This window comes from Roseicyclus sediminis (genome assembly GCF_025515305.1).
In the GTDB taxonomy this organism is placed as follows: Bacteria; Pseudomonadota; Alphaproteobacteria; order Rhodobacterales; family Rhodobacteraceae; genus Roseibacterium; species Roseibacterium sediminis.
Genome location: NZ_JAOPHT010000022.1, coordinates 1 through 51,975, shown reverse-complemented (window position 1 = coordinate 51,975; position 51,975 = coordinate 1). Strand labels below are relative to the sequence as shown.

At 67.6% G+C, this 51,975-nt stretch carries 54 protein-coding genes; 23 read left to right on the top strand and 31 right to left on the bottom strand.

All coding sequences use genetic code 11. The features are described 5' to 3' along the window. Both N8I71_RS19080 and N8I71_RS19075 read right to left on the bottom strand, forming a co-directional pair. Positions 1-471 (bottom strand): tetratricopeptide repeat protein (locus N8I71_RS19080; protein ID WP_262879625.1); only part of this gene is annotated, 471 nt, incomplete at its 3' end. 4 nt (positions 472-475) lie between these two features. Continuing rightward, positions 476-976, bottom strand: coding sequence for an Lrp/AsnC family transcriptional regulator (locus N8I71_RS19075; RefSeq protein WP_262879624.1), 501 nt, complete (start codon positions 974-976; stop codon positions 476-478). A gap of 235 nt (positions 977-1,211) precedes the next feature. On the opposite strand from N8I71_RS19075, the gene N8I71_RS19070 reads away from it, so the two are divergent. The 3 genes from N8I71_RS19070 (at position 1,212) to N8I71_RS19060 (ending at position 4,827) form a co-directional block, all read left to right on the top strand. Further along, complete coding sequence (locus N8I71_RS19070; protein WP_262879623.1) at positions 1,212-1,490, top strand: hypothetical protein; 279 nt, start codon at positions 1,212-1,214, stop codon at positions 1,488-1,490. 69 nt (positions 1,491-1,559) lie between these two features. Continuing rightward, positions 1,560-2,555: a thioredoxin-disulfide reductase gene (trxB, locus tag N8I71_RS19065; RefSeq protein WP_262879622.1), complete on the top strand. Its 996-nt coding sequence runs from the start codon at positions 1,560-1,562 to the stop codon at positions 2,553-2,555. A 205-nt stretch (positions 2,556-2,760) separates the two neighbouring features. Further along, positions 2,761-4,827 (top strand): bifunctional sulfate adenylyltransferase/adenylylsulfate kinase, encoded by a 2,067-nt coding sequence (locus tag N8I71_RS19060; protein WP_262879621.1) that lies wholly within the window; start codon positions 2,761-2,763, stop codon positions 4,825-4,827. 160 nt (positions 4,828-4,987) lie between these two features. Here the strand turns inward: N8I71_RS19060 and N8I71_RS19055 are convergent, their stop codons facing one another. Continuing rightward, on the bottom strand, positions 4,988-6,442 hold the full coding sequence (locus tag N8I71_RS19055) for an MORN repeat-containing protein (protein WP_262879627.1): 1,455 nt from the start codon (positions 6,440-6,442) through the stop codon (positions 4,988-4,990). A gap of 241 nt (positions 6,443-6,683) precedes the next feature. On the opposite strand from N8I71_RS19055, the gene N8I71_RS19050 reads away from it, so the two are divergent. Next, on the top strand, positions 6,684-8,348 hold the full coding sequence (locus tag N8I71_RS19050) for an NAD+ synthase (RefSeq protein WP_262879620.1): 1,665 nt from the start codon (positions 6,684-6,686) through the stop codon (positions 8,346-8,348). A gap of 12 nt (positions 8,349-8,360) precedes the next feature. Continuing rightward, positions 8,361-9,053 (top strand): hypothetical protein, encoded by a 693-nt coding sequence (locus tag N8I71_RS19045; protein WP_262879619.1) that lies wholly within the window; start codon positions 8,361-8,363, stop codon positions 9,051-9,053. On the opposite strand, the gene N8I71_RS19040 is transcribed toward N8I71_RS19045, so the two are convergent. Both N8I71_RS19040 and N8I71_RS19035 read right to left on the bottom strand, forming a co-directional pair. Beyond that, positions 9,007-9,234 carry a DUF1150 domain-containing protein gene (locus N8I71_RS19040; RefSeq protein ID WP_262879618.1) on the bottom strand — a complete coding sequence of 76 codons (228 nt, stop codon included), beginning with the start codon at positions 9,232-9,234 and terminating at the stop codon, positions 9,007-9,009. The genes N8I71_RS19045 and N8I71_RS19040 overlap by 47 nt on opposite strands. Further along, positions 9,231-9,653: an Hsp20 family protein gene (locus N8I71_RS19035; protein WP_262879617.1), complete on the bottom strand. Its 423-nt coding sequence runs from the start codon at positions 9,651-9,653 to the stop codon at positions 9,231-9,233. The genes N8I71_RS19040 and N8I71_RS19035 overlap by 4 nt, the downstream gene beginning before the upstream one ends. Positions 9,654-9,853: 200 nt before the next feature. Here N8I71_RS19035 and N8I71_RS19030 point away from each other — a divergent pair, with 200 nt between their 5' ends. Beyond that, a complete protein-coding gene (locus N8I71_RS19030) occupies positions 9,854-10,072 on the top strand; it encodes a YdcH family protein (protein WP_262879616.1) in 219 nt (72 codons plus the stop codon). Here N8I71_RS19030 and N8I71_RS19025 read toward each other — a convergent pair. Beyond that, positions 10,062-10,532 (bottom strand): GNAT family N-acetyltransferase, encoded by a 471-nt coding sequence (locus N8I71_RS19025; RefSeq protein ID WP_262879615.1) that lies wholly within the window; start codon positions 10,530-10,532, stop codon positions 10,062-10,064. The two genes, N8I71_RS19030 and N8I71_RS19025, sit on opposite strands and share 11 nt — an antisense overlap. A 77-nt stretch (positions 10,533-10,609) precedes the next feature. Between N8I71_RS19025 and purE the strand changes: the two genes are divergently transcribed. Both purE and N8I71_RS19015 read left to right on the top strand, forming a co-directional pair. Next, a complete protein-coding gene (purE, locus tag N8I71_RS19020; RefSeq protein WP_262879614.1) occupies positions 10,610-11,098 on the top strand; it encodes a 5-(carboxyamino)imidazole ribonucleotide mutase in 489 nt (162 codons plus the stop codon). Further along, positions 11,091-12,164 carry a 5-(carboxyamino)imidazole ribonucleotide synthase gene (locus N8I71_RS19015; RefSeq protein WP_262879613.1) on the top strand — a complete coding sequence of 358 codons (1,074 nt, stop codon included), beginning with the start codon at positions 11,091-11,093 and terminating at the stop codon, positions 12,162-12,164. The genes purE and N8I71_RS19015 overlap by 8 nt, the downstream gene beginning before the upstream one ends. 6 nt (positions 12,165-12,170) lie before the next feature. On the opposite strand, the gene N8I71_RS19010 is transcribed toward N8I71_RS19015, so the two are convergent. Next, positions 12,171-12,890, bottom strand: a complete 720-nt coding sequence (locus N8I71_RS19010) for a lipase family protein (protein ID WP_262879612.1) — start codon at positions 12,888-12,890, stop codon at positions 12,171-12,173. A gap of 90 nt (positions 12,891-12,980) precedes the next feature. Here N8I71_RS19010 and N8I71_RS19005 point away from each other — a divergent pair, with 90 nt between their 5' ends. Then, complete coding sequence (locus N8I71_RS19005) at positions 12,981-13,457, top strand: NUDIX domain-containing protein (RefSeq protein WP_262879611.1); 477 nt, start codon at positions 12,981-12,983, stop codon at positions 13,455-13,457. On the opposite strand, the gene N8I71_RS19000 is transcribed toward N8I71_RS19005, so the two are convergent. The 7 genes from N8I71_RS19000 to N8I71_RS18970 all read right to left on the bottom strand — a co-directional run bounded on the left by N8I71_RS19000 (position 13,427) and on the right by N8I71_RS18970 (position 19,679). Next, the gene (locus N8I71_RS19000; protein ID WP_262879610.1) at positions 13,427-14,290 is read right to left on the bottom strand and encodes a DMT family transporter; all 864 of its coding nucleotides are present in this window, start codon (positions 14,288-14,290) and stop codon (positions 13,427-13,429) included. The genes N8I71_RS19005 and N8I71_RS19000 overlap by 31 nt on opposite strands. Continuing rightward, positions 14,287-15,429: an alpha-D-ribose 1-methylphosphonate 5-triphosphate diphosphatase gene (locus N8I71_RS18995; protein ID WP_262879609.1), complete on the bottom strand. Its 1,143-nt coding sequence runs from the start codon at positions 15,427-15,429 to the stop codon at positions 14,287-14,289. The genes N8I71_RS19000 and N8I71_RS18995 overlap by 4 nt, the downstream gene beginning before the upstream one ends. A gap of 52 nt (positions 15,430-15,481) precedes the next feature. Next, positions 15,482-16,621, bottom strand: coding sequence for a hypothetical protein (locus N8I71_RS18990; RefSeq protein ID WP_262879608.1), 1,140 nt, complete (start codon positions 16,619-16,621; stop codon positions 15,482-15,484). An 89-nt stretch (positions 16,622-16,710) separates the two neighbouring features. Further along, positions 16,711-17,556 (bottom strand): NAD(P)-dependent oxidoreductase, encoded by an 846-nt coding sequence (locus tag N8I71_RS18985; RefSeq protein ID WP_262879607.1) that lies wholly within the window; start codon positions 17,554-17,556, stop codon positions 16,711-16,713. 12 nt (positions 17,557-17,568) lie between these two features. Continuing rightward, a complete protein-coding gene (locus N8I71_RS18980; RefSeq protein WP_262879606.1) occupies positions 17,569-18,330 on the bottom strand; it encodes an SDR family NAD(P)-dependent oxidoreductase in 762 nt (253 codons plus the stop codon). A 90-nt stretch (positions 18,331-18,420) separates the two neighbouring features. Next, positions 18,421-18,678, bottom strand: a complete 258-nt coding sequence (locus N8I71_RS18975) for a YjhX family toxin (protein ID WP_262879605.1) — start codon at positions 18,676-18,678, stop codon at positions 18,421-18,423. 266 nt (positions 18,679-18,944) lie between these two features. Next, complete coding sequence (locus tag N8I71_RS18970) at positions 18,945-19,679, bottom strand: helix-turn-helix transcriptional regulator (protein ID WP_262879604.1); 735 nt, start codon at positions 19,677-19,679, stop codon at positions 18,945-18,947. 90 nt (positions 19,680-19,769) lie between these two features. Between N8I71_RS18970 and N8I71_RS18965 the strand changes: the two genes are divergently transcribed. Further along, entirely contained in the window at positions 19,770-20,126 is a 357-nt protein-coding gene (locus N8I71_RS18965; protein WP_262879603.1) for a VOC family protein, read from the top strand. A 115-nt stretch (positions 20,127-20,241) separates the two neighbouring features. Here N8I71_RS18965 and groL read toward each other — a convergent pair whose 3' ends face one another. Both groL and groES read right to left on the bottom strand, forming a co-directional pair. Beyond that, positions 20,242-21,876, bottom strand: a complete 1,635-nt coding sequence (gene groL / locus N8I71_RS18960) for a chaperonin GroEL (RefSeq protein WP_262879602.1) — start codon at positions 21,874-21,876, stop codon at positions 20,242-20,244. Positions 21,877-21,946: 70 nt separating this feature from the next. Then, entirely contained in the window at positions 21,947-22,234 is a 288-nt protein-coding gene (gene groES / locus N8I71_RS18955; RefSeq protein ID WP_262879601.1) for a co-chaperone GroES, read from the bottom strand. Between the two features lie 263 nt (positions 22,235-22,497). Between groES and N8I71_RS18950 the strand changes: the two genes are divergently transcribed. The 4 genes from N8I71_RS18950 to N8I71_RS18935 all read left to right on the top strand — a co-directional run bounded on the left by N8I71_RS18950 (position 22,498) and on the right by N8I71_RS18935 (position 27,180). Beyond that, positions 22,498-23,421: a manganese-dependent inorganic pyrophosphatase gene (locus N8I71_RS18950; protein WP_262879600.1), complete on the top strand. Its 924-nt coding sequence runs from the start codon at positions 22,498-22,500 to the stop codon at positions 23,419-23,421. A 91-nt stretch (positions 23,422-23,512) separates the two neighbouring features. Continuing rightward, on the top strand, positions 23,513-24,037 hold the full coding sequence (locus N8I71_RS18945; RefSeq protein WP_262879599.1) for a hypothetical protein: 525 nt from the start codon (positions 23,513-23,515) through the stop codon (positions 24,035-24,037). 115 nt (positions 24,038-24,152) lie between these two features. Further along, positions 24,153-26,111 (top strand): bifunctional 2',3'-cyclic-nucleotide 2'-phosphodiesterase/3'-nucleotidase, encoded by a 1,959-nt coding sequence (locus N8I71_RS18940; protein WP_262879598.1) that lies wholly within the window; start codon positions 24,153-24,155, stop codon positions 26,109-26,111. Positions 26,112-26,304: 193 nt separating this feature from the next. Then, a complete protein-coding gene (locus tag N8I71_RS18935) occupies positions 26,305-27,180 on the top strand; it encodes a TIGR01459 family HAD-type hydrolase (RefSeq protein WP_262879597.1) in 876 nt (291 codons plus the stop codon). 4 nt (positions 27,181-27,184) lie between these two features. Here the strand turns inward: N8I71_RS18935 and N8I71_RS18930 are convergent, their stop codons facing one another. Next, positions 27,185-27,529 carry an ArsR/SmtB family transcription factor gene (locus tag N8I71_RS18930; protein ID WP_262879596.1) on the bottom strand — a complete coding sequence of 115 codons (345 nt, stop codon included), beginning with the start codon at positions 27,527-27,529 and terminating at the stop codon, positions 27,185-27,187. 219 nt (positions 27,530-27,748) lie between these two features. On the opposite strand from N8I71_RS18930, the gene N8I71_RS18925 reads away from it, so the two are divergent. The 4 genes from N8I71_RS18925 to N8I71_RS18910 are packed head-to-tail and all read left to right on the top strand — an operon-like array spanning position 27,749 to position 30,661. Next, positions 27,749-28,192 (top strand): MaoC family dehydratase, encoded by a 444-nt coding sequence (locus N8I71_RS18925; protein ID WP_262879626.1) that lies wholly within the window; start codon positions 27,749-27,751, stop codon positions 28,190-28,192. 53 nt (positions 28,193-28,245) lie between these two features. Further along, the gene (locus N8I71_RS18920; RefSeq protein ID WP_262879595.1) at positions 28,246-29,172 is read left to right on the top strand and encodes a bifunctional riboflavin kinase/FAD synthetase; all 927 of its coding nucleotides are present in this window, start codon (positions 28,246-28,248) and stop codon (positions 29,170-29,172) included. After that, positions 29,169-29,615 (top strand): YcgN family cysteine cluster protein, encoded by a 447-nt coding sequence (locus tag N8I71_RS18915; RefSeq protein WP_262879594.1) that lies wholly within the window; start codon positions 29,169-29,171, stop codon positions 29,613-29,615. The genes N8I71_RS18920 and N8I71_RS18915 overlap by 4 nt, the downstream gene beginning before the upstream one ends. Next, entirely contained in the window at positions 29,612-30,661 is a 1,050-nt protein-coding gene (locus N8I71_RS18910; protein ID WP_262879593.1) for a threonine aldolase family protein, read from the top strand. Before N8I71_RS18915 ends, N8I71_RS18910 begins: the two co-directional genes overlap by 4 nt. A gap of 28 nt (positions 30,662-30,689) precedes the next feature. On the opposite strand, the gene N8I71_RS18905 is transcribed toward N8I71_RS18910, so the two are convergent. Beyond that, the gene (locus N8I71_RS18905) at positions 30,690-31,469 is read right to left on the bottom strand and encodes an alpha/beta fold hydrolase (protein WP_262879592.1); all 780 of its coding nucleotides are present in this window, start codon (positions 31,467-31,469) and stop codon (positions 30,690-30,692) included. Next, on the bottom strand, positions 31,466-32,065 hold the full coding sequence (locus tag N8I71_RS18900) for a 2-hydroxychromene-2-carboxylate isomerase (protein ID WP_262879591.1): 600 nt from the start codon (positions 32,063-32,065) through the stop codon (positions 31,466-31,468). The genes N8I71_RS18905 and N8I71_RS18900 overlap by 4 nt, the downstream gene beginning before the upstream one ends. 122 nt (positions 32,066-32,187) lie before the next feature. Between N8I71_RS18900 and N8I71_RS18895 the strand changes: the two genes are divergently transcribed. Then, positions 32,188-33,216: a ribose-phosphate pyrophosphokinase gene (locus N8I71_RS18895; protein ID WP_262879590.1), complete on the top strand. Its 1,029-nt coding sequence runs from the start codon at positions 32,188-32,190 to the stop codon at positions 33,214-33,216. A gap of 224 nt (positions 33,217-33,440) precedes the next feature. Here the strand turns inward: N8I71_RS18895 and N8I71_RS18890 are convergent, their stop codons facing one another. The 7 genes from N8I71_RS18890 to N8I71_RS18860 all read right to left on the bottom strand — a co-directional run bounded on the left by N8I71_RS18890 (position 33,441) and on the right by N8I71_RS18860 (position 40,668). Continuing rightward, positions 33,441-34,667, bottom strand: coding sequence for an MFS transporter (locus N8I71_RS18890; protein ID WP_262879589.1), 1,227 nt, complete (start codon positions 34,665-34,667; stop codon positions 33,441-33,443). Positions 34,668-35,198: 531 nt separating this feature from the next. Continuing rightward, positions 35,199-35,549: an H-type lectin domain-containing protein gene (locus tag N8I71_RS18885; RefSeq protein WP_262879588.1), complete on the bottom strand. Its 351-nt coding sequence runs from the start codon at positions 35,547-35,549 to the stop codon at positions 35,199-35,201. 185 nt (positions 35,550-35,734) lie between these two features. Beyond that, positions 35,735-36,151, bottom strand: coding sequence for a F0F1 ATP synthase subunit epsilon (locus N8I71_RS18880; RefSeq protein WP_262879586.1), 417 nt, complete (start codon positions 36,149-36,151; stop codon positions 35,735-35,737). Positions 36,152-36,215: 64 nt separating this feature from the next. After that, on the bottom strand, positions 36,216-37,640 hold the full coding sequence (gene atpD / locus N8I71_RS18875; protein WP_262879585.1) for a F0F1 ATP synthase subunit beta: 1,425 nt from the start codon (positions 37,638-37,640) through the stop codon (positions 36,216-36,218). 19 nt (positions 37,641-37,659) lie between these two features. Continuing rightward, on the bottom strand, positions 37,660-38,538 hold the full coding sequence (locus N8I71_RS18870; protein WP_262879584.1) for a F0F1 ATP synthase subunit gamma: 879 nt from the start codon (positions 38,536-38,538) through the stop codon (positions 37,660-37,662). Positions 38,539-38,568: 30 nt separating this feature from the next. Continuing rightward, positions 38,569-40,107, bottom strand: coding sequence for a F0F1 ATP synthase subunit alpha (gene atpA, locus N8I71_RS18865; protein WP_262879583.1), 1,539 nt, complete (start codon positions 40,105-40,107; stop codon positions 38,569-38,571). After that, positions 40,108-40,668: a F0F1 ATP synthase subunit delta gene (locus N8I71_RS18860; RefSeq protein ID WP_262879582.1), complete on the bottom strand. Its 561-nt coding sequence runs from the start codon at positions 40,666-40,668 to the stop codon at positions 40,108-40,110. A gap of 441 nt (positions 40,669-41,109) precedes the next feature. On the opposite strand from N8I71_RS18860, the gene N8I71_RS18855 reads away from it, so the two are divergent. Then, positions 41,110-41,913 carry a hypothetical protein gene (locus N8I71_RS18855; protein WP_262879581.1) on the top strand — a complete coding sequence of 268 codons (804 nt, stop codon included), beginning with the start codon at positions 41,110-41,112 and terminating at the stop codon, positions 41,911-41,913. Between the two features lie 19 nt (positions 41,914-41,932). Here the strand turns inward: N8I71_RS18855 and N8I71_RS18850 are convergent, their stop codons facing one another. Further along, on the bottom strand, positions 41,933-42,691 hold the full coding sequence (locus tag N8I71_RS18850) for a class I SAM-dependent methyltransferase (protein ID WP_262879580.1): 759 nt from the start codon (positions 42,689-42,691) through the stop codon (positions 41,933-41,935). A 64-nt stretch (positions 42,692-42,755) separates the two neighbouring features. Here N8I71_RS18850 and gloB point away from each other — a divergent pair, with 64 nt between their 5' ends. Both gloB and clpA read left to right on the top strand, forming a co-directional pair. Then, positions 42,756-43,559: a hydroxyacylglutathione hydrolase gene (gene gloB, locus N8I71_RS18845; protein WP_262879579.1), complete on the top strand. Its 804-nt coding sequence runs from the start codon at positions 42,756-42,758 to the stop codon at positions 43,557-43,559. A gap of 312 nt (positions 43,560-43,871) precedes the next feature. Continuing rightward, a complete protein-coding gene (gene clpA / locus N8I71_RS18840) occupies positions 43,872-46,208 on the top strand; it encodes an ATP-dependent Clp protease ATP-binding subunit ClpA (protein ID WP_262879578.1) in 2,337 nt (778 codons plus the stop codon). A gap of 120 nt (positions 46,209-46,328) precedes the next feature. Here the strand turns inward: clpA and N8I71_RS18835 are convergent, their stop codons facing one another. From N8I71_RS18835 to N8I71_RS18825, 3 genes are all read right to left on the bottom strand, one after another. Beyond that, on the bottom strand, positions 46,329-48,281 hold the full coding sequence (locus tag N8I71_RS18835; protein WP_262879577.1) for a peptidoglycan -binding protein: 1,953 nt from the start codon (positions 48,279-48,281) through the stop codon (positions 46,329-46,331). 6 nt (positions 48,282-48,287) lie between these two features. Next, positions 48,288-49,559, bottom strand: coding sequence for a biopolymer transporter ExbB (locus N8I71_RS18830; RefSeq protein ID WP_262879576.1), 1,272 nt, complete (start codon positions 49,557-49,559; stop codon positions 48,288-48,290). A 76-nt stretch (positions 49,560-49,635) separates the two neighbouring features. Further along, on the bottom strand, positions 49,636-50,211 hold the full coding sequence (locus N8I71_RS18825; RefSeq protein ID WP_262879575.1) for a gamma-glutamylcyclotransferase: 576 nt from the start codon (positions 50,209-50,211) through the stop codon (positions 49,636-49,638). A 67-nt stretch (positions 50,212-50,278) separates the two neighbouring features. Between N8I71_RS18825 and N8I71_RS18820 the strand changes: the two genes are divergently transcribed. Continuing rightward, positions 50,279-51,283, top strand: coding sequence for a DUF2125 domain-containing protein (locus N8I71_RS18820; protein ID WP_262879574.1), 1,005 nt, complete (start codon positions 50,279-50,281; stop codon positions 51,281-51,283). Here the strand turns inward: N8I71_RS18820 and N8I71_RS18815 are convergent. After that, positions 51,280-51,975, bottom strand: a 696-nt coding sequence (locus N8I71_RS18815) for an extensin-like domain-containing protein (protein ID WP_262879573.1), incomplete at its 5' end; no start/stop codon positions are given. The genes N8I71_RS18820 and N8I71_RS18815 overlap by 4 nt on opposite strands.

The following is a 51,975-nucleotide window of genomic DNA, read 5'->3' as shown; positions in this document are numbered from 1 at the left end:
GTTGCCGCGCGCGGCCTGCACGGCGCCGAGCGCATGGGCGGGCGCGGCCGCGGCCGGCGCGGCCCTGACCAGCGCCATCGCCTGCTTCAGCGCGGTCTCGGTCTCGCCCTTCGCGACCAGCCGGAAGATCGGCGCAGCCTCGGAGGCCAGCCCCAGAGGAATGCGCGCGCGCGCCGCCTCCCGCTCGAGTTTCGTGCGCGCGGCCCCGGACAGCGCGCCATGAAGCGCCTGCCAGATCGCCGCCTCCTTCGGCCGCGCGGCCAGAGCCCGTCGCAACAGGATCTCGGCTTCTCCGTGCTCGCCGGCCTCGACCAGCAGCCGTCCGGCCTGGAAAAGCGCCTCGACCTGGCCCGGAACCGCCGAGAGGATCCGGCGGTGAAGCGCCAATGCCTGCGCCGCCTCGCCCCGCTTCTGCAGGGCGAGCGCCTCTTGGTAGAGCTTCGGGATATCCGCGGGGGCGGGCGGCAGCATGGGTTCAGGCCGAGCGGCTCAGCCTCTCCTCCATGACATCGAAGGGCACGCCGGGGGCATCCTTGGCGCCCCGGATCACCAGCGAGGTGCGCACGCTCGCCACGTTGGGCGCGGCTGTCAGCTGGCCGGTCAGGAAGCTCTGGAAGGTCGAGAGATCGGGGGCCACGCATTTGAGGATGAAGTCGATCTCGCCGTTGAGCATGTGGCATTCGCGCACGAGCGGCCAACTCCGGCACAGTTCCTCGAAGGCGACGAGGTCGGCCTCGGCCTGGCTCGACAGGCCCACCATGGCGAAGACCTGCACCTCGAAGCCCAGCAACCGCGGGTCCACATCCGCATGGTAGCCGCGGATATATCCGGCCTCCTCCAGCGTGCGGACGCGGCGGAGACAGGGCGGGGCCGAGATTCCGACACGCCGGGCAAGCTCGACATTGGTCATGCGCCCGTCCTCCTGCAACTCGGCGAGGATCTTGCGGTCGATGGGATCGAGCTTGGTGCTGGGCATGTGATCCGGCCCCCTCTGCCGGAGGAATCGTCTTGTCGCGGCTGCGCGAATGGTCGTTTGTGTGCGCCAGCGAGAGGCGTCGCGCAACTTTATTTCACGTCCGCGCAACATTTGAAAGAGGGTCGCAACACTTCGCGGCAACTTGGCCGCCACTTTGCCCGATCATTGGACAAGTCATGTCGGGGAGGTCAACATGTTCAAGGAAGCGCGCGAAAACAAGCAAAGGAGATGTGCCATGTTTCGCGCATCGGCGGCCCTGGCCGCTATCCTCGTGTTGAGCGCCTGCGAAGGAGATTCGCTCAACGCGCCGCAATCTACCTTCTACGACCGCGACGTCATCAGCATCGATGGCCAGCCCTACCAGGTCACGACCCGTCCCGGATCGGACGGCGGCGGGCGCGCCCAATACTTCGTGTTCGTGGATGGACGCTACTATGAGTGCGAGGCCCCGACGGCAGAGGCCTGCACGCCCGTGGTGCGCCGGGCGCTGGCTGGCGGCAACGACGACTACTGACCGGCCCCTTTCGTCGGGCGGCGTCGCGGATTATACGGGACGGGCGTGCAAACTGCCCGAGGCTTCACCATGTCCGACATCCGCCATACCCGCGTTCTTATCATCGGCTCCGGCCCGGCCGGCTATACCGCCGGGGTCTATGCGTCCCGCGCCATGCTGGAACCGGTGCTGGTCCAGGGGATTCAGCCCGGCGGGCAGCTGACCATCACCACCGACGTGGAGAACTGGCCGGGCGATGCCAGCGTCATGGGCCCCGACCTCATGGTGCGCATGGAGGCGCACGCGCGCGAGATGGGCACCGAGATCATTTCCGACCACATCAGCACGCTCGACCTGTCGAAACGCCCCTTCACGGCGAAAGGCGACAGCGGCACGACCTACACCGCCGACGCCGTGATCCTCGCAACGGGCGCGCAGGCGAAATGGCTGGGCCTGCCCTCGGAAGAACACTTCAAGGGCTTCGGCGTTTCGGCTTGCGCCACCTGTGACGGGTTCTTCTACCGGGGCAAGGAGATCGTCGTGGTGGGCGGCGGCAACACGGCAGTGGAGGAGGCGCTGTTCCTGACCAACTTCGCCTCCAAGGTCACGGTGGTGCATCGCCGCGACAGTTTCCGCGCCGAGAAGATCATGCAGGACCGCCTGTTCAAGAACCCCAAGATCGAGGTGATCTGGGACCACACCATCGCCGAGGTCGTCGGCGGGGAGACGCCGCGCGGCGTCGAGGGCGTGGTGATCGAGCATGTCGAGACGGGCGAGCGCAGGACGGTCCCCTGTTCCGGTTTCTTCGTGGCGATCGGACACGCCCCCGCGACCGAGCTCGTGAAGGACCAGCTGGAGTTGCACAACGGCGGCTACGTGAAGGTCGAAGCCGGAAGCACGCGCACCTCGATCCCCGGCGTCTTCGCCGCGGGCGACGTGACGGACCACATCTATCGGCAGGCGGTCACGAGCGCCGGAATGGGCTGCATGGCCGCGCTGGACGCCGAGAAGTGGCTGGCCGAGCAGGAAGGCGAGGAACCCGCTGCGGCCGGCGTCCACGCCGCGCCGGTCGACGCAGCGGAATAACCCCAGACCAAAGGGAGGTCCTTCGAAGGATCTCCTCGAGGCCCTTGCAAGGGCCTGACCGGTCTTTTGCAAAAGACCGGCGCTTCGACTGCGGCATGTGCGCCACGGTGCGCGCGGGGTTCCCTCTTTCGAGGGGAAGCCCCTTCTCAAGCGTGGCGACGCGAGATATGTTCATCGGTGAACATATCCTTAGCCCCGCCGACCCATGCCCGCGCCCGCAGACCAGATGCCACCCGACGAGGACTTCCTCTTCCGTCTTCTGCGGCAGCTCGACACCGCACCCGATGCGCCGCAGCGCGCAACGGCGGAAGCGCTCGGCGTCAGCCTCGGGCGGCTCAACGCACAGTTGCGCGCCGTGACCGAGGCGGGGCTCGTGCGCATCACCGACCGGACGACCTCGGACCGGCGGCAGCGCGTCGGCTATGCCCTCACCCCGCGCGGGGCCGCCACGAAGGCCCGCCTCGCCGACCGTTTCCTCGCCCGCAAGTTCGCGGAATACAACGCGCTGCACGCCGAACTGACCGGCGCGGCCAGCCCCCTTGCCCCTCCGAAATCAAGGACCCTCTCCATGCAAAGCCACCTCGCCCCGGTCCCGGAGCTCTATGTCTCCTACGACAGCGCCCAGAAACTGAAGGCGGAAGCCGCCGAGCTTCCCTCCTGGGACCTCACGCAGCGTCAGACCTGCGACCTGGAACTGCTGATGAACGGCGGCTTCGCGCCCCTGAAGGGCTTTCTCGGTCAGAACGACTACGAAAGCGTCGTGGAGACGATGCGGCTGGCCGACGGCACGCTCTGGCCGATGCCGATCACGCTGGACGTGTCGCAGGCCTTCGCCGACAGCATCGAGCCCGGCCAGGACATCGCGCTGCGCGATGCAGAGGGCGTGATCCTCGCGATCCTGTCGATCTCGGACAAGTACGTGCCGAACAAGGCGCGCGAGGCCGAGATGGTCTTCGGCGCCGACGACCTCGCCCACCCGGCGGTGAACTACCTGCACCACGTCGCGGGCCCGGTCTATCTCGGCGGCGCGATCACCGGCATCCAGCCGCCGGTGCACTACGATTTCCGCGCCCGCCGCGACACGCCGAACGAATTGCGCGCGCTGTTCCGCAAGCTCGGCTGGCGCCGGGTCGTTGCCTTCCAGACGCGCAACCCGCTGCACCGCGCGCACCAGGAGCTGACCTTCCGCGCCGCGCGCGAAGCGCAGGCGAACCTGCTGCTCCATCCCGTCGTCGGCATGACGAAACCCGGCGATGTGGACCATTTCACACGCGTGCGCTGCTACGAGGCGGTGCTCGACAAGTACCCCTCCGCCACGACGAGCATGAGCCTCCTGAACCTCGCCATGCGCATGGCCGGCCCGCGCGAGGCCGTATGGCACGGCTTGATCCGCAAGAACCACGGCTGCACGCATTTCATCGTCGGCCGCGACCACGCGGGTCCCGGCAAGAACAGCGCGGGCCAGGATTTCTACGGCCCCTACGACGCGCAGGAACTCTTCAAGACCCACGAGGCCGAGATCGGCCTCGAGATGGTCGACTTCAAGCACATGGTCTACGTGCAGGAGAAGGCGCAGTACTACCCCGCCAACGAGGTGCCCGAGGGCGACACGGTTCTCGACATCTCGGGAACGGAGCTCCGCCGCCGCCTGCGGGAGGGTCTGGAGATCCCCGAATGGTTCTCCTTCCCCGAGGTGGTGGCCGAGTTGCGCCGCACGTCGCCGCCCCGCTCCAAGCAGGGTTTCACGGTGTTCTTCACCGGGCTCTCCGGGTCGGGCAAGTCCACCATCGCCAACGCCATCATGGTCAAGCTGATGGAGATGGGCGGCCGGCCGGTGACGCTGCTGGACGGCGACGTCGTGCGCAAACACCTGTCGAGCGAGCTCGGCTTCTCGAAGGAGCACCGCGACATCAACATCCGCCGGATCGGCTATGTCGCCTCGGAGATCACAAAGAACGGCGGCATCGCGATCTGCGCGCCCATCGCGCCCTACACCGCGACGCGGCGGGCGGTGCGCGAGATGGTGGAGACCTACGGCGCCTTCGTGGAGGTGCACGTGGCCACCTCGCTCGAAGAATGTGAACGGCGCGACCGCAAGGGGCTCTACAAGCTGGCGCGCGAGGGCAAGATCAAGGAGTTCACCGGCATCTCCGACCCCTACGAGGCGCCGACCAGCGCAGAGCTCGTGGTCGACACCGAGGGGATGGAGGTCGACTACTGCGCGCAGCAGGTGCTTCTGAAGCTGGAAGGCATGGGGCTGGTTGCGGGCTGAACGGCCGCCCGGCCACCGGTGACCGGGAAGGGGGCGGGCATCGCAAGCTGCCCGCCCGGAACGGCGGCGGATATCCAGGTGAACCCTGCGCGGCGGTCCCTATCGCCAAGATCAGCGGCTGCGCGGCCCCCTCGGTGCGACGTGGCCGCGGCTTCGGCCCTCAGCCATCGCTTGGCGCCGCGTCATCGGCGGCACCTCCGGGACCGACCTCGCCCGTATTGGGCTCGGCGGCGGGGGCCGGCGCGTCGCCTTCGACCGGCAGACCCGCCTCCCATTCGGTCTCGAGGACCTCGCCCGTGGCGTAGCGCATCGTACCCGTGCCCTGGCGGCGGCCATTGACGAACATGCCTTCATAGACGTCGCCGTTGGAATAGGTCGCAGTGCCCATCCCGTTGATTTCGCCATCATCCCAGGCGCCGGTATAGGTGAAGCCGTCGGGCATGGTCAGCGTCCCCTGACCCTCGCGCTGGCCCGCGACGAACTGGCCCTCGTAGACCGTGCCGTCGGCATAGGTGGCGATCCCCTGCCCGTGGCGCAGACCATCCTCCCACTGGCCCTCGTAGCGGTAGCCGTCGGGATGGCTCATCACGCCCTGGCCGTGCTGGCGGGCATTGAGGAACTGGCCCTGATAGACAAGCCCGTTGGCATAGCGTGCGACGCCGGTGCCCTGGATCACGCCATCGGTCCAGTCGCCCTCGTAGGAGGCGCCGTCGGGATAGGTGATCGTGCCCTGCCCATGGGCGAGGTCGTTGCGGAACGCGCCGACATAGACGGACCCGTCTGGATAGGTCACCTGTCCCTGCCCCTCTATCCGGCCTTCGCGCCACTGGCCGACATAGATGTACCCGTCGGTACCGGTGAAGGTGCCATCGCCATGGCGGCGGTCATTCTCGAACGTGCCCTCGTAGACGTCGCCGTTGGAATAAACCACGCGGCCCTGCCCCTGGCGTTGTCCGTCGACCAGCGTGCCGGTGTAGACGTCGCCATTGGGTTGGGTGAGCGTGCCCTGGCCGTTGATCTGCCCGTCCGCCCACTCGCCCTCGTAGATCACACCGTCCGCCATCTGGAGCCGGCCGGTTCCCTCGCGCTGGCCGCCCACGAACTGACCGGAATAGACCGCGCCGTCGGGATAGGTGATCGTGCCCGTCCCCTGCTTCAGCCCGTTCTCCCACTGGCCCTCGTAGCGGTAACCGTTGGGCCCGGTCATGACGCCCTGCCCGTGATGGAGCGCGTTCACGAACCCGCCGGTGTAGCTCACGCCGTTGGCGTAGACCGCCGTTCCCTGCCCCTCGATCCGGCCCTCGGTCCATTGGCCTTCGTAGGTTGAGCCGTCGGCGAAGGTGATCGAACCCGTTCCCTCGGGCCGGCCCGCGGCGAAACTGCCTTCGTAGACCGATCCGTCGGGAAAGCGTGCCACGCCCTGGCCGCGGATCTCGCCGTCGACCCATTCGCCGGTGTATTCGTAACCGTTCGGCAGCCGGTAGGTTCCCGTGCCGTGCTGCACCCCGTTGCGGAACTCGCCCTCGTAGATGCCACCGTTGTCGTATTGCGCGATGTCCACACGGGTCGCTCCACCCGTGTCCTGCGCAAACACCGACCCGGTCGCGATCAGCATCAAGCCGCCTGCGCCTGCGACGCCCCACTTCGTCTTTCGCACGGGTCTCGCCCCTCCCTGTCTCGGAGCCGCTCTCGTTGAAGGCATGGCCGCTCGGCCCACCCAAAGCTAGGGGAGGCACAAGGTCTCTGCAACGCCTTTCGGGCGCGAGGCCCTGCAACGGCTTGGCCCCACGGAGAGGTCTGCTATGTGAGGGGCGGACCGGTGCCGCGCGCCGACTTGCCGAAGGGGTCCGTGAGAGATGACCGAGCGTTTCCGACTGTGCCTTGCGCAAATGAACTCCACGGTGGGCGATCTTGCGGGAAATGCCGAGATGGTCCGCACGGCCTGGGCCGAGGCGAAAGCCGCGGGCGCGGACATGATCGCGTTTCCCGAGATGTTCCTGACCGGCTATCAATTGCAGGACCTCGTGAAGAAGCCCGCCTTCGCGATGGACGTGCATCGCGTGATGGGGGAACTGGCCGCTGCCTGCGTTGACGGGCCGGCCATCGGCATCGGCGGGCCGCTTCCGGGCGGCGCGAAACCGTTCAACGCCTATTACATCCTGCAGGACGGAGAGATCTCGGCGACCGTGCTGAAGCATCACCTGCCGAACTACAACGTCTTCGACGAGAAGCGGTACTACCACGCGGGCGATCCGGCCGGACCGGTGCGCGTGGGCCCGGTACGCATTGGCGTGCCGATCTGCGAGGATGCCTGGTTCGAGGACGTGACCGAGACGCTGGCCGAAACCGGGGCCGAGATACTGCTGGTTCCCAACGGCTCCCCGTACCACCGGGGCAAGATGGACATCCGCCAGGCGCAGATGGTCTCCCGCGTGGTCGAGACCGGGCTGCCGCTTGTCTACCTCAACCTCCTGGGCGGACAGGACGACCAGGTTTTCGATGGCGCGAGTTTCGTCCTGAACCCGCACGGGGCGCTGACCCACCAGTTCCCGGCCTTCGAGCCGGGACTGTTCTTCGTCGAATTCGAGAATGGCGACGAGGGCTGGCATGCGATTCCGGGCGACAAGGCCCGCCTGCCCGACCCCTGGGAAGCCGACTATCGGACCATGGTCCTGTCGCTGGGCGACTACATGCGCAAGGCGGGCTTCCACAAGGCGGTGCTCGGCCTTTCGGGGGGCGTCGACAGCGCATTGGTGGCGGCAATCGCCTGCGACACGCTTGGGCCGGAGAACGTGCGCTGCGTGATGCTGCCCTCGCGCTTCACGTCCGAAACCTCGCTCGAGGACGCGCGCGACGTGGCGGCGCGGCTCGGCTGCCGCCTCGACACGGTGTCGATCGGCACGTCGCACGAGGCGGTCCTGGGCGCGCTGGGGGACCTGTTCGAAGGGACCGAGCCTGGCGTGACGGAGGAGAACATCCAGTCGCGCCTGCGCGGCGTGATGCTGATGGCGCTGTCGAACAAGTTCGGGGAAATGCTTCTGACCACGGGCAACAAGTCCGAGGTCGCCGTGGGCTATGCCACGATCTATGGCGACATGGCGGGGGGCTACAATCCGCTGAAGGATCTCTACAAGACCCGCGTCTTCGAAACCTGCCGCTGGCGGAACGCGAACCACCGCGACTGGATGAAGGGGCCTGCGGGCGAGGTCATCCCGCCCCGCGTGATCGACAAGCCGCCGACGGCCGAACTGCGCGAGAACCAGAAGGACGAGGACAGTCTGCCGCCCTATGCCGACCTCGACGTGATGCTGGAAATGCTGATCGACAAGGAGGCGTCGGTGGCCGACGTCGTGGCGCTCGGCTACGATCGCGAGACGGTGAAGAAGATCGAGCGGCTGATCTACCTCAGCGAATACAAGCGTTTCCAGTCGGCCCCCGGCACCCGACTGACCGAGCGCGCCTTCTGGCTCGACCGCCGCTATCCCATCGTGAACCGCTGGCGGGACGACACGGGGAACTGAGCATGTATCGGTATGGCGCAAGGCATGACCGGGGCATCCGGTAGCGCGCGCGGCGAGGTCCGCTTCGCGCCGGTCGGACGCTTCAGCTATTGGCCAGCCTCGGCCCTGTGCGCCGGCCTCGGCATCGGGATCGCATGGTTTGTGGGGTTGCCCGAGGTCCTCAGCCGGATCGGAGAGCCGGGATGGCTGACCGAGCTCTTGATACTCCTCCTCGTGACGGCACTGGTCCCGTTCCTCTGCGCCTTGCTGGCCCTCTTCCTGCCCTTTCAGCGGCTTGAGGTGATCGTGCGAGGCGACGGCCTCATCGCGACCCCGGCGTCCGGGCGCGGCGAAATCCGACTTCGGTGGGAGGACGTCGAGCGGATCGTGGGCCGTTCAAGACGCGGCGCGATTTCCCTCGATTTCCGCTTGCGGCCCGGACATGGGCGGCGCCGCTGGGATCTGGTCTCGGACCGCTACATCGGCGATCCCAGGGATGTGCTGGAAGCGATCCGCGACCTCGCGCCCGATGGGGGATACACGCTCGAAGGGCATCGCCTCGATGTCAGATTCTGGGGCGGCGAGGAATGGCGGTTGGTGCCTTTGGACCGCCCGACGATTCCCGCGCATAGACAAGGGGCGCCCGCAGGCGCCCCCCATTCCCGGCCTGCCGGCGGCGTCAGTGGACGCTCACCGGCTCCATGTCGTTCTGACGCGCCACGATGAAGGCGAGGCTGCGGTCGCCCACAAGCGCAAGCTGTTCGCCGGTCTCCGAGCCGATGGCATAGACCGTCTCGAGGTCGCCCGCCTGTTCGCGCACCTCCTCGGGAAGGTCGGCCACGGCGACTTCGCGGATGTAGACGATAGGACGCCCCGTCACGTCGGCCGCAGGATTCTTCTGGTTCATTTGCCGCCTCCTTTCGTGATGCGGATGGTCTGGACGACGCTGTCGGGCACGGCCCGCTTGAGGTCGATATGGAGAAGTCCGTGTTCCATGGACGCGCCCGCGACCTCGACACCCTCTGCAAGGACGAAGCTGCGCTGGAACTGCCGCGAGGCGATCCCACGATGCAGGAACACGCGTTCGGAGCTATCGTCCGATTGCTTGCCGCGCACGACGAGCTGACGATCCTCGACGGTGATGGACATGTCGTCCTCGGCGAACCCCGCGACGGCGAGCGTGATGCGGTAGGCGTTTTCGCCCCGCTGCTCGATGTTGTAGGGAGGGTAGCCGTCATTGCCGGCTTTCGCGGTGCGCTCCACCAGGCGCTCCAGCTGGTCGAACCCGAGCAGGAACGGGTGCGAACCGAGGGTCAGTTTCGTCATCGGGCACATCCTCTGAACAAGCGATCTGCGCTGGGGCCCGTCCCGGTTGCGGCGGCGAACCCCTCTGGCCCCAGATATGGGCGCTTGCCGATCAGCCTGCAAGATACCCCCGCGAAGGCTTGGAGGGGGCCGGGTTTGAGTGTATTCTCGGCTTCTCCGCGAAACGGAAATCCGCGATGCGCGATCTGGGGACAGAGTTCATGAACGCTCCGAGCGAGATGAGCCACGAGGACGTGCTCCGCGTGAAGCTTGAGGTGCTGAAGCGCGAGCACCGCGACCTCGACGCCGCCATCGAGGCGTTGCACGACGCGGTGAACCCCGACCAGCTGACATTGAAGCGGCTGAAGAAGCAGAAGCTGATGCTGAAGGACAGGATCGCCCGGATCGAGGACGAACTGACACCCGACATCATCGCCTGACGGCGCCGAGGTCGAAGACCTTGCAGACAGCCGAGCCGCGTTTTCTCCATGTCAGAAAGCCGAGCGCCTCGTAGTAGGCGAGGCCCTCCGCGTTCCCCGACCCGATGGTTGCGTCGATCCGGTCGAGACCGGCGGCCACCGCCACGGCCTGCGTCGCCGCGAAGAGCGCGCGTCCGACACCCTGCCCCGCCGCTTCTGGCGCGACATAGGTGCCGATGATCCCCCAACCCTCTGGCAGATCGTAGGGGTTCCCCTCCGCGGCGCGCTTTAGCGACTGGAAGCCCGACACGCGCCCCCCGACCTCAGCGAGGTGGCAGGCGAGGCTGTCGGGATGCGCGATGTAGTGGGCGCGCACGTGATCGGCGCCGCGCGGCCGGGCGCTTCCCCAGCGCTCGAGGATCGGCTCGAGGATCGCGTTCATCGCGGCAGCGTCCGCCGCCCGTGCCTGCCGTATCTTCATGTCCCCGCCTGCCGTTGCGCATGCTCCGACTGCCGCTATAGTGCGGCGCTCCGGGGGCAGTTCCAAGGGACGAAGGCATGGGCGAACCACTGGTCGGCATCATCATGGGCAGCCAGTCCGACTGGCCCACCATGCGCGAGGCCGCGGCCATCCTCGACGAGTTGGGATTGCCTTACGAGGCACGCATCGTGTCGGCCCACCGCACGCCGGACCGTCTGTGGGAGTATGGACGAACCGCCGCGGAACGGGGGCTCAAGGTCATCGTTGCGGGCGCTGGCGGCGCAGCGCACCTGCCGGGCATGATGGCGTCGAAGACGCGCGTGCCGGTGATCGGCGTGCCGGTGCAGACCAAGGCGCTCTCGGGCGTCGACTCGCTCTATTCCATCGTCCAGATGCCGCGCGGCTATCCGGTTGCCACCATGGCCATCGGCCCGGCCGGTGCGGCGAACGCCGGACTGATGGCGGCCGGGATCCTCAGCCTCTCGGACGAGGACCTCGCCCGGCGCCTTGATGCATGGCGCGCGGCGCTTTCGGCGTCGATCCCCGAGGCCCCGATCGATGACTGAACCGCTCGCTCAAGGTGCGGTGATCGGCATTCTCGGCGGCGGACAGCTCGGCCGGATGCTGGCCATGGCGGCCGCGCGACTTGGCTACCGGACCCACATATTCGAGCCGGGCGCGGCCCCGGCGGCGGATGTGGCGGCGGTCTGGACCAAGGCGGCCTACGACGACGCCTCGGCGCTTCGGTCCTTCGCCGAAGCCTGCGATATCGTCACCTACGAGTTCGAGAACATTCCCGCCACCGCGCTCGATATCCTCGGCGAGACGACACCGTTCCACCCGAACCGGCGCGCGCTCGAGATCAGCCAGGACAGGCTGGCCGAGAAGGAGTTCCTGTCTTCGCTCGGCCTTGCCGTCGCCCCTTTCGCGCAGATCGACGGCCCCGGGGACCTCTCGGCCGCGCTGGAGAAGACCGGCATTCCCGCGATCCTGAAGACCCGCCGCTTCGGCTATGACGGCAAGGGGCAGGCCCGCGTGCTCGACCACGCGGGCGCGCAGGCCGCGCTCGGCAGCCTCGAAGGCGCGCCGGCCATCGCCGAGGGCTTCGTGACCTTTTCCCGGGAAATCAGTGTCATCGCCGCGCGCGGGGCCGACGGCTCCATCGCCGCCTACGATCCGGGTGAGAACGTCCACGTCGATGGCATTCTCGCCACGACGACCGTTCCCGCCGCGATCCCCGCCGCGCTGCGCACCGACGCGGTCCTGCTGGCCTCGCGCATCCTGAACGCGCTGGACTACGTGGGCGTTCTCGGCGTGGAGCTGTTCGTGACACCGGGCGGCCTCGTGGTGAACGAGATCGCGCCGAGGGTCCACAACTCGGGCCACTGGACGCAGGCCGGCTGCGCCGTCGACCAGTTCGAGCAGCACATCCGCGCCATCGCGGGCTGGCCGCTCGGGGACGGAACGCGCCACGCAAACGTCGTGATGGAGAACCTGATCGGGGCGGATGTGGACCGCGCGCCCGCACTCGCCGCCGAGCGCGGGGTGCAGGTCCATCTCTACGGCAAGACCGAGACGCGGCCCGGCCGCAAGATGGGTCACGTGAACCGCGTCACCGGCCCGGCCGGCTGACCGCGATCACTCGAAGAAGGTCTCCACCGCCTCGAACATCTCCATGTCGTGGTCGAAGGCGCCGGTTTCGAGAAACCGGATCACCTCCGCGATCACGAGCGGTGAGTTCATCATGAAGGTATGGGTCACCGGCAGGATGATGAAGTCATCCATTCCGACGACCATGGTCCGGCCCACCGAGACCTTGCCATCGTCGGGCCCCGGGATCATCGCCGAGTAGATCGGGTTCAACGTCCTGTTGCCTGCAATGATCCCGAGTTCGAAATCGACCGGCGGAAGACGGTTGGGAAGATCGTCCGGCCCGGTGCCGAGTTCAGACCCCGCCGGTCCATTGACCCACTCGAAGGGATCGAGCGGGCCGAACACGTCGACAAGCTCGCTTCCGCCGTTGGGCGGGGCGAGCATGACGACACGCCCGAGGTTCACGGGCGGATGCCGCGAGAGCCAGAAGCGCACCAGGATCCCACCCATGGAGTGGGTCACGAAGTGCACCCGTTCGGTCCCGCATTGCGCGACCGCGGGAAAGATGACGTCGGGCGCAAGTTCGGCCACCGAAGCGCGGCGCGAGTCGTAACCCTGGTTGATGACGCGGTAGCCTTCGGCCTCCAGCGCCTCTTCCATCACGATCAACGAGACCTCTGTCCGCGCCAGCCCGTGCACAAGGATCACGCAGTCCTCCGCCCTCGCGGGCAATGCCGCGGCGGTGGTCAGGAAAAGGGCGATCATCAGCCTGCGCATGGCCTTCAAGATAAGCCATTTGGCGGCACGCTGCGAGGGGCGCTTGCCCCTGCCCCGGCGTCACGCCAATGTCGCAGCATGACGGAGCAGCCGAAACAGGCCCGGACACGGGCGCGCACGATCCCCCGCGTCGCGGTGCGCGGCCTGCTCCTGATCGACGACCGGCTCCTGCTGGTGAACGCCTATGCCGGGAACCGCAGCGATCTTCTCTGCGCGCCGGGCGGCGGGGTGGAGCCGCATTCGAGCCTTGAGGACAACCTCGTGCGGGAATTCCACGAGGAGACCGGGTTGAACGTGGCGGTGGGCGAGCCCTGTCTCGTCAACGAGTTCCACGCGCCCGAACGCGGGTTTCACCAGGTCGACATCTATTTCCGCGTGCGGCTCCTGTCGGGCGATCCGATGGCGCCGTGGAAGGACCCCGAAGGCATCGTCTCGCGCCGCATCCTCGCCAGCCGCGCGGATATGGCGGGCCTGCGCTACAAACCCGACAGTCTGCCAGAGGCGGCCTGGGGCACGAGGATGATCTACGATCCGCTGGAACCGCTGGTCCGCTGAAAGGCGCCGAGCCCGTAGGCGATGCCCCCGAGCGTCAGGAGGCCCGCGCCGAGCATGCGCAGGGTAAGCGCCTCGCCCAGCAGCAGGACGCCGCCGATCATGGCTATGACCGGCACCGAAAGCTGCACGAGCCCCGACACCGAGGCGGCGAGCCGCGGCAGGACACCATACCAGAGCGCGTAGCCGAGGCCCGAGGTCGCGGCCCCGGACAGGACCGCGAGCGCGACGCCGAGGCCGGAGGCCGGCGTGCCGACCCCCGGCAAGGCCAGAAGCGCGACACCGCAGAGCGGCGCGGCGAGGATGAAGTTGGCCGCCGTCTCGGCCAACGGATCGGTCGCGCGGCGCCCGACCAACGAGTAGATCCCCCATCCAAGCGCCGCGGCCAGCATCGCGCCCGACGCGGCCAGCGGCAGCGCAACCTCGCCCGCGGGCCAGACGAGCCAGCCGAGACCGGCCATCGCCAGGCCTGCGCCGATCCAGCGGCGGACAGGCGGCGCCTCGCCCGACAGGACCGCGCCTGCGAACATCGCCACCTGCACGCCCCCGAACAGGATCAGCGCGCCGATACCCGCGTCGATGGCGAGATAGGCGAGCGAGAAACCGACGAGGTAGAGCGCAAGGCCGAGCGCGCCGGGGATGCGGCGCGCAGACAGGAACGGAAGCGCCCGCCCACGCACGAAAACGAGTGCCGCAAGGGTCACGGCCCCGGCCACCGCCCGGATGAGTGCGAAATCCGTCGCGCCGATGTGACCCGGCCCCACGGCCATCCGGTTCAGGATCGAGTTCGCCGCGAAGGCGACCATGACCAGCGCGGTGAGAAGGGCGAGTCTCATGCCGCGAGGAACCTCGCCGCGAGGGGCCCGGCCAGGTGGCTGACCGCGCCATCGGCGATCGTGCCGGCGATGCGGCGGCTTTCCTCCTCGACGATCACGAGGTCGGCGCGCAGTCCCGGCGCGATCCGCCCCCGGTCGGTCAGGCCGAGGAGACGCGCGGGCCCCTCGGACACCAGCGCCCAGGCGGAGGCGACGTCCATTCCCCCCGCCTCGAGCCGGAAGGCGGCGCGCGCGGGGGCGGGGTAATGGTAGTCGGAGGCAAGCGCATCGACGAGACCGGCGGCCACCAGGTCGCCTGCCGCCACCTTGCCCGCGTGCGATGCACCGCGCACGAGGTTCGGTGCGCCCATGATGACACCCTCGCCCGCAGCACGTGCCGCCTCTGCCGCCGCCAGCGTTTCGGGGAATTCCGACAGCGTCGCGCCCAGCGCCCGGCCGCGGGCCCGATCCTCCGGCGTGTGGTCGTCGTGGCTGCCGATCAGGACGCCGCGCGCCTTCAGCACCGTGCAGAGACGGGCCAATGCCGCCGGCACCGCGTCCCAAGCGTCATGCATTTCCTGCAGAAGCGCCCAGTGCACCTCGGGCGAGCGGCGCGCCTTGAGCGCCTGCCCCGTCAGGCTGGGTGGCCGCTTGCCGGCGGCGAGTTCGGCATGGGGCAGGTGGTCGTTCAGAACGACATATGGAATGGCGAAACGCTCCACCAACGCCTCGACCCTGTCGAAATCGCCGGTCATGCCGATCTCGAGGCGCAGCTGCAACAGCGTGTCGGCGCGCATCGTCGTGGCCGCCAGCGCCTCGGCAAGGGCCTCGGCGAAATCGGGGCCTCGCATGCCCCCTTCCCAGGAGTAGAACTGCGCGATGACGGCGGTGGTGATGCCGTTGGCGGCCAACTCAGAATCGAGGCTGGCAAGGCCGGCGGCTAGGCTTTCGAGCGCGCCGCGACGGGGCGCGAGGTGCCGTTCGAACCCGTCGCCGTGGATATCGACGATCCCCGGCAGAACAAGGTGGCCGGACAGGTCGACCACCGGCCCCGCAGGCTCGGCCCCGATCCGCCCCCCGACGATGGAGAGCGGCCTCTCGGCCAACCCCGAGGGGGTCAGCACGCGGGCGCCACGGAACGTGAGATCGGGAAGCGTCATGCCCCCTCATGACCCGAAGCGGCGCGGAGGAAAAGCCCCCCGCGCCTGTCCTTCAGACCGCGTCGGGGTTGGCCCTGTGCTCACGCAGGACCGTGACGATGGCCCCTGCCCCCGTCAGCGCCAGCGCAAGCACCACGAGCCAGCCGAGCAACGGAATGAGCGCGACGATCCCCGCGACGAAGGCCCCGAGGGTCGCGAGACCCGCCTTGCGCAGCACATCGCCCGGCATCTCGTTGCCGAGCCTCAGCCAGATCGCCACGCCGAGGATGTAGGCCCCCATGACATAGCCCGCGTAGCCGACGAGCCCCGCAAGGACGAACGCCGCCGGCAGGAGAGGAATGCCGATCACCGTCAGCGCAAGCACGAGGCCCGCCCCCGCGATGGTGGAAACGAGGAGGAACCCCGAGACGAGGCTGCTGCCCGGGTGGGAGAGGGCCTTTTCCCGCCATGCCGCGACCTGGGCCGGCGCGATGGCGATGGCGGCGGCGGCAAGGGCGGCGACCGTCAGGACGCTGACGATGAACCCGGTGACAGCCGCGCGCCAGGCATTGCGGCGCATGTCGGCGAAACCGCCGGGCATGTCGTCCTCCTCGATGTCGCGCACCTCGACCCTGTCGGCGGGGGCAACCCGCGCGGGGATTTCGGGGGCCTCGCCCGCCTCGGCATAGACGATCACGCGGCCCGCGACCGTCGCCGCGTCGCCGAACTCGACCGTTTCGACCGCGATCATCAGGTCGCCGGCCACGGGCGCGTCGAGCACGAGGTCGCGCACGGCGATCAGGGCCGAGCCGCCCAGGCTGCCCGTTATCTCCGCCTCGCGGGCAAACAGGCGCAGGTTCCCGCCGATCGCCGCATCGATCTCGACCTCCGCCCCGGCGAGCGTGGCGGCGTTTGCCACATCCGCGTCGAGGCCGATTTCGTAGCCGAAGGCGTAGAGCGTGCCTGTGGCCGCGTCGATCGACAGTCTGCGCCCGGCGATGTGCGCTGTGCCGGCCACGGCGCCATCCACAGAAAGGTCCTCGGAGGCGGCGAAAAGGTCGCCCGGTGTTTCGGTGGCGACGGCGATATCGCCGCCGGCAGTGTAGGTATCACCCCCGAAATCGAGACGCGCCGTCTCGTCCTCCTCGGCCGATACGGGCGCGGCGGCAATGGCAATCAGGGCCGCGGCCGCGACGTACAGCAGTCGTTTCATGGGTCTTCCCCCTGTGTTCGCAAGCATTGCGGGGAAACTGGACCACAAGAAGCGGCCTTGCGTTGATCTGCGACAAGGCGGGGGCGGGTTCAGGCGTCGTGATAGGAGGCCGCGATCAGGGCGGCGGGATCCAGCTCGCCCATGCCGTTCCCGATGGCCTCGCGCTGCGCGTCTTCGGCGATCTGCAGGACCGGCGCGGTCAGGCCGTGGCTTTCGACCACGCGCCGGAAAACCTCGTTGTCCTTGTAGATGCCGCTGATCGGAAAGCCGACAGACGTGTCCTCTCCGAGGATCCTCGGCATCCGGTCCCGGATCATGGGCATACCAGCGGGCCCGCCGTTGACGATGCCCATGACATCGGCAAGCGGTATGCCGGCGCGCTTGGCGAGGGGAAGCATCTCGCGCAGACCCGCGACATAGGACTGCAACAGGGAATTGTTGATCGTCTTCATCACCATTCCGGCGCCCAGGGGGCCGACATGCAGAACACGGGGCGTGATCCGCGCGAGGATGGGCTGCGCCCTCACCGCCACGGCGGGCTCCGCCCCCACGAAGATGCCGCAGGTCCCCGCCTCGACCATCTCCGGCCCGCCGGAGATCGGGGCGTCGGCGACGGTCGCACCCTTCGCGGCAAATGCCTCTGCGCGGTCGGACAGGATATTCGGGACGACGGTGCTCGTCTCGAGGATGAGGCGCCCTTCAAGCTCGAGGTCCAGCAAGATGTCGAGCATCTCGGCCACGGCGGCGTCGTCGAAGAGCGACAGGATCAGGACGTCCGACCCCGCCACCAGCGTGGCGAGGTCCCTCGCGGAGGGAACGCCATCGACCGTCCGGCCCGACCTGGTCCAGCCCGTCACGGCACAGCCTTCGGCCGCCAGTTTCCGCGCCATGGCACTGCCCATGCGTCCAAGTCCGATCACCCCGATCCGTTCCATACCCGCGTCCTCTCAGTCGTTGCCGCGAAGCGCCGGAAGGCCGATCGCAGTCGCCTCGAACCCGCCATCGGCGGCGATGATCTGGCCGGTGACGTAGGATGCATCCCCGGAGCACAGAAAGGCGATGACCGAGGCGATCTCATCCTCCGAACCGTATCGGTTCAGGGGAATTGCATCGTGGTAGGCGTCGATGATGGCCTGCGAATGCACGGCCATGGCCAGCTTGGTGCGCACCGGGCCGGGACAGACGCAGTTGGCGCGGATGCCGTATTCACCGAGTTCGACGGCCTGCTGTTTCGTCAGGTGCATCACCGCGGCCTTGGACGTGCCGTAGGCCACCCGAAGGGTCGAGGCGCGCAGCCCCGAGATCGAGGCGATGTTCACGATCGCGCCGCGACTTTCCCTGAGGGCCGGAATACAGGCCTGCGAACAGAGGAAGACACCATCGAGATTGGTCTCCATCACCGTGCGCCAGCGGGCGAAGGTCGTCTCCTCGATGGGTCCGAAATCGGCCACGCCCGCGTTGTTGACCAGCGCGTCGATCCGGCCCCATTCGGCCAGTGTGTCGGCCACCATCGCGTCGACCTGTTCGGGCACGGACACGTCGTAGGGCAACGCCAGAACCGGCGAGAGCCCGGCCGCGGCGCTGTCCAGCTCAGGCACGTCGCGGTCGACCATGGCGACGCGCCATCCCGCACCGAGAAAGCGTTTCGCCGTGGCAAGGCCGATGCCTCGCGCGGCACCGGTGACGATGGCGACAGGTGTTGTGGACATGCTGGGACCCCCCGTTTTTTCGGGAGGTTAGGGGACGGCGGGGCGGAGCGGAAGCCTCCGCTTGCCCCGCCGCCCTGCTCGATACCCGGTTCACCGGTTGTCGAGCTGCGCACGCACCGACATGACCCCGCGCTTCGTCGCGCGGTAGGGCGCGCCGCCGACCGAGCGGATGAAGCGCCGCTTCCTCAGCCGGTCGAAGATGGCGAGCGTGCAATCGGCGAGGATATGCCCGTCGCGTGTGATGCAGGTCACGTCGGTGACCTTGCCGTTGGGGGCGCGTTCGAAGTGAATGGCACCGCCCTGCGCCAGCACGTGCAGCACGCGCTGTTCGTGTTTCGAGATGTTCATGGATATTCCGGAGACTTCAGGCCAGACGGAATCACGCACCCGGCACGCGCACGGGCGGTGAACTGCGATCGGTCCGCCTTTTGCGGACCCTAGGCCCGGGTCTCCGACGAGAACATGAAGTCTCCTGCTGCCGGGAAGGTTCCGGCTTGCGCGGAGTTAGGGTGGCCCGCGCCGTCGGGCAAGCCGCGCGGACGGATGTCCCCCGCCCCGCGTGTTACCTCGGCAACAGGCGCGTGCGGGGTCTCACGCCGGGGCGCCATGCAGGATCAGGGCGCGAGGTCGTCCGCATGCAGGGACTTGCGGAATTCGCGCTTGGGCAACAGGCGGAACCGCGTCCCCGTGCGGGAGGCGCTCAGGATGCGGTCGCATCGGAACGTGCGGGGCTCGGCCCGCAGGTGATCGAACGCGAGCACATACCAGACGGGATATTTCAGCATCAGGTAGTGCGGTTCGATCTCGCGGTCCGAGATCTCGCCGTCCTCCCTTGCGTAGCGGATCGCAAGCGTTTCGAGATCGATGAACCCCTGGTGCAGGGCCTGCACGACACGTTTGGGGGGCGACGTGACACCCGCCTGCACATAGGTCGATGCCGTGACCCCGATCAGGATGCGGGACTTCAGGCGGTTGACCTCCGCCCGTTTCCTCGGTGAGAACGAGGCCACCAGATGCCGCCTGACCGAGCCGAGGTTCGCCAGGAACATGGGTGAGCCCATCTTCTCCGCCACCTCGATGCTGATGAGAAGGTCCACGGCCTCGGGGTAGCTGAGGTTCACCCGGCCGACGCCCCAATGGGGGTCGAGCCGCACGCCCCCGCCCCGCCCCCGGTCCGCGTCGATGGGCAAACCGCGGTCCCGCATGAGCGACAGGTCCCGTGCGATCGTCCGCTCGCTAACGCCGTGCTGGCGCGCCAGGCCCTTTATCGTGCAACGCTCTTCCTGTTTCAGCTGAACGGCCAGCAGATCCATCCGCCTGAGCCTGTCATTGGGGTGAGCGCGCGCCATTCAAAAAATATGCCATCAGATGTCCGGTTTACCAATAGAGCCTGAACCACAGACGCCAGCAACCCGCTGGCGGGCACAGGAGACCGGAAAATGAGGATGAACTACTTCGTCGTCGGCACGACCGACATGGAAAGAGCGGCCGCGTTCTACGACGCGTTCTTCGATCGGGCGGAGGTGAACCGGGTCCAGCCATCCGAAAGGATGATCTACTGGCTGGGAGAGGATTTCGCCTTCGCGGTTGCGATACCGTTCGACGGCAGACCGGCGGCCAACGGCAACGGAACGATGGTCGGTTTCGCGCTCGGATCGGCCGAGGAGGTCGAACGGCTTCACCGCAAGGCCATTTCACTGGGCGGAACCTGCGAGGGCGCGCCGGGGCCGAGGGGGCCCCGGTTTTCCGCCTATGTCAGGGATCCGGACGGGAACAAGATCTGCCTTTCCGACTGATCTTCCCCCCCCCGACGCGCGCGCCTCCCGATGGTGGAGACCACAGGGGCGCACCCAATGAAAAAAGGGGCCGCGCAATGCGGCCCCTTTCCGAATTTCAGTGCCTGGCGGCAGATTACATCATGCCGCCCATGCCGCCCATGTCGGGCATTGCCGGGCCGTCGTCCTTCTTCGGCCGGTCGGCAACCATCGCCTCGGTGGTGATGAGCAGGCCGGCGATCGATGCGGCGTCCTCGAGCGCGGTGCGCACGACCTTCGCGGGGTCGATCACGCCGAACTTGAACATGTCGCCGTATTCCTCGGTCTGCGCGTTGAAGCCGAAGGACAGGTCGCTGGACTCGCGGATCTTGCCCGCGACGACCGAACCGTCGACGCCCGCATTCTCGGCGATCTGGCGAAGCGGCGCCTCGAGTGCCTTGCGCACGATGGCGATGCCGGCATCCTGGTCCGAGTTCTCGCCCTTCACGCCCTCGAGCGACTTCGCGCCCTGGACCAGAGCGACACCGCCACCGACGACCACGCCTTCCTGAACGGCCGCGCGGGTCGCGTTCAGCGCGTCATCGACACGGTCCTTGCGCTCCTTCACTTCGACTTCGGTCATGCCGCCGACGCGGATGACGGCGACGCCGCCTGCGAGCTTGGCAACACGCTCCTGCAGCTTCTCGCGGTCGTAGTCCGAGGTGGTTTCCTCGATCTGCTGGCGGATCTGCGAAACGCGGGCCTCGATCTCGGCCTTGTCGCCTGCGCCGTCGACGATGGTCGTGTCATCTTTCTTGATGACGATCTTCTTGGCGTTGCCGAGCATGTCGATGGTGACGTTCTCGAGCTTCATGCCGAGGTCTTCCGAGATCACCTGGCCACCGGTCAGGATCGCGATGTCCTGCAGCATGGCCTTGCGGCGGTCACCGAAGCCCGGTGCCTTGACGGCGGCGATCTTCAGGCCGCCACGCAGCTTGTTGACCACGAGCGTGGCGAGCGCCTCGCCTTCGACGTCCTCGGCGATGATGAGGAGCGGCTTGCCCGACTGGATGACCGACTCGAGCAGCGGGACCATCGGCTGCAGCGACGAGAGCTTCTTCTCGTGCAGCAGGATGAGGCAGTCCTCGAGCTCCGCCGACATCTTGTCGGGGTTCGTCACGAAGTAGGGGCTGAGGTAGCCGCGGTCGAACTGCATGCCCTCGACCACTTCGGTCTCGGTCTCGAGGCCCTTGTTCTCCTCGACGGTGATGACGCCGTCGTTGCCGACCTTCTGCATCGCATCGGCGATCATGCGGCCGATTGCGGCCTCGCCGTTGGCGGAGACGGTGCCGACCTGCGCGACCTCGTCGCTGTCGGTGACGTCACGGGCTGCCGACTTGATGTGGTCGATGACCTTGTGCACGGCGAGGTCGATGCCGCGCTTGAGGTCCATCGGGTTCATGCCGGCGGCGACCGACTTCATGCCTTCCTTGACGATGGCCTGGGCCAGGACCGTTGCGGTCGTGGTGCCGTCGCCGGCCTCGTCGTTGGTGCGGCTGGCCACTTCCTTGACCATCTGCGCGCCCATGTTCTCGAACTTGTCCTCGAGTTCGATCTCCTTGGCGACCGACACACCGTCCTTGGTGATGCGGGGCGCGCCGAACGACTTCTCGATGACGACGTTGCGGCCCTTGGGGCCGAGGGTGACCTTCACCGCGTCGGCGAGGATGTTCACACCCTTCAGCATGCGGTTGCGGGCATCGGTGCTAAACTTGACGTCCTTGGCTGCCATTTCTGGACTCTCCTTGGAAAAATCGGTTGCGGATTGGAACCGGGTCGCCGGCGCGTGGCCGGCGGGACGCTCAGGCGATGACGCCGAGGATGTCCGATTCCTTCATGATCAGAAGTTCTTGGCCGTCGACGGTGACCTCGGTGCCCGACCATTTGCCGAACAGGATGCGGTCGCCGGCCTTGACGTCCATGGGGATACGGTCGCCGTCGTCGTCCTTGGCGCCCGCGCCCACGGCGATCACTTCACCTTCTGCGGGCTTTTCCTTGGCGCTGTCGGGGATGATCAGACCACCCTTGGTCTTCTCGTCGGATTCGATGCGGCGGACCAGCACGCGGTCATGCAGCGGAGTGAATGCCATGTCTCGAACTCTCCTCGTAAGGTTCGGTTTTCTCGCTTTAGCACTCGCCTTGGATGAGTGCTAACGACGCGGAGATAAGGATGGGTCCGTGGGGTGTCAACGGTTCGCGATCGGAAAAATCGACCGAAACGTCATCCGCTTGCGGCCCGACGGGGATCATGCCGCCGACACCTCAACCCACCGCGAGCGCGTAGCCCGTGACAAGCTCCCTCCGCCCCGCTATGAGGGCCGCGATTTTCGCAATGCATCCGAGAGACTTTCCCATGAACACGCTCGTCTTCGGCCACAAGTCGCCCGACACCGACTCGACCGGTTCGCCCATCATCTGGGCCTGGTACCTGAACAACGTCACCGACTGCGAAGCCGAGCCCGTCCTGCTGGGCGAGCCCAACACCGAAGCCGCCTTCATGCTCGACCGCTGGAACCTGCCCAAGCCGCGCATCATCGACTCCGTCGCCGCCGGCACACCCGTGGTGATCGTCGACACGAACAACCCGGCCGAGCTTCCCGAGGGCATCAACGACGCCGACATCAAGGCCATCATCGACCATCACAAGCTGGTCGGCGGGCTGGAGACGAAGGGGCCCATCACCATCACCATTCGTCCGCTCGCCTGCACGGCGACCATCATGTACAAGGCCATGGGCCCGGATGCAGCGCGGATGCCCGAGGCGATCAAGGGCGCGATGCTGTCGTGCATCCTGTCGGACACGCTGGAATTCCGCTCGCCCACCACGACGGACACCGACCGCGCCGTGGCCGAGAAGCTGGCCGAGGAGCTGGGCATCGACATCCCCTCTTACGCCGCCGAGATGTTCGCGGCAAAGTCGGACGTCTCGGAGTTCTCGGACGCCGAGCTCCTGCGGATGGACAGCAAGGAATACGAGGTCGGCGGCAAGTCGTTCCGCGTCAGCGTGCTGGAAACCACGTCGCCCGAGACGGTCCTTGCCCGGAAGGCGAGCCTCATGGCCTCCATGCCCGCCGTGGCCGCCGAGGACGGTGTCGACCAGGTGCTCCTGTTCATCGTCGACATCCTGCGCGAGCAGTCGACCATGCTGATCCCGAATGAACTGACCAGGCAGGTCGCGGAAAAGAGCTTCGCCACCGTCTGCGGCGATTCCGATACGGTCGTCCTGCCGGGTGTCGTCAGCCGGAAGAAGCAGATCATCCCCAACCTCGCGCTCTGAGGTGCCGCGGGTGGCAGTGCGGGGTTTCCCGCATTGCCGCCCCGCCCCCCGGCCTGAGACACTCGCGGGCACCAGAACCCGGAGTGTCTTCATGGTCCGCCTGCCCTCCATCGTCCTCGTATCGCTCCTTGCTGCGCAGCCACTCCTTGCCGAGGCGTACTGGCCATCCCCCAGTGACACGATCCGCGCCGATGCCACGGGCCTGCATCTGACCGCCGCCGATGGCAGCGCCGGGGTGGACCTGCCCTTCGGCACACCCTTCCACGTCGCCATGCGCACACTCGTCGCCATCGTCGGCCACGAGGTCCACGTGGCCTTTCCCGGCGAATGTCCCGAGGGGCCGCTGGTCAGCGTCTCGCTGCCCGGCCAGATCGACCTGAACTTCCGGGAGGACCGCCTCGAAGGCTGGTTCCTCGCCACCGGGGACGCGGTCGCCACGACCGGCGACCTCGCCGTCGGTGCGCCGCGCGCGGCACTGGAAACGGCCGGCACGGTCTGGCACACCGACAGCACGCTCGGCCTCGAATTCGAGCGCGACGGCGTGGCGGGCATCGTCTCGGAGGACGGGACGACGGTCACGCATCTGTGGTCGGGAGTGGCGTGCATCTTCCGGTGAGGCGCCAAAGGAACGGACAAATCCCCGCCGATGGCCTGATTTTGTCGGAATTGTAACAGCCGCCCGCGGCCGGACGGGTTACACTGACAATTGTCCAACAGCGGAGAAAAAACCCATGCCGATTCTTCTGAACCGTCGGGCCTTCCTGGCCACGACCGCCGGCTTCATCGCGATGCACCCCTTCTCGGTCCGCGCGCAGGCCGGCCAGGCGCATCTTCGGATCATGGAAACGACCGATGTCCATGTCCACGTCTTCCCCTATGACTACTACAGCGACCGGCCGGTGGACACCGTCGGCCTTGCACGGACCGCGTCGCTGGTCGACGGCATAAGGGCCGAGTCGACGAACTCGATCCTGCTCGACAACGGCGACTTCCTTCAGGGCAACCCGATGGGCGACTACATGGCCTACGAGCGGGGCATGTCCGAAGGCGACGTCCACCCGATGATCGCGGCGATGAACACGCTCGGGTTCGACGCCTCGACGCTCGGCAACCACGAGTTCAACTATGGCCTGCCCTTCCTGATGAACTCGGTCGCAGGCGCGGACTTCCCGGTGGTCTGCGCCAACGTGTCGACCGCCATGGGCGGCAACGCCACCGCCGACACGACGCTGGTCCCGCCCTACGTGATGCTCGACCGGATGCTGACCGACGGCGCGGGCGAGAGCCACCCGATCCGCATCGGCATCATCGGCTTCGTGCCGCCGCAAATCATGACCTGGGACCGCCGGCACCTCGAAGGCAACGTGCAGGTGCGCGACATCGTCGCCGCCGCGCAGGCCTACGTGCCGCAGATGCGCGAGGAAGGCGCCGAGATCATCATCGCGCTGTCCCATTCCGGCATCGGCGAGGCGGACCATTCCGACATGATGGAGAACGCCTCGATCCCGCTGGCGGGCGTGGACGGCATCGACGTGGTCCTGACCGGCCACCATCACCGCGTCTTCCCGGGCCCCGACTACGCGGGGACGCCCGGTGTCGACGCGGAGGCCGGGACGATCATGGGCAAGCCTGCGGTCATGGCCGGCTTCTGGGGGAGCCACATGGGCCTTGTCGACCTGATGCTGGAGCGTGACGGGAACACCTGGCGCATCGCCTCCCACATGTCCGAGGCGCGGCCGATCTACCGGCGGGAGGAGGACCGCTCGATCACCGCGCTGGTGGACAGCGACGAGGCCGTGCTCGCCTCCGTCGAGGCCGACCACGAGGCGACGCTGGCCTATGTCCGTGCCGAGGTCGGACAGACGGACGCGCCGCTCCACTCCTACTTCGCGCTGGTGGCCGACGATCCTTCCGTCCAGATCGTGTCGAACGCACAGACCTGGTACATCGCGCAGATGATGGCGGGGACCGAGAACGAGGGGCTGCCGATCCTGTCGGCCGCGGCCCCTTTCAAGGCCGGGGGCCGTGGCGGGCCGGAATACTACACCGACGTGCCCGCCGGGCCCATCGCGATCAAGAACGTGGCCGACCTCTACCTCTATCCCAACACGGTGCGCGCGGTGCGCATCACCGGGGCCGAGGTGCGCGAATGGCTGGAGCGGTCCGCGGGCATGTTCAACCAGATCACGCCCGGAGAGGCCGATCAGATCCTTCTGAACCCCGACTTCCCGTCCTACAACTTCGACGTGATCGACGGGGTGACCTACCAGATCGACCTCAGCCAGCCGTCCCGCTACAACAACGACGGCGAGGTCGTGGCCCCCGACGCGCACCGGATCGTCAACCTGATGTACCAGGGCGCGCCCATCGACGACGCGCAGGAATTCATCGTCGCCACGAACAATTACCGCGCGGGCGGCGGCGGGAACTTCCCCGGCGCCAACCCCTCCACGGTGATCTTCGAGGGGCCGGACACCAACCGCGACGTGATCGTTCGCTATATCGTTGAACAGGGGACCGTCAGCCCCTCGGCCGACGCAAACTGGACCTTCGCGCCGATGGCGGGGACCACGGTCCTTTTCGACACGGGGCCGGCGGCCTCGGCGTTCATGGACGGGGTCGAAGGCGTAGCGATCGAGGCTGCGGGCGAAGGCCCGGACGGCTTCGCACGCTACCGCATCACGCTCTGAGCCAGCAGACGGGGCGGGGTCACCCCTGCCCCGTCACGCAAGGTCGCCGCCCGGCCAGGGCCAGGCAGCCCGGCGACGCGCGCGGTGCCGCGCAAGGCGACGCCGCGACGGGCCAGGCGGGGCCTATCCGCCCTGTTCCCTCCGCAAGAAAGGTCCTATTCAGGCGCCAACGATCCGCCCGAAGGAGACCCCCATGACCACCCCGATCATCGACAGCCTCGCCGATCTTTCCGGCCGCTACGACGCGCTGTTCTGCGATCTCTGGGGCTGTGTCCATGACGGCGTGCAGGCCTTCCCCGAGGCGGTCGCCGCGCTTCGCGCCTTCAAGGCCCAAGGCGGGACGGTCGTCCTTGTCACCAACGCGCCGCGCCCCCGCGCGAGCGTGGCCAAGCAGCTTCTGCGTCTCGGCGTGCCCGAGGATTGCTGGGACGTGATCGCGACCTCCGGGGACGCGGCGCGGCTGGCGATGTTCGAGGGTGTGGTGGGCCGGCGGGTCTGGCACGTGGGCGAACCGCATGACGCGCCTTTCTTCGAACCGCCGAAGATGCTCGAGAACCCGGTCGCGATCGAGAAGGTCGCGCTCGAGGAGGCCGAGGGCATCGTGTGCACCGGGCCCTTCGATCCCCACGCCGACCCCGCCGTCCTGCGGCCGCAGTTCCTGCTGGCCAAGACGAAGGGCCTGAAGCTTCTGTGCGCCAACCCCGACATCGTCGTCGACCGTGGCGAAAGCCGCGAGTGGTGCGCGGGGGCACTCGCGCAGCTCTATACCGAGATGGGCGGCGAGAGCCTCTATTTCGGCAAGCCGCATCCGCCGATCTACGACCTGGCCCGCCGGCGCCTCCAGCAGATCGGGCGGTCTGTGCCCGAGGATCGCGTCCTTGCGGTGGGCGACGGGATCTTCACCGATGTGCAGGGCGGCATGGGCGAGAACATCGACACCCTGTTCATCACGGGCGGACTTGCCCGGGCCGAGACTGGCACCACCGGCCGGCCGGATCCCGCGATGCTCGCCGATTTCCTGGAAGGCGCGCAACTGGAACCGACCTACGCCATGGCCATGTTCCGCTGAGGCGTCAGGCGGAGTCCTTTCCCCGCTTCATTAGGGACACGAAGGAATCCAGCCGTTCCATCCGGCCTGGCCAGTCGGCATTCTGCCGGGTCAGCCAGCCATGCGCTGTCTGAAGCGCGCCGGGCACCAGCCGCACGGTGCGAACCCGCCCCTTCTTGTCCGACGTCACGAGACCCGCGGCCTCCAGCTTCCTCAGATGCCCGAGGAATGACGGCAGCGCCATGTCGTGCGGCGCCGCCAGTTCCCCGACGCTCGCGGGACCGCGGCACAGCCGCTCCAGCACCGTGCGACGTGTCGGATCGCTCAGCGCCGAGAAAAGCACATCGAGTTTCGGATCATGCTTAGTCATGAGACTTTGTTTTGCACCAAAGCATTGTGAAGTCAAGGAAAACGGCCGAAGCACACGAAACCCTCCGCCTGTTGATTTCCCCGCGACCCGCGCCATCTTGTGATGCATGCGCAAGAAAATTGCGAAAAGTGGAATTTTGCGGGCCTTTTGTTACTTTCTGCATTGCAGAAGGCGGGTCCGATGAGGTATCAGGCCGCCATGGCCCAGGGAGAACCGGACATGCTCGACAACATCACGACCGGCACGATCGTCATCGAGGATCTGGAAATCGGCATGAAGCGCTCGCTTGAGAAGCTGGTGACAGACCGGGATATCGAGCTTTTCGCGGAGGTCTCGAGCGACCGGAACCCGGTGCACCTCGATGACGACTACGCCCGCGACACGATCTTCGAGGGCCGCATCGCCCACGGGATGCTGACCGCTGGCCTGATCTCGGCGGTGATCGGCGAGCAGCTTCCGGGACATGGCACGGTCTATCTCGGCCAGACGCTGAAGTTCATGGCGCCCGTGCGACCCGGCGACATGGTCCGCGCCGAGGTCGAGGTCATGGACATCGACTACGGCAAACGCCGCGTCACGCTCGCCACCCATTGCCGGGTCGGCGACACCGTCGTGCTCAAGGGCGAGGCCGTCGTCCTCGCACCCTCCGGCAAGTTCGACTGACACCCCGCTCCGGCCTTCTTGCCCTCCCGCCACAGGGCGGATAAGTCCGGCCCATGCGGATCGTGCGCGACCACCAGTATGTCCGTCCCGAAGAGCGCGGCGCCTCGGTGGCGATCGGCAATTTCGATGGCGTGCACCGTGGCCATGCACATGTCATCGACCTGGCCCGTCGCCCGAGCGCACCGCTCGGCGTCGTCACGTTCGAGCCGCATCCCAGGGAGTTCTTCGCCGCCGACGCGCCGCCCTTCCGGCTCATGAACTCCGAAGCGCGCGCCAACCGGCTGGAAAAGCTCGGGGTCGAGGTGATGGCGGAATTGCCGTTCGATGCCAGCCTCGCGGGCCTGAGCGCCGAGGAATTCGCCCGCGACGTTCTTGCGAACGGCCTTGGCGTCAGCCACGTCGTGGTGGGCGCCGATTTCTGCTTCGGCAAGGGACGCTCGGGAACCGCGGCCATGCTGCGGGACTTCGGCGCCCGGATGGGCTTCGACGTCACGATCGCGCCGCTTCTGGAAGGATCCTCCGGCGCCGTCTCGTCGACGGCGATCCGCAACGCGCTGAGCGAGGGGGACCCGCGCGCCGCCGCCGACATGCTGGGCCACTGGCACCGGATCGAGGGGCCGGTCCTGCACGGCGAGAAACGGGGGCGCAAGCTCGGGTATCCGACCGCGAACATGGAGCTTGCGGGCCTGCACGTCCCGCGCCTCGGCGTTTATGCCGTCGTCGTCGACGTGCTGAGCGGCCCGCACGCGGGCAGCTATCGGGGCGTGGCCAATCTGGGCATCCGCCCGATGTTCGAACGCCCCGCGCCCAACCTCGAAACCTTCCTCTTCGATTTCACCGGCGACCTCTACGAGCGGCACTTGTCGGTCGGCCTTGTGGAGTTCCTGCGGCCCGAGATGAAGTTCGACAGCCTCGACGCTCTGATCGTGCAGATGGACGCCGACAGCGAAGCGGCCCGCAAGGCGCTGTCACGTACATGAGGGACCGCTTCTGGGAGCGCGTGCCGATGGAACGCATGACACCCGAGGAGTGGGAGGCGCTCTGCGATGGCTGCGGCAAGTGCTGTCTCAACAAGCTCGAGGACGAGGAAACGGGCGAGGTCGCGCTGACCCGCGTCGCCTGCCGCCTTCTCGACGACGAGACCTGCCGCTGCGGGCAGTACGAGATCCGCAAGACGCTGGTCCCCGAATGTATCCGCCTGACGCCCGCGACGATGGGCGATGTCGCCTATTTCATGCCCGAGACGTGCGCCTACCGTCTGCTGCACGAGCGCAAACCGCTGAAATGGTGGCATCCCCTGGTATCCGGCGACCCGGAAAGCGTGCATGAGGCGGGGGTCAGCGTGCGGGGCATCTCGGTACCGGAATACGAGGTGCCGGAAGAAGACTGGGAAGACTACATCATCGAGGAACCGGGAACATGATGTTCGCCTCCGACAATACCGGGCCGGTGCATCCGGCGATCCTGCGGGCCGTGATGGAGGCTGACGCGGGCTACGCCATGCCCTACGGCAACGACGACATCACCCGTGCCGCGCGCGACGCGGTGCGCGACACGTTCGAGGCGCCCGGCGCGGCGGTCGAGTTCGTGGCGACGGGGAGCGTCGCGAACGCTCTGGCGCTCGCCTGCCTGTCGAAGCCCTGGGACGGGGTCTTCTGCCACCGCAACGCCCATGTGGAGGAGGACGAATGCGGCGCGCCGGAATTCTATTCGGGCGCGAAGCTGATCCTCGTGGACGGGGCCGACGGAAAGATGACGCCCGGCGCGCTGGACGCGGCCATCGTGCAGGCGGCCGACCGGGGTGTGCACGGCGTCCAGCCGGGCGCGGTGACGCTGACCAACGTGACCGAACGCGGGACGGTCTACACGCTCGACGAGATCGCCGCGCTGGCGGCGGTGGCCAAGGCGCATGGTCTGCCCGTGCACCTCGACGGGGCCCGCTTCGCCAATGCCTGCGTGGCGCTTGGATGCAGCCCGGCCGAGATGACCTGGAAGGCGGGCGTCGATGCCGTCAGCTTCGGCGGCACCAAGAACGGCTGCATGGGCGTCGAAGCGGTGGTGCTTTTCGACGCCGCAAGGGGCCGCGAGCTGGAGCTTCGCCGCAAGCGCGGCGGTCACCTTTTTTCCAAGCACCGCTACCTTTCGGCACAGATGGCGGCCTATTGCGCGGACGGACTCTGGCGACAAATGGCCGAGGCCGCGAACGCGCGGATGACCGGGCTTCTGGCGCGCCTGCCGGAGGTGCCCGGCGCGCGGCTCTGCCATCCGGCGGCGGGCAACCTCGCCTTCATCGAGGTGCCCCGGGCGGCGCACCGGAGAGCCTTCGCGGCGGGGGCGCAGTACTATCTCTTTCCCGGCGAAGCGCTCGACGCGGGCCCCGAGGACGCGCCGGTGCGCTGCCGGATCGTCTGCGACTGGGCGAAACCGGCAGAGGATGTCGCGCGGCTTCTGAAGGCCTGGATCGGATAGCCGGTCGGCTCACGCGCGCCGCTGAAACTCACCCCAACCCGTCGAGAAAGCGCCCGATCGGTTCCGCGACGGCCTTTGCGTGGGTGACGGGCGCCATGTGCCCGCCGCCCTCGATGAGGATGCGCCGCGTGTCCCGCAGCCCCTCCTCCAGCCGGTCGAGGATCTGCCCGATCACGGGAGGCGACGCGCTGCCCTGCATCAGCAGAACCGGGCAGGCGACCGTGCCAAGCCGCGGCAGAAGCCGCGCGCTGTCATGGTGGAGCGACGGCTGCTGCGCGGCGATGGTCCACATCCGCTCTGCCATGTAGGCCGCCTGCGGCGGGGGCAGAGCGTCGAAGGTTCCCCCCGCCCCCCAGACCGACAGGAAGAGCCGCGCGGCCTGTTCGGTGTCGCCAGCCGCGATCATCGGCGTCATGCTGGCCAGCGTCTCGGCATTGCGGCGTTTCGCGTCCCCGTCCGGGGCAGCCGCGAAAAGGACCGGCTCATACATCGTCAACGAGGCGACGCGCTCCGCCTCTTCGATGGCGAGGCGCAGGGCGACCGTCGCGCCGAAACTGTGGCCGACGAGATGCACGGGCCCCTCCGGCAGGAGCGCGCGGGCCTGTTCGGTGGCCTGGTCGTGGTAGTCGCGGGTCCGGTCGCCGTCCGGGCCGGCGCCGTGACCCACCATGTCGGGCGCGATCAGTCGGTAGCGGTCCGACAGGATGCGCGCCAGTTTTTCCCAGGCCCCCCCATGGGCCAGGGCGCAGTGCAGCAGAAAGACGGAAGGCGCCCCTTCCGGCCCCCAGCGGCGGATGCCTTCGCTCACAGCTTGCCGGCGAGGAACAGGTCGAGGTCGTCGATCCGGTCCTGACCCCAGAACTTCTCGGTCCCGTCCACGATGTAGAAGGGCGCGCCGAAGACGCCGGCCGAGACCGCATCCTCGAGGTTGCGGGCGTATTGCTCGGCGCCCTGCAACATCGCCATTCCGGCGAGACCCGGGTCGAAGCCTGCTTCCTGCAGACAGTCCGCGATTACCGCGTCCTCGGCGATGTCGCGCTTGTCGCGCCAGACCGCGCCGCCGAAGGCCTGAACAAGTTTGCCGAGATCGCCGCCACCCGCCTTCTCGGCCGCGATGAAGGCATAGGAAGACGGCGCGGGGTTCACCGCGCGATAGGGCGGATCGAGGTCGATTGGCAGGCCGTGTTTTTTCGACAGGCGTCTGAGTTCCTGCAGACGGTAATCGAGCCGCGCCGGGTGACGTTCGCCGGGGGGCAGGCCGCCGGTGCGCGGAAAGACCGCCATGATGTCCACGGGCCGGTATTTCAGCGTCGCGCCGTGCCGTTCCGCGACCTCCTCCATCCGGGTTCCGGCAAGGTAGGTGAAGGGCGACGTGGTCGCGAAGAAGTACTCGATATGGGCCATTCGCAACTTCCCTCCATTTGGCTTTGCGCCGACCCTAGGCCGGTGGTAGGGGGTGTCAACCAGATGCCGGGGCACGTGGGGACGGGTCCGGCAAGACACGAGGCAAGGGGGACAGCTGCCGCATGTCGTCGACCGAACCGAAGCTCATTTCGGGCAATGCAAACCGGACACTCGCCGAGGCCATCGCAAGGCGCATGTCGATGCACCGCGGGATGCAGGTCAGCCTCGTTGATGCGCGCGTCGAGCGTTTCAACGACGGCGAGATCTTCGTCGAAGTGTTCGAGAACGTCCGCGGCGAGGACATGTTCATCATCCAGTCGACGTCGAAACCGGCGAACGACAACCTGATGGAACTGCTGATCATCACCGACGCGCTGCGGCGGTCCTCGGCCCAGCGGATCACGGCGGTGATTCCCTATTTCGGCTACGCAAGGCAGGACCGGCGCACCAAGGCGCGCACGCCCATCTCGGCCAAGCTCGTTTCCAACATGATCGCCAAGGGCGGGGTCGAGCGGGTCCTGACGATGGATCTTCACGCGGCCCAGATCCAAGGCTTCTTCGACATCCCCGTCGACAACCTCTATGCCAGCCCGATCTTCGCGCTGGATATCCTTCACCAGTTCAACGGTGACATGTCGGACGTCATGGTCGTCAGCCCCGATGTCGGCGGCGTGGCCCGCGCCCGCGAACTAGCCAGCCGGATCGGCGCGCCGCTCGCCATCGTGGACAAGCGCCGCGAAAAGGCAGGCGAGGTCGCAGGCATGACCGTGATCGGCGACGTGAAGGACCACAAGTGCATCATCGTCGATGACATCTGCGACACGGCCGGCACGCTGTGCAAGGCGGCCGACGTGCTGATGGAGGGCGGCGCGACCGAGGTCCACGCCTACACGACGCACGGTGTCCTGTCCGGCCCTGCGGTGGAGCGGATCTCGGGCTCGGTCCTGAAGTCGCTCGTGGTCACCGACACGATCGAGGCGACGGCCGAGGCGAGGGCATGTCCCAACATCCGCATCGTGCCGACGGCTCCGATGTTCGCACAGTCCATCGTGAACATCTGGTCGGGGACGAGCGTCTCCTCGCTGTTCGACACGGCCTCGCTGGTTCCGATCTACGAGGGGCTCTATCCGCGGGGGATGTGGGGTCGCTAGACCCCGCGCCCAAACCCTGCCAGCGTCCCGATTTACGTCGCCTGTCAGCGCGCGACATGCGCCGTCGACCGGCGGGCATGGCCGCGGCCTGCCTCGGTTCCGGCCAGCTCTTGTTCAATCGGGCACCCTGCTCGCCGCAAGCGTGAGGCGGTGAAGGCGACCGAAGAAGGCGCCGAGCCATCCCTCGGCCACACACGCCGTAGGCCGGGCCGCAGGACGCGGGCCTAGCCCAGCGGGCGACGTGCGTAACCCGCCCCGGACAATCTCAGGGCCAGCGGCAGGATCGCCACGACCAGCAGCGCCCCGACGAGAAACGGCGCTCCGGGAAGGTAGATGCCGGCCGACCCCGACACGAAGACCCCGAAGAGCGGCGTGAAGACCAGCGGGGCGAGCACCGCCGACAGCGAACTCAGCGAGGCGATCACCCCCTGCACCATGCCCTGCCGATCCTCGCCGACCGTTCCCGACGACATCGCCATGAGCGTGGGAGGAACGAGGTCGGTCAAGGCCGCGATCGGCAGGAGGATCGCCACCATCCAGAGCGCGTCGGCAAAGCCGAATCCCGCGAGCGACGCCGCCCCGAGCACCAGTCCCCAGATCGCCAGCCGCCGCTCGCCCAGCCGCTTCACCGCGAAAGGCATCACGCCCGCCTGGACACCGGCCACGAGGACCCCATAGGCCGAGAGCGACAGGCCGATCACCAGCGTGGACCAGCCAAAGACTTCGCGCCCCCAGAAGGCCCAGAGCGTCGGGTAGACCATGTTGGCGAACTCGAAGACGGCGATGCAGATCAGCGGGATGGCGAGGCCCGGCACGCGGAACGCCGCAAAGATCGTGCCAAAGGGGTTCAACTCGCGCGCGCCGAAGGGGCGGCGGCTTTCGCGGCGAAGGGACTCGGGCAGCACGAAGAGGCCGAAGACGACGTTCGCTGCCGCAAGCCCCGCCGCCAGCCAGAAGGGCGCGGTGACATGCCAGGTCGCGACGATCCCGCCCAGCGCGGGGCCGAGGACGAACCCGATGCCGAAAGCGGCCCCGATCAGGCCGAAGCGCGCTGCGCGCTGCTCGGGCGGGGTGATGTCGGCGATGTAGGCCGTCGCGGTGATGTAGGTGGCCCCGGCAAGCCCCGCCAGCGTGCGGCCAAGCAGGAGCAGCCACAGCGACCCGGCCAGCGCCATTATGACGTAGTCGACCGCGAGGAAGGCCAGTGCCGCCAGAAGGATCGGCTTGCGCCCGTAGGCGTCCGAAAGGGACCCCACGATCGGCGCGAAGAGGAACTGCGCGCCTGCATAGGCCGACATCAGAAGACCGGCCCAGAGCGAGCCCTGGGCGAGATCCCCCGCCCCGACGCGCGCCATCAGGTCGGGCATGATCGGGAACACGATGCCGATCCCGATGGCGTCGATCATCAGGGTGGCGAGAATGAAGATCAGGGGGCCGCGCTCGGACTTCATGGCGCCCTATCCCCCGGGAACGGACCCCGGCGCAAGCTTCATGGCGCGGTTGCGACGAAAGACGGCTGCGAAGGCGAGATTGGCCACATGTCGCCCCGCGTGCGAACAGCGGATGCAGCGGTAATTCGGGACGATAGGCCGACCAGATGCCGGGAATGGCGTGGCATGGCCCCGCGCTTCGGCAATTCGGCAAGGGATAGCGGATGCCACCTTCCGGCTCGGACCTCCGGCTCCCTGACGGCCGGGCGGTGACAGGCGCTGCGGGTTTCCGGTTTCCGACCCGCATGGCGGTGATCCGGTTGCGGGACGCGGGCCCGCGTCCGGTGCGTCCCGAGATGGCCGGCCGAACGCCATGTCACGGCAGAGCGCGTAGATCCGGACCGGTGGCGGGACGGCACTGAAACAGGCATCCGGACGGCTCATGCGCCCGGCCGTCTGTCGCGCGGTGAACGTTGCAGGGGTGAACTTGCGGCTGGAGGTCGAACGGATCTTCCGTGCCCCCCATTTTCGGCAATCGCGGGTCCCCGCGCCTCAGTAAAGATCCCAGTCGTCCTCGCCCGAGACCTCGCCGATGGCGAGCCAGTCGGCGCGGATCCGCGCCACCCGGCTGTCACCCCAGGTCCGGAAGACGAGGTCGAAGCCGGCCTCCGTCACAGCCTCGGCGCGAAGGTCCGCGCGCTGGTTCGTGTCGCCGTCGGTGTCCCACATGGACAGACCCACATGGACAGCCGGCGCGCCGCGGAATAACGCCGAGAACGCGACCGGCACGCGCGCCTCACGCGGGCCGGTGCCGGACCACATAGGCCCGTCATCCTCGAAATCGCTGAACAGGGTCCGGCTTCCCTGGTCGATCCCGACAAGTGGTGTGCGCAAGCGTTTCATGGTCGGCGATCTGCGGTTCTGTCCTGCTCGTGGCGGCGTGGTCTAGCGGCCAACTGGACCTTCGAGACGGAAAAATCGTGACGCGAGAATGGCATTGCCGACATGGCCGAGACGAGAAACCCCCGCGCGCCGGGGCGCACGGGGGCTCGATATTTCGTGGTCCTGCCGGTTCCCGAGGGTCTGCGTCAGCCGCCGATCCGGTCGCCCAGCGCCACCATGTCGGCCAGCAACTTGGCGGCATCGTCGACGGGGCCGGGCTCGTTGTGGAAGGTCTCTTTCGCCTTGTCGTGCGCGGCGCGGTATTCCTCGATCAGCGCATTGTGCGCGTCGCGGGTCAGCTCGCTCGACGGCATCGCGCGCTCGGCCAGAACGGTGACGGACTTGCCCGAGATGTCCGCGAAACCGCCCAGCACCACGTATTCTTCGGTGCCGCCCGCATGGGTGACCGAGAGGATGCCGGGACGCAGCGTGGTGATCGTCGGCGCGTGGTCGGCCATGGCGGTCATGTCGCCCTCGGCGCCGGGGATGCGAACCTCGGTCGCCTGGAGCGAGGCCAGCCGCCGCTCGGGGCTGACGAGGTCGAATTGCATCGTGTCGGCCATGTTCCTGTCCTTTCGACTGCCTGCCCCCGCCCCACCGTTCGGTCGGGCGGGTGGCGGCTATCCCTTACGCGGCTTCGGCGGCCAGGCGCTCGGCCTTGGCGATCACTTCGTCGATGCCGCCGACCATGTAGAACGCCGCTTCCGGCAGGTGGTCGTACTCGCCCGCGACAACCGCCTTGAACGAGGAAATGGTCACGTCGAGCGGCACCTGCACGCCGTCCGAGCCGGTGAAGACCTTCGCCACGTCGAAGGGCTGCGACAGGAAGCGCTGGATCTTCCGGGCGCGGGCCACGGTCAGCTTGTCCTCTTCCGACAGTTCGTCCATCCCGAGGATCGCGATGATGTCCTGCAGCGACTTGTAGCGCTGAAGGATACCCTGGACGTCACGGGCGACCTGGTAGTGCTCCTCGCCGAGGATCTGCGGGTCCATGAGGCGCGAGGAGGAGTCGAGCGGGTCCACGGCCGGGTAGATGCCGAGCTCGGAGATCGCGCGGCTGAGAACCGTCGTCGCGTCGAGGTGGGCGAAGGTCGTGGCGGGTGCCGGGTCGGTAAGGTCGTCCGCGGGAACGTAGACGGCCTGGATCGAGGTGATCGAGCCGGTCTTGGTCGAGGTGATCCGCTCCTGCATCGCGCCCATGTCGGTGGCCAGCGTCGGCTGGTAGCCCACGGCCGAAGGGATACGGCCGAGAAGTGCGGACACCTCGGAGCCGGCCTGCGTGAAGCGGAAGATGTTGTCCACGAAGAACAGAACGTCCGTGCCCGACTGGTCGCGGAACTGCTCGGCCAGCGTCAGGCCGGTCAGCGCGACGCGGGCGCGGGCGCCCGGAGGCTCGTTCATCTGGCCGTAGACCAGAGCCACCTGGCTCTCGGTCAGGTTGTCCGGCTTGATGACGTTCGACTCGATCATCTCGTGGTAGAGGTCGTTCCCTTCACGGGTCCGCTCGCCCACACCGGCGAACACGGAGTAGCCCGAGTGCACCTTTGCGATGTTGTTGATCAGTTCCATGATGAGAACCGTCTTGCCCACGCCGGCGCCGCCGAACAGGCCGATCTTGCCGCCCTTGGAGTAGGGGGCGAGCAGGTCCACCACCTTGATGCCGGTCACGAGGATTTCGGACTCGGTCGACTGGTCGACGAACTCCGGAGCAGGCTGGTGGATGGAGCGCTTCTCGTCGGACACGACCGGGCCGCCTTCGTCCACGGGCTCGCCCACGACGTTGAGAATGCGGCCGAGGGTTGCGTTGCCCACGGGCACCATGATCGGGCCGCCGCTGTCGGTGACGCTCTGGCCGCGCACGAGACCCTCGGTGGCGTCCATTGCGATGGTGCGGACAGTCGACTCGCCCAGGTGCTGGGCGACCTCGAGCACGAGGCGCTTGCCGTTGTTCTCGGTCTCCAGCGCGTTGAGGATCTCGGGCAGGTGGCCGTCGAACTGCACGTCGACGACGGCGCCGATGACCTGGGTGATCTTTCCGGTTGCGGTAGCCATGTGTGATGTCTCCGGTGTCTTAGAGCGCTTCGGCGCCCGAGATGATTTCGATCAGCTCATTGGTGATGACGGCCTGACGCGAGCGGTTGAACTCGATCGTGAGCCGCTCGATCATGTCGCCTGCGTTGCGGGTCGCGTTGTCCATTGCGGACATCCGCGCGCCCTGTTCGGAGGCGCCGTTTTCAAGGAGCGCGGTGAAGATCTGCGTGGCAAGGCCCCGCGGCAGGAGGTCGGCGAGCACACCTTCCTCCGACGGCTCGTAGTCGTAAAGCGTCGCGTCGCCCTCGCCTTCCGCCGGCGCTTCGAACGACGCCGGGATCACCTGCGTCGCCGTCGGGATCTGGCTGATCACCGACTGGAAGCGGTTGTAGAAGATCGTGGCGACGTCGAACTCGCCCGCGTCGAACCGCTCAAGCAGGTTCGCGGCGATGTCGGCGGCGTTGGCGTAGCCGAGGCGCTTCACATCCGATAGGTCGACGTGTCCGACGAACTTGTCGGCGTGGTCGCGCTTCAGCTGTTCGCGGCCTTTCTTGCCGACCGTCAGGATCTTGACCGTCTTGCCCTCGGCAAGAAGGCTGTCGATCCGCTGGCGCGCAAGGCGCACGATGGTCGAGTTGAAGCCACCGCACAGACCGCGCTCGGCAGTCATCACCACCAGAAGCTGCACCTGGCTGGAGCCGGTTCCGGCCAGAAGGCGCGGCGCGCTTTCGGACGCGCCCACCGACTGGGCGAGACCGCCCATCACCGCTTCCATCTTCTCGGCATAGGGACGCGCCATTTCGGCGGCCTCCTGCGCACGACGCAGCTTGGCGGCGGCGACCATCTGCATGGCCTTGGTGATCTTGCGGGTCGACTTGACCGACTCGATCCGGTTTTTCAGGTCCTTGAGGCTCGGCATCTGCCTGTCCCCTCCTCGCGTCGTTCCGGATCAGGCGAAGTCGGCTGCGTATTCTTCGATCGCGGCCTTCAACTTGTCGGCGGCATCGCCCTTGATCTTCGGATCTTCGTTGGTGATCCAGTCGAGGACGTCCGACTTCTTCTGCCGCATGAAGGTCACGAGCCCGCGCTCGAACCGGCCGACGGCGGATACCGGCAGCTTGTCGAGGAAGCCCGAGATACCCGCGAAGATCACGCAGACGATTTCCGCGTTGGTCAGCGGCGAGTACTGCGGCTGCTTCATCAGTTCGGTCAGACGCGCACCACGGTTCAGCAGGCGCTGGGTCGCGGCGTCGAGGTCCGAGCCGAACTGCGCGAAGGCGGCCATCTCGCGGTACTGCGCAAGCTCCAGCTTCACCGAGCCCGCAACCGATTTCATCGAGTTGGTCTGCGCCGACGAACCCACGCGGCTCACCGAGAGACCGGTGTTCACGGCGGGGCGGATGCCCTGGTAGAACAGTTCGGTCTCGAGGAAGATCTGGCCGTCGGTGATCGAGATCACGTTGGTCGGGATGAAGGCCGACACGTCGCCGCCCTGGGTTTCGATGACCGGAAGTGCCGTCAGCGAGCCCGAGCCGTTGTCCTCGTTCAGCTTCGCCGAACGCTCCAGCAGGCGGGAGTGGAGGTAGAAAACGTCACCCGGGTAGGCTTCGCGGCCCGGCGGGCGGCGCAGCAGGAGCGACATCTGGCGGTAGGCGACGGCCTGCTTCGAGAGGTCATCGTAGATGATGAGCGCGTGACGGCCGTTGTCGCGGAAGTATTCCGCCATCGCGGTCGCGGCGTAGGGCGCGAGGAACTGCATCGGTGCGGGGTCGGATGCGGTTGCGGCCACGACGATGGAATATTCCATCGCGCCGGTTTCCTCGAGCTTCTTCACCAGCTGCGCGACGGTCGAGCGCTTCTGGCCGACAGCGACGTAGACGCAGTAGAGCTTCTTGCTCTCGTCGTCGCCGGCGGCGTCGTTGTAGACCTTCTGGTTCAGGATCGTGTCGAGTGCCACGGCGGTCTTGCCGGTCTGACGGTCGCCGATGATCAGCTCGCGTTGGCCACGGCCGATCGGGATCATGGCGTCGATGGCCTTGAGGCCGGTCGCCATCGGCTCGTGCACGGACTTGCGCGGGATGATGCCGGGGGCCTTGACGTCGGCGATGCGACGCTCGGTGGTCTCGATCGGGCCCTTGCCGTCCAGCGGGTTGCCGAGACCGTCGACGACGCGGCCCAGAAGCGCCTCACCGGCGGGCACGTCCACGATGGAATTCGTGCGCTTGACGACGTCGCCTTCCCCGATTTCCCGGTCCGAGCCGAAGATCACGATGCCGACGTTGTCGCTCTCGAGGTTGAGCGCCATGCCGCGGATGCCGCCGGGGAATTCCACCATCTCGCCGGCCTGGACGTTGTCGAGGCCGTAGACGCGGGCGATACCGTCGCCGACCGAAAGCACGCGGCCCACTTCGGCAACTTCGGCATCCTGACCGAACGACTTGATCTGTTCCTTCAGGATCGCAGAAATCTCGGCTGCTTGGATACCCATTTATCCGACCTCTTTCATGGTGTTCTGGAGGGAGTTGAGCTTCGCGCGGATCGACGTGTCGATCATCCGCGAGCCCACCTTGACGACAAGACCGCCGATGAGGCTTTCATCAACGGTCGCATTCAACTTGACCTCGCGACCGACGGACGCCGACAGCGCCTTCTGCAGCTTGTCGGACTGCGCCTTGGTCAGGGCCTTGGCACTGGTCACATCCGCGGTGACCTCGCCCTTGTGGTCGGCGATGCGCGACCGGAGCTCGCGCAGGAGCGCGGGAAGAACGAAGAGACGGCGCTTGCCGGCCATCAGGCGCAGCGTGTTGCCGGTGATCGCGTTCACGCCCATCGCGTCTGCGACGCCGCCGATCGCGGACTGCGTTTCGTCGCGGCCATAGATGGGCGAATTGATCAGGTCCCGGAGGTCGGCGCTTTCGGCCAATGCGGCTTCGAGCGCGGAAACATCCGCCTCAAGCGCGTCAAGCGCCCCGCTTTCCTGAGCCAGTTCAAACATCGCGGTCGCGTAACGCGCGGCAATGCCGGTCGAGATCGAAGCAGGTTCGCTCACGTCCACCCTTTCACATGCTTGCCCGGCGTATCCCGGACGGCCTTCTCATATGGTCAACCCGGGCGGTGCCTGCCGGCGCCTCCGGGCTCTCGTTCGCGTCTCGGCGGCAGATGGCAGCCGGTTCCCCTCAAATCGCCGTGGATGTAGCAGAGGGTTCATCATGCTGCAACCGCCACAAATCTGCGGCGCAGCAATGGAAAAATCCCGTTTTTCATGGAGGTAGCCGGATGCCGGGTGTCTGCGACGCTTTGAAGCTTGCACGTATTTCCGTCAGGGGGCTTCGCGGCACGTCGATTCTGCGCCCGCATGGCTCCTCGCGGCGGCGCAGCGCCGGAAATTGCCGCGTGGCCGCCACAATCGCACCGCACCTCGACCCGCATTTGACCCAAATCCAATGGTTTAGAATCCCCTAACGAGGTTTCTGAGGGTGCTTGCCCCACCATGCTGTCGATTTTCACCCTTACGGTTCTGGGTGCCTTCGGGGCATCGAACGTGCTGACCGACGTCGACGACAAGTCGGACGACGACGCACACGACGACCAGCTTCCCGACGATACCGCCGAGGGGCTCGGCGGTGACGAGGACCTCATCGCGCGTCTGGACATGTTCGCCGCTCTCGGCATGAGACAGCCGGACGTCACCCCGACCAGCGAGGCCTACCTTCCCGCGGAGGAGGACGAAGATGTCTTCGGCGATCTCGTCGAAGACACGGTCGTGGCCGACCTGACCGCAGAGGAACTGGATATCATGGCAGGACAACTTTCGCCCGCCATGGGCGCGGAAGACTACGACGACGGTCCGACCGAAGTGATCGCGGTGTCCGTGGGCGGCCCCGGATCGGGGGCGCCGGACGCAACGGACGCCGGGTTCCGGACGCAGCTTGGCCCGCAGGACGAGCTGACCTTGAACATCGCGCCCGATCTGCCCGGTCAGATCCTTGCCGTGCACAGCGTGTTCGACACCGAGGGTGACGACGAGGGATCCGTCGGGCTGCGCTATGCGATGAATTTCTACATCCTGCCCGAGGGACAGGATATCCCAGACGGCAGCATCACGGGCACCGAGGCCGAGTTCATCGAGGCGCACGGCTTGCAGAAGCTCGGCGAGATCGACCTCGGCCGGTTCGCGGCCCGCTACGATGCAGAGACCGGCGATACGGTCGTGACCGACGATTCCCGCCAGGCAGAGCCGCCCCATATCCTCGCCAATCGCCCCGTGACGGAGATGACCGCGCTCTTCGGCTAGGTCCGGACCTGCGCGATCCTCAGACCTGTTGTCGGCCCGCCGCGCCCGCCGGACGCGGTGCGCCTTCCAGCACGCGAAGGGGCCGGCGCACGCGCTCGGCCAGGCCCGGACCGAGCGGCGCGTAGACCCGCTTGGAGGCCTCCACGATGAGAACGCCGCCCCCGCGCTGGCCCGGCAACCGGCTGCCGAGGCGTTCGACCATCTCGGCCGACTTGATCCAGAACCGCTTCTCCGAGGGAGGCGCGAAGAGCGCCGCGGCGTGACGTTCGGGCACGAAGTCGTGCCGCTTGAGCTGGGCCTCGAGCTGACCGAGGGTATAGGGCCGGCCGAAACCGAAGGGCGTGACATCGCGGCGCGCCCAGAGACCGCCGCGATTGGGCACGATGAACAGAGCACGGCCGCCCGGGCCAAGAACCCGCGCGCATTCCTCCAGAACGGCGGCCGGATGCTCGGACGTCTCCAGCCCGTGAAGGCAGATCAGGCGGTCGGCATGGCCGGTGTCGATCGGCCAGAGCCCCTCGCGGCACAGGACCGAGACATTGTCGAGGCCGGCCGGCCACGGCATCACGCCCTGCTCGGCCGGCATCAGGCCGATCACGCGCCGCGCCTCTCCGAGATAGGGACGCAGAAGCGGAACGGCGAAACCGAAGCCGACCACGGTCTGCCCCTTCGCCTCGGGCCAGAATGTCAGAATCTGGTCGCGGATCGCCTTCTGCGCGGTCCGGCCGAGACGCGTGCGGTAATAGAACTGCCGCAGGTCGATCACGTCGAGATGCATTGCGGCTCCGGGGTCAATGGTCCAGTCTCCTGTCCCGACCTTAGCAGCGCGAAAGGGAAACGCCATGCCCCCCGCAACCGCCAACGCCACGTATACCATCGCCCGCGACGGCCTCGAAATCGTCACCGTCCCCTGCCTGAGCGACAACTACGCCTATCTCGTGAAGGGCCCCGACGGCGTGTGCCTGATCGATGCCCCCGAGGCCGGGCCGATCATCGAGGCGCTCGAGGCGCGCGGCTGGACGCTCGGGACGATCCTGATCACGCATCACCACCATGACCACGTCGGCGGGGTCGAGGCGCTGCGGAGCCGCTATGGCTGCAAGGTCATGGGGCCCGAGGCCGAGCGCGAGAAACTGCCACCGCTCGACATGGGGCTGAAGGACGGCGACGCCGGCGGAGCGGGGCCCTCCCGGACGGTGGCGATCGCGGTGCCGGGCCATACGCTCGGCCACCTGGCGTATCATTTCCCCGAGGCGGGCGTGGTCTTCACCGCCGACAGTCTCATGGCGCTCGGTTGCGGCCGGGTGTTCGAAGGCACGCCTGCGATGATGTGGGACAGTCTCTCCCGGCTCGCCGCCCTGCCGCGCGACACGCTCGTCTTCTCGGGCCATGAATACACGCAGGGCAACGCCCGCTTCGCCCTCACCATCGAGCCCGAAAATCCCACACTGCAGGCTCGTGTGGCCGCGGTGGCGGATGCGCGTTCGGAAGGCCGTCCGACCGTTCCGGCAGAGCTTGGCGAGGAACTCGATACCAACCCGTTCCTACGGGCGGGCTTGCCAGAGGTGAAGGCGCTCCTAGATATGAGTGGAGATCCCGACCACGCGGTCTTCGCCGAGATCCGGCGCCGCAAGGACGCGTTCTGATCAGCGCTGCCGATCCGGTCGGCCGCGCATGTTCCGGGGCCGGAGAATACGGCGATCCGGGCTGGACGACCGGTTCGCTCAAGGGGGCGCGACCGGGCAGGAACGGTTCATTGAGACGGCCCCAATCGGCGAATGCCCGTTTTTTGTGCACTCCCTCATGAATCCAAGGGCTTGTGCCGGAGCGGCCCGGTGACACTGCAATTTGAGCAGAATTTCCTTGAAACACGCCGACAAAAACCAAAGCTTAATCACATGAGGCCATGATCGGGCGGAGGCGGAGGCCCCCTCGACGACACCGAAAGGATCACGCGCGTGCCATCTTTTTCGACGACCCTGGAGCAGGCCATTCACGCAGCGCTGGCGAATGCGAATGCGCGCCGGCACGAACTTGCAACGCTCGAACACCTCCTTCTCGCGCTCATCGACGAGCCGGACGCGCAGAAGGTCATGAAGGCATGCAGCGTCGATCTCGAGGCGCTGCGCACCACGCTCGTGAACTTCATCGAGGATGATCTGTCGACGCTCGTCACCGACGTGGACGGGTCCGAAGCCGTGCCGACCGCTGCCTTCCAGCGGGTGATCCAGCGCGCGGCGATCCACGTCCAGTCCTCCGGGCGCACCGAAGTGACCGGCGCCAACGTGCTGGTCGCCATCTTCGCCGAGCGCGAAAGCAATGCCGCCTACTTCCTGCAGGAACAGGACATGACGCGCTACGACGCGGTGAACTTCATCGCCCATGGCGTCGCCAAGGATCCCTCCTACGGCGAAAGCCGCCCCGTGACCGGTGCGTCGGAAGCCGAGGATGAGCCGCAGTCGAGCCAGGCCGAGACCGCGTCCGACGCCGACCAGAAGGAATCGGCCCTCGCCAAGTATTGCGTCGACCTGAACGCCAAGGCCGTGAAGGGCGATGTCGACCCGCTGATCGGCCGCGAGCACGAGGTGGAACGCTGCATCCAGGTCCTGTGCCGGCGGCGCAAGAACAACCCGCTTCTGGTGGGCGATCCCGGCGTGGGCAAGACCGCCATTGCCGAGGGACTGGCCAAGAAGATCGTCGAGGGCGCAACGCCCGAAGTGCTTCAGGGCGCGACGATCTACTCGCTCGACATGGGCGCGCTTCTCGCCGGCACGCGGTATCGCGGCGATTTCGAGGAGCGGCTGAAGGCGGTCGTCAAGGAACTCGAGGATCACCCCGACGCGATCCTCTTCATCGACGAGATCCACACCGTGATCGGTGCGGGCGCGACCTCCGGTGGGGCGATGGATGCCTCCAACCTTCTGAAGCCCGCGCTTCAGGGCGGCAAGCTGCGCTGCATGGGCTCCACCACCTACAAGGAATTCCGCCAGCACTTCGAGAAGGACCGCGCGCTGAGCCGCCGGTTCCAGAAGATCGACGTGAACGAGCCTTCGGTCGAGGACGCGGTGAAGATCCTCAAGGGCCTCAAGCCCTACTTCGAGGAGCATCACAGCGTGAAGTACACCGCCGACGCCATCAAGACGGCGGTGGAGCTGAGTGCGCGCTACATCAATGACCGCAAGCTGCCCGACAAGGCGATCGACGTGATCGACGAAGCCGGCGCGGCGCAGCATCTCGTGGCGGAATCCAAGCGCCGTAAGACCATCGGCGCCAAGGAGATCGAGGAGGTCGTGGCAAAGATCGCCCGCATCCCCCCCAAGAACGTCTCGAAGGACGATGCCGCCGTGCTCAAGGACCTCGAAGGCACGCTCAAGCGCGTGGTCTTCGGCCAGGACGCCGCGATCGAGGCGCTGTCGGCCTCGATCAAGCTGGCCCGCGCGGGCCTTCGGGAACCGGAGAAGCCGATCGGCAACTACCTGTTCGCGGGTCCGACCGGCGTCGGCAAGACGGAGGTCGCCAAGCAGCTCGCCTCGTCTCTCGGGGTGGAACTCCTGCGCTTCGACATGTCGGAATACATGGAGAAGCACGCGGTCTCGCGGCTCATCGGCGCGCCTCCGGGCTATGTCGGGTTCGATCAGGGCGGTCTGCTGACGGACGGGATCGACCAGCATCCACACTGCGTCCTCCTGCTCGACGAGATCGAGAAGGCGCATCCGGACGTGTTCAACATCCTGCTGCAGGTGATGGACCACGGCACGCTGACCGACCACAACGGCCGCAAGGTCGACTTCCGCAACGTGATCCTGATCATGACGTCGAACGCCGGTGCGGCCGACATGCAGAAGGCCGCAATCGGCTTCGGCCGCGACCGGCGCGAGGGCGAGGATACGGCCGCGATCGAGCGGACGTTCACGCCGGAGTTCCGGAACCGCCTCGACGCGGTCATCAGCTTCGCGCCGCTCGGCCGGGAAACGATCCTCTCGGTGGTCGAGAAGTTCGTCCTCCAGCTCGAGGCGCAGCTCATGGACCGCAACGTCACGATCGAACTCACGCGGCCCGCCGCCGAATGGCTGGCCGAGGAGGGTTACGACGACAAGATGGGCGCACGCCCACTTGGCCGCGTGATCCAGGAGCACATCAAGAAGCCGCTGGCGGAAGAGCTTCTCTTCGGCAAGCTCGCCAAGGGCGGCAACGTGAAGGTGGGCATGAAGGACGGCAAGATCGACCTTCGCTTCGAGGAGCCGGGCAACCCGCGCCTCAGCTCGAAGAAGCCGCCGCTCCTGACAGCGGACTGAGCCCCCCTCGGGTCTGAAATCGAAACGGCGGTCGCATCTCGCGGCCGCCGTTTTGCTTTCAGGGATGAGCCCGGACTACCGGACTGCGGTCATTGGGACGAACGATCGCCGCAGATGCCTTCAGCGCTCTGTCAGCTTCAGCTCGATCCGCCGGTTCTGCGCCCGGCCTTCGGCTGTGCCGTTGTCCGCCACCGGCCGGTATTCCCCGAAGCCGGTCGCCGCCAGCCGGGAGGGCGGAATGCCCAGTTCCTCGGACATGTAGAGCACGACCGACAGCGCCCGCGCCTGGCTCAGTTCCCAGTTGTTGGCGAAGGCCCCGCCCGCGCCGATCTGCTGGTTGTCGGTGTGACCGTCGACGCGGATGATCCAGTCGATGGTCTCGGGAATATCGTCGGCCACCTCCGACAGGAGCGAGGCGACATTCTCGATCTGCGCAAGGCCCTCGGGCGCAAGGTCCGCAGACCCCACGTCGAACAGCACCTCGGACGAGAACACGAAACGGTCGCCATCGATGCGCACGCCCTCGCGTCCCTCCAGAAGCTCGCGGAGCCTGCCGAAAAACTCCGAGCGATAGCGTTCCAGTTCCTCGGCCTCCGCCGCCAGCCGAGCGGCCTCGGCCGCCTCAAGTTCGGCGCGCACGGCTTCGGAGCCCGCAAGCGCCCTCTGTTCGGCGGCAAGCCGCGCGAGCGCGGTATTGAGCTGCGTGCCCAGCGCATCGATCTGCACCTGCGCCTCGGCGTCGGCCTCGGCCGCGTCGTCGAGAAGCGATTGAAGCGCCGAAAGCTGCGTGCGCAGTGCCGCCACCTGCTCGTTCAGGAGCGCGACCTGCCGCTCGCTCTCGGCCGAGGACGCCTCGGCGCCTTCGAGCTCGCGATTGGCCTGTGCCAGCAGGGCGGCACGTTCCTCGGCCGCAGTCAGGGCTTGGTCACGGTCGGCCTCGGCGGCGAGGCGGGCCGAGAGGGCGTCGGCCAGCTGCGCTTCCAGCGTCGCGAGATCGGTGTCGCCGATGGCGAGTTCCGCCGCCTCCGCCCGTGCCTCGGCATCGCGGATGCGCGCCTCGAGTTCGGCCAGCCGAGCCGCCGCGCTGGCCTCCGCGCTTTCGATCCGCGAAAGGGCGAGGGCAAGCTGCTGCTCCAGCTCGCTCATCTCGGTGTCGCGGTCCTGAAGCTGGGCGCTCATCCGCTCGGCCTCGAGCTGTGCGGCGGCAAGCTGTTCCTCGATCGAGCCGCGCGCCTCGACCTGTGCAAGCGCCGAGGCAAGCCGGGTGGCGAGGTCATCCCGCGCAGCATCGGCGGCAGCGAGAAGCGTCAGCGTCTCCTCCGCCTCGCGCCGCTGTTGCTCCAGCGCGAGCGTCATGGCGGTGAGTTCTGCGTCCGCCTCCTCCAGCCTTGCGCGCAGGGCCTCCGCGGCGGCGGCCTCCACGAGGCGCGCGGCTTCCGCGTCGTCCAGCGCGGCGACGGTCTCGGCCAGCTCCGCGTCCCGCGTCTCGGCATCCGAGCGGAGATCGGCGATCAGTGCCTCCAGGGCCTCGCGGCGCGCCGCGTCGAGCCGGGCGGCCTCGGCGGCGGCGTCGATCTCGCTGCGGGCCGTCGCCAGCGCGAGGTTCAGCGCCTCGGCCTCGCTCATGGCCTCCGCGGCCTCGGCCTGCGCGGCATCGCGCGCGGCCCCAAGATCCCGGTTCTCGGCCAGAAGGCTCGCCACCTGTTCCTCGAAGGAGGCGATCCGCGCGGCCTGCCGTTCGCCCTCGGCCGTCAGTGCTGCGATCAGCGCGTTCTGTTCGGCCACCTGCGACTGCGCCGCCTCGAGCGAGCCGGCCAGCGTTGCGACGCGGCTCTCGAGACGGTCGGCGCGCGTCGTCTCAAGGCCCAGCGCCTGCGACAGGTCGTTGAGTTGCGCGTTAAGCGCATTCAACTCGTCATCCTGGTTCGTGATCTCTTCGCGCAGGACGTATTGCACGACCATGAAGATCGTCAGCACGAAGATCATCACCATCAGCAGCGAGGTGATCGCGTCGACGAAACCGGGCCAGATCGAGCCGGAGAAACGGGCCCCCGCACGGCGCTGGAAGGCCATCGCGCCTTACTCCCCGATGTCGCGGCTGCGCGGGCTGGGCGGCCGGCGCACCGGGTTCGCCGTGGCCGTGGCGCGGCGCTGGACCGGGGCCTCGGCGGCACGGGTCAGCGCACGCAGCGCGTCGGTCAGCTGGTTGATGTCGGCCCGGAGCGCCTCGTTGAGGGTCACGCCCTCGTCCTCTCCGCCGGTGTCGTCCTGCCCTGCTTCGAGCCCTTCGGCGATCTTGTAGAGTTGCACGTCGATGGAGCGCAGGCGCATCCGGCTCTCCTCGTCGAGCCCGCCGCCGGCATGTCCGTCCTCGACCGCCTGGGCAAGACGCTCCTGCGCGGCGGTCAGCTTCTCGACGGCTTCGACCTGGCCAAAGCCCATGCGATCGGTCAGCCCGCCCACGGCCTGCACCAGTTCCTGAAGGCGCATGTCGGTCTCGGCCCGTCGCGCCTCGGATTGCGAGTAGAGGCTTTGCAGCGTTTCGATCTGATCGACCATGTGGTCGAGAACGGTGCCGATCGCGCTCCGGTCGACGCCGCCATCGCCCTCGCCGGAGGACAGGCTGACACGCGTGATCGATGCGAGCCATTCCTCCATCTCGCGGTAGAACCGGTTCTGCCCATGTCCGGCGAACAGCTCCAGCAGGCCCACGACCAGCGAACCGGCAAGGCCCAGAAGCGACGAGGCGAAGGCGGTTCCCATGCCGCCCAGCTGATCCTCGAGCCCGTTCATGAGCCGTCCGAAAACGGCGAGCCCTTCCTCGCCCTCGGTGGGCTGGAGCGAGCGTATCGTCTCCACCACCGCCGGCACGGTCGTGGCGAGGCCGAAGAACGTGCCCAGAAGGCCAAGGAAGATCAGGAGGTTGGCGATATATCGCGTGATGTCGCGGCTTTCCTCCATCCGCGCGCCGACGCTGTCGAGCACGGATTTGGCCGAGGCCGGCGTGACCTGCATCCGCCCGCCACGCACGCGCGTGATCGCCGTCGCCGCCGCCAGAAGGCCCGGCGGCCGCTCGATTGCATCCCCGCCGCCCGTGGATGCCACTTCCTCGATCCAGGCAACCGACGAGAACAGCTGGAAGACCTGCCAGAAACAGGCGAGCACACCCACGACGAAGACGATGCCGATGGTTCCGTTGAGGTAGGGACTCGAGAGGAAGACGGGCTGCACCATCGGCCACACGAGGACCGCGCCCGCGATGACGCAGGCAAGGATTATCAGCATCAGTACGATCTGACGCGTCGGTCGGGTGATGCGCACGCCCTCGGCGCCCTCGGTCCTGCTCGCCACGGCCCCACTCGTTCAGCTTTGCCTCGCGGGGTCAGCCTACAGGCGCCGGACGGCGAAGCCAATGGCCTCTGGCCGGTCAGTCTGCCGCCCGCAGCATCCGAACGCGGCGCACCAGCCAGTCGAGATCGGCATCGGCGAGGCCAAGCTCGGCGAGGTGCGCGGCGGTGTTGTAGAGATATTCGTCGTTCGGGCCGCGCCCGCCGACGGCACCGGCGATGATCCGGGCCTGCGTCTCGAGGTCGAGATCGCCGCGATACTGCTCGTGCGCGCGGTCGATGACGTAGGTCAGCACATCCTCGCACCGCGCGCCGCAGTCGTGGAAAACGACGCAAAGCCTGGTTTCGAGATAGGCGGACGAGATGAGTTCGCGCTCACGCAGGTAGTCGATGGTCGTGGCGGCGTAGGACGGCTCCACCCGGAAGGCGAGGCCGTCGCAATGCGCCCCTTCCGCCCTGTCGAGGGCGAGAACGAGGCCCGGGCGTTCGGGCGTGCCGCGATGGTGAACCGAGGACATGCAGAACGACCGGTGCCAGCCATCAAGCCGGGCCACGCGCGCCTCGGCGACCGGAAAGCCCGGGTTCCACAGGAGCGAGCCATAGCCGAAGACCCAGAGGTCTCCGCCCGATGTTCGTCCCGTCTGCACATGCGTCATCGTCGTGGTCCTTGCCTGCGCGCCCGGCTATACCTGCCCGCGCAACGGAACGAAACGGGGTCGGGCTGTGCTGAGGCGTGTAATCGTTGGATTGGCCGTGCTGGCGGCGCTGGCCTCGGGCCTGTGGTTCGTGTCGGCACGCGGGATCGAACGGGTGGTCACGGGCTGGCTCGAGGCGCGGGCGGCGGAAGGCTGGCTGGTGCGCTACGAGGACCTCGGCGTCACGGGCTTCCCTTCCCGTTTCCGGACCGAGTTCACCGCGATGGAGCTGGCCGATCCCGAGACCAACTGGGTCTGGACCCTTCCCGCCTTGACGCTGGAACAACGCGCCTTCCGGCCCGACCACCTCCGCGCGACGTGGCCCGCAACGCAGGAGCTGTCCTCCCCCGACCAGCGGCTCACGATCACGGCGGCCACGATGACCTCGGAGCTGGACGTGCAGCCTTCGGCCGGGTTCGCGCTGGACCTGTCCGACACGGTGCTCGCCGATGTTGCGGTCGAAAGCGACGCGGGCTGGCGCATGACGCTGCCACAGGGACACCTGACCATGGCGCGACGGGACGGCGAGGCCTCGTTCTACGACGTGTCCTTCTCGGCCAGCGAGTTCGCGCCCCCCGCGCCGTTCCGGACGCGGCTCGATCCGGCCGCGATCCTGCCCGAGACGATCTCGGTTCTCGACTACGAGGCCGGGATGCGGTTCGACCGTCCCTGGGACATCCGCGCCATCGAGGATCGTCGCCCGCAGATCACGTATCTCGACCTCAAGGAGCTCGAGGCGGTCTGGGGCGGACTCCTCCTGCGCGCCGCGGGAACGCTCGACGTGGATGCGTCCGGCCTTCCCGAAGGCGAGATTGCGCTCCGTGCCGAGAACTGGCGCGACATGATCGCGATGGCGGTCAATGCTGGGATCATCCCCGAGCGGATGCGCGGCACGGCCGAGGGGCTTCTGGGCGTCGTCGCGGGGCTTTCCGGCGATCCCGAGGTGATCGACGCGGCGCTCGGTTTTTCCGGGGGACGCATGTTCCTCGGCCCCCTGCCCCTGGGACCCGCGCCACGGCTCGTGCTGCGTTAGCGGCAGTAGGATCCCGAGCGATAGGACGCCACGTCGAAGTGGAAATGGTCCTGGTGGAACCGGTCCGAATTCGGGCCGAGCACCGTGCCGAAGGTCCCGCAGGCCCCCTGGTGCAACTGCCTCAGGAGACGCCCCTCGCGCTCGGTGCGCCAATGGGTCAGCACGGTCAGTTCCTGCCCGTTCTGCAATCCGATCCCCGCGATGTCGATGGCGTTGCCGCGGGCATGTTCGCTGAGCCGTGCGCCGCTCTGCGAATTGCGCGTCCGGCAGGCGTAAGAGGCGACGACCCGCAGATTCGAGACGCCGCCGCCGGTGCGTCCGATGGTCGGCACGAGCGCGTCGCGCACCCAGGTCTGAAGCGCGCGGGCCGTATCGCAGGTGATCGTGGCGGGCGTCGTGAGCGCGATGCCCTCCACGCCGCGCAGCCGTACGGGTTCGGCGATGCCGCAGCCCGAGGACCGGCCGGTGATGGGTTCCAGCCGCTCGCCCACGAGGCCCGGAACGCCGCAGATCGTCCCCCCCGTTCCGGGCTGGGTCACGCGCCCCGGCGTCAGGCGGGCCGCCGCGCCGCGCACGCGCCGCTCAAGCCCGTCGGGCCTGAGCGAAGGGCGCAGGGACCGGGCGACCGCCGCCTCTCCGGCAAGCGCGATGATGGCATCCGGCCGGGTCGTCGCGGGCGGTGGCACCGCGGC

Bases quoted from the DNA above. Each gene is read 5' to 3' on its own strand.
- N8I71_RS18870 (WP_262879584.1), bottom strand. From the start codon at position 38,538: ATGCCGAGCCTCAAGGACCTGAAAAACCGGATCGAGTCGGTCAAGTCG.
- N8I71_RS18890 (WP_262879589.1), bottom strand. From the start codon at position 34,667: ATGAAGTCCGAGCGCGGCCCCCTGATCTTCATTCTCGCCACCCTGATG.
- N8I71_RS19010 (WP_262879612.1), bottom strand. From the start codon at position 12,890: ATGATCGCCCTTTTCCTGACCACCGCCGCGGCATTGCCCGCGAGGGCG.
- N8I71_RS19075 (WP_262879624.1), bottom strand. From the start codon at position 976: ATGCCCAGCACCAAGCTCGATCCCATCGACCGCAAGATCCTCGCCGAG.
- N8I71_RS19025 (WP_262879615.1), bottom strand. From the start codon at position 10,532: ATGAAGATACGGCAGGCACGGGCGGCGGACGCTGCCGCGATGAACGCG.
- N8I71_RS18990 (WP_262879608.1), bottom strand. From the start codon at position 16,621: ATGAAACGACTGCTGTACGTCGCGGCCGCGGCCCTGATTGCCATTGCC.
- N8I71_RS18920 (WP_262879595.1), top strand. From the start codon at position 28,246: ATGCGGATCGTGCGCGACCACCAGTATGTCCGTCCCGAAGAGCGCGGC.
- N8I71_RS18825 (WP_262879575.1), bottom strand. From the start codon at position 50,211: ATGACGCATGTGCAGACGGGACGAACATCGGGCGGAGACCTCTGGGTC.
- N8I71_RS19030 (WP_262879616.1), top strand. From the start codon at position 9,854: ATGAACGCTCCGAGCGAGATGAGCCACGAGGACGTGCTCCGCGTGAAG.
- N8I71_RS18970 (WP_262879604.1), bottom strand. From the start codon at position 19,679: ATGGCGCGCGCTCACCCCAATGACAGGCTCAGGCGGATGGATCTGCTG.
- N8I71_RS18850 (WP_262879580.1), bottom strand. From the start codon at position 42,691: ATGCATCTCGACGTGATCGACCTGCGGCAGTTCTATTACCGCACGCGT.
- N8I71_RS19000 (WP_262879610.1), bottom strand. From the start codon at position 14,290: ATGAGACTCGCCCTTCTCACCGCGCTGGTCATGGTCGCCTTCGCGGCG.
- N8I71_RS19035 (WP_262879617.1), bottom strand. From the start codon at position 9,653: ATGACGAAACTGACCCTCGGTTCGCACCCGTTCCTGCTCGGGTTCGAC.
- N8I71_RS18895 (WP_262879590.1), top strand. From the start codon at position 32,188: ATGTCGTCGACCGAACCGAAGCTCATTTCGGGCAATGCAAACCGGACA.
- N8I71_RS18965 (WP_262879603.1), top strand. From the start codon at position 19,770: ATGAGGATGAACTACTTCGTCGTCGGCACGACCGACATGGAAAGAGCG.
- N8I71_RS18950 (WP_262879600.1), top strand. From the start codon at position 22,498: ATGAACACGCTCGTCTTCGGCCACAAGTCGCCCGACACCGACTCGACC.
- N8I71_RS18975 (WP_262879605.1), bottom strand. From the start codon at position 18,678: ATGAACATCTCGAAACACGAACAGCGCGTGCTGCACGTGCTGGCGCAG.
- N8I71_RS18935 (WP_262879597.1), top strand. From the start codon at position 26,305: ATGACCACCCCGATCATCGACAGCCTCGCCGATCTTTCCGGCCGCTAC.
- N8I71_RS18885 (WP_262879588.1), bottom strand. From the start codon at position 35,549: ATGAAACGCTTGCGCACACCACTTGTCGGGATCGACCAGGGAAGCCGG.
- trxB (WP_262879622.1), top strand. From the start codon at position 1,560: ATGTCCGACATCCGCCATACCCGCGTTCTTATCATCGGCTCCGGCCCG.
- atpD (WP_262879585.1), bottom strand. From the start codon at position 37,640: ATGGCTACCGCAACCGGAAAGATCACCCAGGTCATCGGCGCCGTCGTC.
- atpA (WP_262879583.1), bottom strand. From the start codon at position 40,107: ATGGGTATCCAAGCAGCCGAGATTTCTGCGATCCTGAAGGAACAGATC.
- N8I71_RS19050 (WP_262879620.1), top strand. From the start codon at position 6,684: ATGACCGAGCGTTTCCGACTGTGCCTTGCGCAAATGAACTCCACGGTG.
- groL (WP_262879602.1), bottom strand. From the start codon at position 21,876: ATGGCAGCCAAGGACGTCAAGTTTAGCACCGATGCCCGCAACCGCATG.
- N8I71_RS19005 (WP_262879611.1), top strand. From the start codon at position 12,981: ATGACGGAGCAGCCGAAACAGGCCCGGACACGGGCGCGCACGATCCCC.
- N8I71_RS18985 (WP_262879607.1), bottom strand. From the start codon at position 17,556: ATGGAACGGATCGGGGTGATCGGACTTGGACGCATGGGCAGTGCCATG.
- N8I71_RS19015 (WP_262879613.1), top strand. From the start codon at position 11,091: ATGACTGAACCGCTCGCTCAAGGTGCGGTGATCGGCATTCTCGGCGGC.
- N8I71_RS18900 (WP_262879591.1), bottom strand. From the start codon at position 32,065: ATGGCCCATATCGAGTACTTCTTCGCGACCACGTCGCCCTTCACCTAC.
- N8I71_RS18925 (WP_262879626.1), top strand. From the start codon at position 27,749: ATGCTCGACAACATCACGACCGGCACGATCGTCATCGAGGATCTGGAA.
- N8I71_RS18945 (WP_262879599.1), top strand. From the start codon at position 23,513: ATGGTCCGCCTGCCCTCCATCGTCCTCGTATCGCTCCTTGCTGCGCAG.
- N8I71_RS18855 (WP_262879581.1), top strand. From the start codon at position 41,110: ATGCTGTCGATTTTCACCCTTACGGTTCTGGGTGCCTTCGGGGCATCG.
- purE (WP_262879614.1), top strand. From the start codon at position 10,610: ATGGGCGAACCACTGGTCGGCATCATCATGGGCAGCCAGTCCGACTGG.
- N8I71_RS18835 (WP_262879577.1), bottom strand. From the start codon at position 48,281: ATGGCCTTCCAGCGCCGTGCGGGGGCCCGTTTCTCCGGCTCGATCTGG.
- N8I71_RS18980 (WP_262879606.1), bottom strand. From the start codon at position 18,330: ATGTCCACAACACCTGTCGCCATCGTCACCGGTGCCGCGCGAGGCATC.
- N8I71_RS19070 (WP_262879623.1), top strand. From the start codon at position 1,212: ATGTTTCGCGCATCGGCGGCCCTGGCCGCTATCCTCGTGTTGAGCGCC.
- N8I71_RS18930 (WP_262879596.1), bottom strand. From the start codon at position 27,529: ATGACTAAGCATGATCCGAAACTCGATGTGCTTTTCTCGGCGCTGAGC.
- N8I71_RS18995 (WP_262879609.1), bottom strand. From the start codon at position 15,429: ATGACGCTTCCCGATCTCACGTTCCGTGGCGCCCGCGTGCTGACCCCC.
- gloB (WP_262879579.1), top strand. From the start codon at position 42,756: ATGCCCCCCGCAACCGCCAACGCCACGTATACCATCGCCCGCGACGGC.
- groES (WP_262879601.1), bottom strand. From the start codon at position 22,234: ATGGCATTCACTCCGCTGCATGACCGCGTGCTGGTCCGCCGCATCGAA.
- N8I71_RS18940 (WP_262879598.1), top strand. From the start codon at position 24,153: ATGCCGATTCTTCTGAACCGTCGGGCCTTCCTGGCCACGACCGCCGGC.
- N8I71_RS19040 (WP_262879618.1), bottom strand. From the start codon at position 9,234: ATGAACCAGAAGAATCCTGCGGCCGACGTGACGGGGCGTCCTATCGTC.
- N8I71_RS18880 (WP_262879586.1), bottom strand. From the start codon at position 36,151: ATGGCCGACACGATGCAATTCGACCTCGTCAGCCCCGAGCGGCGGCTG.
- N8I71_RS18915 (WP_262879594.1), top strand. From the start codon at position 29,169: ATGAGGGACCGCTTCTGGGAGCGCGTGCCGATGGAACGCATGACACCC.
- N8I71_RS19045 (WP_262879619.1), top strand. From the start codon at position 8,361: ATGGCGCAAGGCATGACCGGGGCATCCGGTAGCGCGCGCGGCGAGGTC.
- N8I71_RS19060 (WP_262879621.1), top strand. From the start codon at position 2,761: ATGCCCGCGCCCGCAGACCAGATGCCACCCGACGAGGACTTCCTCTTC.
- N8I71_RS19055 (WP_262879627.1), bottom strand. From the start codon at position 6,442: ATGCTGATCGCGACCGGGTCGGTGTTTGCGCAGGACACGGGTGGAGCG.
- N8I71_RS18910 (WP_262879593.1), top strand. From the start codon at position 29,612: ATGATGTTCGCCTCCGACAATACCGGGCCGGTGCATCCGGCGATCCTG.